The following is a 56,828-nucleotide window of genomic DNA, read 5'->3' as shown; positions in this document are numbered from 1 at the left end:
TGGTATGGCGCCGGATGGCTTTTTATTCGCAGTCCGGCGACGTCAGATATTTAAGGTTTGCAAGGTCGCCTTTCAACTCGTAGGCGCCGAAATCCAGCAGCATCTGATCCGACACGCCGTTTTCGTAAAGCCGGTAGCGGGCGCGGAACACGGGTTGGCCGTCCTCGTCGGAATCGCTGTTGAAGTAGGATTCGTCGATCATCCAGGATTTGAGCCCGGCCAGCTCCTCAGCCGTGCGGCCGCCCTCCGCCGGTGGCGTGCCGTCATTGACCGGCAGGATGACGGATGTGGTCGTCAGCAGCTTTTCGGCCTCCGGGTCGCCATCGAACAGGCGCGCCTCGAAGAAGCGGGTTCCCTTACGGCCCTGGGTGATGAGTTCTTCCGTATGGCTCAGCGGGAAGCGCGACAGCGGAAGCTTGAAATCGCGGATGACCGGCTCTTTCAGCGTCACATCGGTGCCGTCCGGCACATTGACCGCCGCGCCCTTTACCGCCCCCTGGTCGAGCCCGTCGACGAAGGTCGTCGTCTCGAACGAGAATTCCTTTCCATGGGCGCGTTCGGTGGACCGGGTCCGCTGGTCCGTCAGGGTCATCTCCCCATCCTTATGGAACCGCGCCGCAAACCGATAATCGAGGTCATAGTCGCCGCAGGCCTTGGCGTTGAGCGTAAAGGCGATGCGCCCCTCGACGGCAAGGATATCTTCCGTCTGCCCGGCAAGCGACAGGTCGTAGACCGCCTGATGCGGCCGCAGCGGCGCGGCGGCAGCCGGAAGGCTGGCCGCAAGCAGGCCAAGGGCCACGATGGCGAAGCGGGTTCCGTTGTGGATGCTCGGCAAAACCTTCGATCCCCTTGCCTTATTGGACGCGCCGTTGGACATTCGCCCCGCAACATGCAGTCGGAGTATCCATGACAGATTCCCTTGAAAGCCGTCTTGCCGCTAAGGGCCTCAAGCTTCCCGCCGCAGCGGCGCCGGCGGCCAATTATGTCGCTTATGTCACCTATGGCAACATCCTCCAGACATCCGGACAGCTACCGATGGCCGATGGTGGCCTTGCGGTCACGGGTACGCTGGGCGAAAACGTGAGCCTGGAACAGGGGCAGGAAGCCGCCCGCCATTGTGCGTTGAACATCCTGGCCCAGGCCAAGGCCGCCCTCGACGGAGACCTCACGCGGATTCGCCGCCTGCTGAAGCTCACCGTCTTCGTGGCCAGCGCGCCCTCCTTTACCGATCAGCACAAGGTTGCCAACGGCGCATCCGACCTGCTGGTCGAGCTTCTGGGCGATATCGGCAAGCATTCGCGCTCCGCGGTCGGCGTTCCGGCGCTTCCGATGGGAGCCGCGGTCGAGATCGAGGCTGTGTTCGAGATTGCCTGACAGCCCCCTATCCGCGTTCGACTGGCTGACGCGGCGTCCCATCGCCCATCGCGGCCTGCACGACGGCAACAAGACAATCGCTGAAAACTCCATGGCGGCGTTCCGCGCCGCCATGGAGGCGGGCTTTGCCATCGAATGCGACATCCACATCGCGGCCGACGGCGTTCCGGTGGTGTTTCACGATGGCGATCTCGCCCGCATGGCCGGCATGGAGACGGCGGTATCGAGCCTCGGTTCGGCCGAGCTGGGGGCGATAGAGCTGGCCGGTACTCAGGATGGCATACCGACGCTCGCCGCCCTGCTGGAGCTGGTTGCGGGACGCGTTCCACTCGTCGTCGAGATGAAGGGCACAAGTGCGGCGGCGGACACCGGTTTCGTGCAGGCTTTGACGCCGACGATCGAAGCTTATGATGGGCCGCTCGCGCTCATGTCCTTCGACGACTGGCTGCTTGCAGATGCCCTGCCGCTGCGTCGCAAGGTGCCGCTGGGTCTGACCGCCGAGGGCACGCGCGACGAAAAGCTGGCCGCGCACCGCGCGATCGTGGAGCGGGGCTGCGACTTCGTTTCCTACAATGTGCATCACCTGCCCAATCCCTTCGTTGAATGGGTGCGGCAGGAACTCCATCTACCCGTCATAAGCTGGACTGTGCGCACACCGGACGATGTGGAGCGCAGCCACGCCTATGTCGATCAGATGACGTTCGAGGGCTTCCTCCCACGATAGGTTTTGGCCTGTCGTTTCCGGCGGCCCACGACAGGTCGGGAGATTCCATGCCCGTCAACCGAGATGAGAACCGTTCCGGCGGCGCGTCGAGCGGCCTTACCCTTCGCGTGGCCGACCGTATCATGGCACTGGATGCGGGCCGCTGGAACGCGCTTGCCGCCCCGGACGGGCGCGGCAACCCGTTTCTGCGCCACGCTTTCCTGGATGCGCTGGAGCAATCGGGAAGCGTCGGCGAAGAGACAGGGTGGCTTCCCCAGCATCTGCTGCTGGAACGCGATGGCGTTGTGATCGGCGCGGTCCCCGCCTATCTGAAGCTGCACAGCCAGGGCGAATATGTCTTCGACCACGGCTGGGCCGACGCCTTCGAGCGCGCCGGCGGGCAGTATTATCCAAAGCTTCAGGTCGCCGTTCCGTTCACTCCCGTCACCGGCCCGCGCCTTCTGGCCGGCAAGGCGGACGACGCCGCGCGCGAACTCCTGGCGCGCTCCATCATCGCCTATGTCGGCCAGACCGGTTTATCCTCAGCTCACGCGACATTCGTCTTGGAGGAAGACGCCGCGGCCTTTGCCGAGGCCGGGCTGCTGGAGCGCCTCGACATCCAGTATCACTTCTTCAATCGCGGTTACGCAACGTATGAGGATTTTCTTGCAAATCTTTCCTCTCGCAAGAGAAAATCTCTTAAACGAGAGCGGCGGGACGCGTTGACCGAGGGCATCGAGGTCGAATGGCTCAGCGGCTCTACGCTGACGGAAGAAGCGCTGGACGCCATGTTCGCCTTCTACATGGACACCGGCAGCCGCAAATGGGGACGCCCCTATCTGAACAGGCGGTTTTTCCGCATCATTGCCGAAACGATGCCCGACGAAATTCTGCTCATCATGGCGCGCCGCGATGGGCGATATATCGCCGGCGCCATGAACGTCATCGGCCCAAATCGCCTTTACGGTCGCTACTGGGGCTGTATCGAAGACCATCCCTTCCTGCATTTCGAGCTTTGCTATAACCAGGCGATCGACTACGCGCTGGCGCATGGGCTGGAGGTCGTCGAAGCCGGCGCGCAGGGCGATCACAAGATCGCCAGGGGCTACGAGCCGGTCCTGACGCGATCCTACCACTATTTGGCACATCAGGGGCTGCGGCGGGCCGTGGATGAGCATCTTGTGCGCGAGCGGCGCGCCATGATCGCCGAGCAGGCCTCCCTTGCGGCGGAAACACCGTTCCGCAAAGGTGAATGACAGTGACTGGCGAATATCAGGGACAGGGTTTGAGCATGACGACAGCGTATCAGGACGACAATATCTTCGCCCGCATCCTCAAGGGTGAGATCCCCTCCATCAAGCTGTTCGATCTGCCCGAGGCCATCGGGATCATGGACGTGATGCCGCAATCGCCCGGTCATTGCCTCGTGCTGCCCAAGGCGCCGTCGCGCAACCTGCTCGATGCAGAAGAGCAGACCCTGGCGCAGCTTCTGCCCATCGTTGCGCGGTTGGCCCGCGCGGTGAAGGAAGGCATGGGCGCCGACGGAATCGTGGTGTCCCAGTTCAACGAGGCGGCCGGCGGGCAGACGGTATTCCACCTCCATATCCATGTGGTCCCCCGCTACGAGGGCGTGGAATTGAAATCACACGCGTCCGGAATGGCCGATAGCGCCCTTCTCGAGGAGCAGGCGCGCAGGATCCGCGCGGCGTTCAGATAAGCCCGGCCTGCCAGGCGCCCGTCAGCAAAACGACCTGCGAGGCCAGGATGCCTGCAACGATGCTGCGCCGGCCGGCCATGTAGACCGCAAAGCCGATGCAGACAGCGCCGACGCGCCACGCCATCGCGATTTCCTCCAGCGTGCCGCCGGGATGAAGGACCAGCCGCGCGATGACGGCCGCCACCAGCGCGGTGGCCACGGCGCGCACCAGCGCGATGCCGGGCGAGCGTTCCGACATGCGGCCGGCCGACAGCACGCCGAGAAAGCGCCAGATATCGGTTGGCAGCCATCCTGCAAGAAGGATGAAGAGATAGGGCCACCACGGCTGCTGCAGGCCGAAAAACGTCAGCTCACCCATTCCTTGCCTCCATCCGGCCGATGGCGAAGGCGATGAGCCCGCCGACGATGCCGGCGATCAGGATGTCGAAGCCGGGGGCAAGCCAGTGCGCGACAGGCAGGAGCGCCATGCCGACGAAGAGGCCGTAGCGGCCGGAGGCTTCCCGCGCCGATCCGAAGAGCGACAACAGGAAGTAGACCGGCGTCAGAAACGCCAGGGCTCCGGCCACCAGCGGTGGAAAATGGCCCATCAGGTTGAACGCGATGGCAACCACTATCGTGTTGATCAGCGTCAGCGTTACGGCGAACCCGGCAAAGAATATCGGCCGCCTGTCGCGTGGCACGGCGTGCAGATGCTCCATAGCAAAGACCCAACAGGTGATCGCCACGAAATGCGACAGGAAGAGCATGCTCCAGCGGCTGCTGCGCGGTGCGCGCAATTCGGGCATCAGCGCCACGACCATCGGCATCAGGCGAACGGAAGACAAAGCCACGGCAAGCGCGGCAGCCGGCAGGGAAAGTCCTGCCGTGATGGCGCCGACCACGATGATCTTGGCCGGCAGCGCCCAGATGGTGAACGTCATGAAAGCTGCGTGGAGCCAGTCTATGCCCGCCTCGCGGGCAAGCCCTGCAAAGCCGACCATCGACACGGTCAGGATCAGCGCCGGCACCGACAGAATGCCCCGCATTCCCCGCAGGAACCAGGCGGCCCCCGACGCATCTCCCCCCGGCACAGTCCCCATCGCCACGGCCCCTCCAAGACCGTCATCACCTACACTTGGTAAGGGTGACTTGCTACCCGAAATAGCACCGCAAACGAAGAAGGGGCCGCAAGGCCCCTTCCCCATCCACGTCACAATGCGTGGTTATTGCTTGTTGCGCGGGACCTTCGGCACCGTGCCGCCGCGCCGTGCCTCGGACTGCTTCGCGTCGGGCCGCGACGCGGCTTTCGGCGGGGATGCGACGGCGACATCGCCGCCATCGTAATCATCCTGCTCTTCCTCGACACGGGCCTGGCGGCGGTTCCGGCTCTCGGCAGACTTGCGGCGCGCCGGCGCCTCGTCGGCAATCGCCTCAAGCTTCAGTTCCTGCCCGTCGGCGCCATCCACAACCGACACCTTGACGGTGCCGCCCCGCTTCAGCTTTCCGAACAGGACCTCGTCCGCCAGCGGCGTCTTGATGTATTTCTGGATCACCCGCCCCAGAGGCCGGGCACCCATATTCTCATCATAGCCCTTTTCGGCCAGCCACTTGATGGCTTCCGGCTCAAGCTCGAAGGTCACGCCACGATCCGAAAGCTGCGCCTCGAGCTGCATGACGAACTTCTGGACCACTTCATGGATGACCGGCGTCGGCAAGGGTGCGAACGGAATGATCGCATCCAGACGGTTGCGGAACTCCGGCGTGAACAGCCGGTTGATCGCTTCCATATCGTCCCCCCTCCGCTTGGCGGAGGTAAAGCCGATGGACGCCTTCTGCATATCAGCCGCGCCGGCATTGGTTGTCATGATCAGGATGACGTTGCGGAAATCGATACGCTTGCCGTTGTGATCCGTCAGCTTGCCATGGTCCATAACCTGCAGAAGGATGTTGAACAGGTCTGGATGCGCCTTCTCGATCTCGTCCAGCAGCAGCACGCAGTGCGGATGCTGGTCGACGCCATCGGTCAGAAGCCCGCCCTGGTCGAAGCCGACATATCCGGGAGGTGCCCCGATGAGCCGCGAAACCGTGTGCCGCTCCATGTATTCCGACATGTCGAAGCGTAGAAGCTCGATGCCTAGCGAAGCCGCAAGCTGCTTGGCCACTTCCGTCTTGCCGACACCCGTGGGGCCCGAAAACAGATAGCTGCCGATCGGCTTCTCGGGCTCGCGCAGGCCGGCCCGCGACAGCTTGATCGCGGCCGTCAGCATGTCGATGGCCGTATCCTGCCCATACACGACCCGCTTGAGCTGCGCGTCGAGATTGGCCAGCACCGCCTCGTCGTCTTTGGAAACCGATTTCGGCGGTATCCGCGCCATGGTGGCAACGGTGGCCTCGATCTCCTTGACACCGATCTGCTTCTTGCGCCGGGACTCCGGCAGCAGCATCTGGGACGCACCCGTTTCGTCGATGACGTCGATCGCCTTGTCGGGCAACTTGCGGTCATTGATGTAGCGGGCCGACAGCTCCACGGCAGAACGGATCGCCTCGTTGGTGAACCGAACGTGGTGGAACTCCTCGAAATAGGGCTTCAATCCCTTCAGGATCGACACCGCATCGTCGATGCTGGGCTCCTTGACGTCGATCTTCTGGAAGCGGCGCACCAGGGCCCGGTCCTTCTCGAAGAACTGGCGATACTCCTTGTAAGTGGTTGATCCGATGCAGCGGATCGCCCCCGAGGACAAGGCCGGCTTCAACAGGTTGGACGCGTCCATCGCGCCGCCCGAGGTGGCGCCCGCACCGATGACGGTGTGGATCTCGTCGATGAAGAGGACGGCGCCGGGATAATCCTCGAGCTCCTTCACGACCTGCTTCAGCCGCTCCTCGAAATCGCCGCGATAGCGCGTGCCGGCCAGCAACGTACCCATATCCAGAGAGAAGATGGTGGCATCGGCCAGCACCTCGGGCACGTCGCCTTCCACGATGCGCTTGGCCAGGCCCTCGGCGATCGCCGTCTTGCCGACGCCCGGATCGCCCACATAGAGCGGGTTGTTCTTGGAGCGGCGGCACAGCACCTGGATGGTGCGGTTGATCTCGTCGGCGCGGCCGATCAGCGGGTCTATCCGCCCGGTGCGCGCCTTCTCGTTCAGGTTGACGCAGTAGGCGCTGAGCGCATCCTGCTTCTCCTTGCGGCGTCCTTCTTCCTCGTGCGATTGCCCCATGGTCGATTGCTCGTCCTCAGCTCCGCGAACGGATCGGCTTTCGGCGCCACCGGGTCGCTTGGAAATTCCGTGGGAAATGAAATTAACGGCATCGTATCGGGTCATCTCCTGCTCTTGCAGGAAGAAGGCGGCATGGCTTTCGCGTTCGGCGAAGATGGCGACAAGCACGTTGGCGCCCGTCACCTCTTCGCGGCCGGAAGACTGGACATGGATGACGGCCCGCTGGATGACCCGGTGGAAACCGGCCGTCGGTTTGGAATCCTCGTCGCTGCCGGTGACGAGGTTCGCAAGTTCGGTATCGATATAGTCGACAAGGGCTCCGCGCAGCGTGTCGATATCGACACTGCATCCACGCAGCACGGCCGCCGCGTCGGCATCTTCCAGCAGCGCCAGAAGAAGATGTTCCAGGGTGGCGAACTCTTGGTGACGCTCATTGGCGAATGTCAACGCCTGATGGAGCGACCGTTCGAGACTGGGAGAAAATGTAGGCAAGCTTCACCTCAATTCTTTTCCATCACGCATTGCAGCGGATGTTGGTGCTGACGGGCGAAATCCATGACCTGCGTGACCTTCGTCTCCGCGACCTCGTATGTGTAAACTCCGCACTCACCGACACCATGCTTGTGCACGTGCAACATGATACGGGTGGCTGCTTCCCTGTCCTTCTGGAAGAAGCGTTCGAGAACATGAACGACGAACTCCATCGGGGTATAATCGTCGTTGAGCAGAAGGACCCTGTAAAGACTCGGCCTTTTGGTTTTCGTCTTTGTGCGCGTGATGACGGACGTACCGCGATCCGTGTCGCCGTCGCCCGCCTGCCCGGCTTGCATGATGATTACCGATTGCGCCTCGACCAAGTCCGTGTCTCTCAATGCCACCATCGTCATGGATCGATATGTAAGCATTAGCGACGCCATTTTAAGGCATTCGCCGATGCGATATGTCGACGCCATGGTCCCAACCACGAAATGGATGGTCGCCCCGTTTGACGGTGGGCGCAAGGGCACGACCGAAAACTTGCACCGAAGCCATATCGGCACTGTCGAAAAGACGCCGAAACGCATACTGCCGAGCCGCTTCCGGCCCGGCAGTCAATGATCGCGAGGGGTCGATACGATAAAGGCCTAGACCGGGAATGGCGATTGATCGGGATACGCCGAGTTGGCGACCCCGATCTTCATGCTGCCGTAAAAGTGGATCTGGCCATCCAGCGCCAAGTCATTTCCGGCGAGGTCACGAATGCTGGCACCATTCAACGATAGCGTCTCCTCACCAAGCGTAATGCCGTCCATATCAACATCACCGTCGGCAACCTGATAGGTGAATTCCAGCAGTGAGCTGGTCACAGATGCCATCGCCAGATGACGCACGGTAGATCCGATAACGATGTTCAGCGTCGGGGTTCCGGCCGTTGTATCGACGGTGACTGGCTCGGTCATCGACACCAAGAATTTCAGCTCGTTCCCGACCTGTGCTGACAAGCTCGAGGCCCCATTCACACGCGCCATTACGTTGCTGATGTGGGGATCGATCGAATCCACCATCGCAATCACCGTATTGGCACTGATCGCGCTACCGGCAGTAAAGTAATGCGGACCGTTTTCCAACGGGCCAGTCGGCTTCCAAATCCATGTCTCACCGGTCACATCGACCTCACCGACCATTTGCCCGTCCTCGAACATCGGCACGCGAAGACTTACCCCGTCGGGAATGGGCGCCTTCACGCTTCCATGAAGCTCCAATCCGTCAGCGGAGACCTGAAGTGACGTGGACTGATGTCCATTGGAAAAGAGACTGTCGATACTGGGAGAAAAGGCATGCAGTTTCTGCTCGTTGCTCATTACAGTCAGTTGAGCAACGGTCAGCGCCTTAAGCTGCTCGACCGTCAGCCCATCAAAGGATCCGGCGTTGACATTGCTTAAATAATCTGCCGGCAACTGTCCGATCTCGCTCGTATACAGCATGGCGACGCTGCGGATGTCGATGTTCAGCGGCTCGCCTGGTTGCAGGGACGACATCTCCGGCGTACTCACAGCAACACTGAGGGAATTTGAAGTTGTGTAGAGGTCCAGGGATGGATTGAATGTCCATCTCAGACGATCCTCCGACAATGTCGCAAACCCGATCTGTTCGTCATCAACCATGATCGTCAAGGATGCGCCCTGTGGTAGTGGCGCACTCAATGTGCCGAACAATTCGGGACGCCTGTTGAGCGTGAAATCAAAGCCCGTACCGAAATCCTGGGTCTGGACGTGCAGCCCATAAAGGGCTTGCATCTGCTCGCTCGACAGAAACGTCAACTGAGCTGCTGCCAATCGAGACGCGTCGATATGCGCCAGGGCTTCGGCTGGAATGTACTCCATATCTTCCGCCGACAGATGGCTCAGCGTATCAGCAGACATCTTCGCCGCATCGTCGGGGCCGATGTTAGACAGAACGTAGATTCTTATATCGCGCTGTATCGCATCCATTGCCGCCAGGCGAACCTCGTTCGCCTGCGCGAAAATCGGCGAGCCACTGGCGATGGAATCGACGAGATGCACATCTGGATTTGCCTTGTCGACCGCGTGCGCGCCAAAGGAAAGCACGTAAGCCGGGGTGTTCAGGTCGTTCTTGTCCAAGGCCAGCAGCATATACTCGAATGATTGCTCATAACCGAAATTCGCCGATAGCCCGGACATCGACGCCAGAAGCTTGCCGACATAATTGGAGCCGGTGCTGACCTGCCCTGACCTGTCGATGACGGCTGCTGCCGGCTGATGAATTTCACCTTGAATACCGAGAGCGGCAGCAACGTAATCATTTGCCGCTTTGGCCGCGCTTTCCGCGACAACCCCTTGGCCCGCGGTCTTCTCTGCGTAACGGACCGCCAGTTCCGAAAGAGGCGACACCGTAACCGCGGTGGACCCCGCGCCATTCACAAAGAGATAGAGACGAAGCTCTCCCGGAAGGTCGACTGGCTTCCCCGTCGCTTCATCAAGGTAGTCTGGGCCATCGGATTTGTCTGAAACACGAGCCAGCAGAACGCCGCGGTACCCCTTAGGCAAGTCCGTCTCGAATGTCCCGTCACTGGCGATGGCGATCGGGCCGAGAATGAGGTGGCCGTCCAGATCGTAAAAGCTGACTTCCAGACCGTGACCATCGATAACCGGGCCCGCGATCACGTTCCCGTATACGTGCATGCTTTTGGCCTCTGAGACCAGGGGCGGCGTCGTGACAGTCGTAACAACGTACCCGGCGTCAGACCCGCCGCCGGAGCCACCGCCCAGCGTTGCGCCGGCAACGCCAAGCCCGCCCAGCCCACCGAGAACCGGAAGGTACATCGGCCGCTGCAGCGACACATTGGCAACCAGATCGCCGACCTCTTTTGTGATGCCGTATTGCGTGGAAAACGCATTGATCATCGACATCGGTTCGTTCGACGCCGAAAACGAATAGATGTACTGCGTACCATCCTTGGCGATCATCGGGGTGTCGGTGCCACCATCGATCATCTTGAGGTGGTTTTCCACGCTTGGCAGTTCGATGGCACAGGCCGCATCGTCGCAAGCCAGGAAGAAGTCCTCAAGGACGATCTTCGTGTGGTCCTGCAAAAGCACGACGAGATTGTCGTCATTGTCCCTGAGAGCGAAAACGTCTCCCTTGAATAGCTTGCCGTTCGGATCCATGCTGTTCTGCAAACGATAACGAATGCCGCGTTTGGCCTGGATCGACACAGTCGACCCCGCCACAACCCTGACGGCGCCGGATCCATCCCACAGAAAGACATCTGAACTCGGCGCCGTTGCCGGCCCGACAAGCTTCTTAATGGCCATAACGCTTTAACCACCATCATTCATAACGATATCTTATGCGCTCTAACGTTCGAATGTTTACCAGTAAAGCAAAAAAACCGCGCCCGTTGCCGGACGCGGTTTGCAGGATGTGTCTGGCGGTGCGCGTAGTGCGCACCCTGCCGGATGGTCAGGCCTTGAAAGCCTGCGGCTTGGGGAAGCTATTCAGGACGCCTTCGAAGGGCTTGTAGCTTTCGCGCGCCATGTCCGAGCAGATTTCGCTCATCTTCGTCGCCTGCGAGACCCAGCCCTCGTAAGCCGCCTTGGCATAATCGGCCTGCAGCTCGAACACCTTGTCCAGGGTGCGGACCTGCGTCATCTTCTCCATCAGCTCGGTGGACTGCTCGTAGGAGCGCTTGGTGTAGTCACCCGTCTCCGAAGCCAGCATCTGAAATCCGCGCGTCATGGCAGAAACCAATTTCAACGCGCCGTCCATCGCCTCTTTGCCGATGCGGCTGGTGTCGTCGTATGCCGTCATGTCCTCACTCCCTTCGATTGAATGTGCTGCAATGCAACAATACCCCGCCAGTATATTGCATTGCACAATAAAACGCAACCGATTGTGCGTTGCGGCCAAAGGGGGAATCGCGGACGGTTAAGGTGCGCCGTAGGGCGGCCATGGGAATTCGGTGGAAGTTGCAAACGAACCTTCAACCATAAACGGATTGGTAAGGCTGCCTCTCTACGGTTGGACGGTGACAGTTGCAGAAATGCCCCGGCGACTCGCCGCCGTGGCGCCACCCGAAGCAAGAGAGCCTCGAACGTGCCAGTCTTCCGTACACGTCTGAAAGCCGCCCTGACCGGTCTGGTGCGCACCTGCGCGGTGGCCTTGGTGGGCACCGGCATCGCCCTGTCTGCAACCGCGGGCTCGGCATCGGCGAACGAGAAATATGCCGCTTTCGTCGTCGACGCGAATAACGGCAAGGTTCTCTTCAACCGCTTCGGCGACGATCTGCGCTACCCGGCGTCGCTGACCAAGATGATGACGCTGTACCTGATGTTCGAGGCGCTGGAGACCGGGCGCGCCAAGCTTTCGACGCCGATGAAGGTGTCGGCCTATGCCTCGTCCCGGCCGCCCACCAAGCTCGGCGTGCGCGCCGGTGGCACCCTGACGGTGGAAGAAGCCATCTACGGCCTCATCACCCGCTCGGCCAACGATGCCTCCATGGTAATCGCCGAGTATCTGGGCGGCACCGAAACGCGCTTTGCCGAAATGATGACGTCCAAGGCGCGTGGCCTTGGAATGTCGCGCACCACGTTCCGCAATCCGCACGGCCTGCCCAATGCCGGCCAGCAGACGACGGCGCGCGACATGGCGACGCTCGGCATCGCGCTTCGGGAGCATTTCCCGCAATATTACAAATACTTCTCGACCCGCTCCTTTAATTTCCGCGGGCAGACGATCAATGGCCACAACCGCCTGCTCGGCCGGATCGACGGCGTGGACGGCATCAAGACCGGCTATATCAACGCCTCGGGCTACAACCTCGTCAGCTCTGTCGCGACCGGCAACAAGAAGCTCGTCGCCGTGGTGATGGGCGGTCGCACAGGCGCCTCCCGCGATGCGCACATGGCCGAGCTCATCAAGACATATCTGCCGCAGGCCAGCGGGCGCTCCGGCGGGCCGCTGGTCGCATCCTGGTCGCCCACGGGCCGCAGCGCCGCTCCGGGCGCGGTGGCCTCTACATCCCGCGTCGCGGACCTGCCGAAGACGGGACCGCTGCCGACCCTGCGTTCCGAATCGATCGACAGCCGCGTGGCGACCGCCTACGGCACCAATGCCGCCGGCGCAGTGGCCGACGCCATCGCGACGCCATCAGGCCGCCCCTCGATGGGCCGGGATGCGCTTCGCGCCGCCATGAACGAGCGCAGCCAGGCCCAGCGCCTTTCGGTTCCGACGGCCAACGCCCTCGCAGCCGAGCCGAGCCGCCCCGCCCGCGCCACCCGCCCGCTGGAAGCGCCACAGATGGCGCCGGCACGCAGCGGCATGCCGGGCGCGCCGATCCCCCGGGCGCCGATTCCGTCCGCATCCATCGACCATTCGCCCACCGGCTCCATCGCCTCTCCCGTGGCGGAAGCGGTCAAGTCGCGCAGCTGGGTTGTGCAGATCGCGGCGACACCCGCCCGCGAAACGGCGGACGCCATGCTTGACGAGGCTCGACTGATTGCAGGCGCCGCCCTGGCAAACGCCCGCCCGGTCACCGAGATCGTCGCCAACGGCAACGACAAGCTTTACCGCGCACGCTTCGCAGGCTTCGAGTCCAAGGCGGAAGCCGACGCGGCCTGCAGCGCGCTGCAGACCCGATCCTACCCCTGCTACGCAGTCGCCAACTGACCACAGACCAGACGAGACGAAGGTGCACCATGCTGACGGCTGAACCCGAATCCAAGGCCACCGAAACGGTCGCGAATGCGCGCCCGGCAATGGGAGGCACATTCATCGGCGATGCCGCCGCCCATCTGTCGGAACTGCGCGATGGCCGCTCGCGGCTGCGCGCCAAAGACCTCGTCAGCCTGTTGCTGTGCCATGGCGCACGTGCCTGGCGGTCGTCGCAGCCGACCACGCGGGTTCGCATACGGGTCGGCTCGCCGCTCGGCGGACGGGCATTGTCGCTGCGCATGGGCAGCGCCAAGGGCTGAAACTACAAGAGGCCGAGTGCGGCAAGCTCCCGCCTGAGTTCGGGCGGCAGGGCCGCAATCGAGGCATCGTCCGCACCAAGGTCGGGCGGCGCATCCTCGCCTGTCAAATACCGCCAGCCCTGAAAGGCACGGCGCGGCTGCCACGCCGTACGCTGGAAGACAGGCTCCAGCACGATATGACAACGCTCTATGCCGTCGGCCTCGGTAACCGCGTCGAAACGGCGGATCGGCTGTCGAAGCTGGACATTGCCCTTGATGACCCAGTACAGCGAGCCGCCGTCGAGTATCTCGGCCGCGCGCTTGGGCGTCACGCGGGTTCGATGCGTCTGCTCGGCCGGCAATCCGGCCGCACGGGCGGCGGCCAGCCGCAAGGCGACGTGGCTTTCCAGATCTTCGACCGTGTCGACGCCGACGCACAGCTTTATCATGTTGAGCACCATGCCAGCGTCTTGCCGTCCGCAAGGATCGCGGTCAAGACAGGGTGCCGCGAAAGGGCCGGTCACGCAGAAGAAGGTATGCCCCGATGAGCTTCCTCGCGCCATTCGATACGCTCAACCAGATTGCCTTCCTGGTCTTCGTCGGGGGCTGGATCGTCTACAGCTACGTCGCCGACCGCAGCCCGATGAGCCGGCGCGGCCTGACGGCGCGCATGAACGAGCAACGATCGGTCTGGATGCAGACCCTGATGCGCCGCGACCTGCGGATGATCGATACGGCCATCATGGCCGGGTTGCAGCAGGGAACGGCGTTCTTCGCATCGAGCTGCATCTTTGCAATCGGCGGCTGCTTCGCCCTCATGGGGTCTGCGGAGCAGATCGCCGTCATCGCCCAGGACCTTCCCCTGTCCGGCCTGGCGGACCGCGCGCAGGTGGAGTTGAAGCTCTTGGGCGTCATGGCCATCTTCGCCCTTGCCTTCTTCCGGTTCGGCTGGGCCTACCGGCTGTTCAACTACTGCACCATACTCGTCGGTGCGATCCCCATGCGGATGGAAGCCGACGCCGACCCCGATGCGGCGGCAATGGCGCTGGAACGCGCCACGCGCATGAACGTCATTGCCGGCCGACACTTCAACACCGGGCTGCGTACCATTTTCTTCGGGGTCGCCTATCTCGGCTGGTTCCTGGGGCCCTATGTGCTGATCGCAACCACCATCGGCCTGACCATCATTCTGTTTCGCCGCCAGTACTTTTCCGATGCGCTCCGCGCCCTTGCACCTTCCGGACCCAACCATTGACCCAGCGCATCACCTCCCATTCCGATATCCGCGACACGATCCTGCGCATGCTGGACGAACGCGAGGCCCCCAAGACAGTCTGCCCGTCCGAAGTTGCCCGTGCGCTGGCGGGGTCGGATGAAAAGGTCTGGCGGCTGCTGATGCAGCCGGTGCGACGGGCGGTCGTGGAACTGGCCGGCGAAGGCCAGGTCGGCGTCTATCGCAAGGGACGTCCCGTCGATCCGCAGGACTTCAAGGGGATCTACCGTATCGGACGGCCGGACGGCGGGTCAGGCGCGCGGTAGCAGCGCGTCGGTGCGCCCGGACAGCCAGTAGGCCGCAAGCCCGATATATTCGCGAATGGCGAAATGCACCTTCTCGACGTTGCGGATGTTGGCAGCCGATGGCCGCCACACCGCCGCACCCGTGGGCGTGCGATAATCCACCGGCCAGGGGACCACGTCGAAGCCGGCCACCCGGAAGCAGCCGACGGCACGCGGCATGTGGAAGGCGGAGGTAACCAGAAGCCAGACCTCTCCGGGCTGCGGCTCGGCCATCTGCCGGGTCTGCACGGCATTCTCGTACGTATCGCGCGAGCGGTCCTCCAGCTCGATCCGGCCAGGCTCCAGCCCAAGGCTTTCCATCAGCCGGCCGGCAACACCCGCCTCGCTGATATCGTCGGCGAAGACGCTTGCATTGCCGCCAGAAAAGATCACCCGGGCCTGCGGAAAGCGCCGTGCCAGGGCAACGCCCTCGGTGACCCGGTCTGCCGCGTCGTTCAACTCGGGTTCACCGCGCGAGCCCGAGACGCGGGTGTCCAGTGCGCCGCCGAGAATGATGATCCCGTCCACCCGTTCGGGCAGCGGTGGCCGCGGGATACGGTCTTCCAGCCCGTTCATCATCAATAGCCCGAGCGGCGAGAGCCCGATCACCAGCAGCGATGCAAGACCGACGCCTGTCAGCCAGGCCGACAGCTTGCGCCAGCCGACGAGCCCCGCAACCAACCCGAAGGCGATCAGGATCATCACGAGCGACAGCGGCTGAACGACGAACCAGAAAATCTTGGACAGATAAAAGAACATGCTTCGCCAGAAACCACCGCTTGAGGAACGATGCCCCGTCTACCACGCAAGCCTGTCGCGAACGTGGTCGGCTACCCCGGACCGGGCTTGCGGAAAGGCCGGAAAGGTTACAAACAGCCTGTGGCAAAGCGAGGAATGGCGATGACGGCAACAGCGGGCAGGAAACGAGGCCGCATCGAGGTGCTGGACCTGTTGCGCGGCATCGCCCTGATCGCCATGGCGGTCTATCACTTCACCTGGGATCTCGAATTCTTCGGCTACATCGCACGCGGAACGGCGAACAGCGGTGGCTGGCGTCTGTTCGCCCGCGGGATCGCATCGAGTTTCCTGTTCCTCGTGGGTCTTTCGCTGGTGCTGGCGCATCTGCGCGGCATCCGGTGGCAGCCTTTCCTGACGCGGCTGGCGCAGATCGCTGCCGGTGCGACGGCGATCACGGTCGCGACGCTTCTGTTCACGCCCGGCAGCTTCGTGTTTTTCGGCATCCTGCACCAGATCGCCGTCGGCAGCCTGATCGGCCTTGCCTTCGTCCGCCGCTCGACATGGCTGGCGGTGGCCGCCGGCATTCTGGTGATCGCGTTGCCCAACCTCTACACGACCGCCGCGATGAACCCGCGATATCTGGCCTGGATCGGCTTTGCCGCACAGGAGCCGATGTCCAACGACATCGTGCCGATCTTTCCCTGGACGGGCATCATCCTTCTGGGCATCGGCTGCGGCCTCTGGCTGGCACGAAACGAAGGCTGGCTGAAGCTGAAGATGCTCAACCCGGCAATCCTGTCCACGCCGCTGACGGCCCCGCTCCGCTTCATCGGCAGTCATTCGCTGGCCTTCTACCTGATCCACCAGCCGGTCAACATTGCGGTGATCGCGGCGTGGTCCTACGTGATGCCGCCGGACCTGACAGGCGTCTTCCGGCAAGAATGCATCGCCGCCTGCACCGCGCAGCAGCCGGAGCAGATTTGCGAAAGCTATTGCGGCTGCGTCGAAACCGAACTCTCCGATGCCGGCCTTATGGAGCCCTATCTGGCAAACCGGTTGACGGAAGATCAGACCGGCGATTTCCAGGACAAGATCTCCATGTGCACGATGCGCACCCTGCCCTGATGCGTCATCAGCCGTTGGGGGCGATACCCAGCTCGGCCATCCGGGTCAGGCAGGCCTCTTCCGCCTGATCCAGCTCGGCCAGAAGCTCCTGGATATCGCGGCGCTTCTGCTCCAGCTCGGCGCGGCGCTCGTTGATGCGCCGCACGATGGCACGCAATTGCCCGGACTCCCCGGGCGGAGAGCGATACATTCCGATGATCTCGCGGATCTCAGCAATCGAAAAGCCCAGCCGCTTGCCGCGCAGAACGTTTTTCAGGAGCTGCCGGTCCGAATGGCGGAACAGGCGCGTCCGACCGCGCCGGATGGGCGACAGGAGCCCCTCATCCTCGTAGAAGCGGATCGTACGCGTGGAGATGTCGAACTCGCGCGTCAGCTCGGTGATGGTGTAGTAATCGCGCATCGAACTCTCCAGCGTAATCCTGGGTTCTTTCTTATCAGATTTACGTAAAAGTCAATTACCGCCACGCATCAGCGCGCCAGTCCGAACCACCACGAGGCCAGCCCCAGAAAGCCGAAGAAACCCACGACGTCGGTGACCGCCGTCACGAAGACGGCGGAGGCGATTGCGGGGTCTGCACCGGCGCGGTTCAGAAGCAGCGGGATCAAGATGCCGGCCAGCGCCGCGGCCAGCATGTTGATGATCATGGCGACCGCGATGACTATGCCGAGGCTCGTCTCTCCGAACCACAGCGTGACGACCAGCCCGATCAGGAAGGCGATCACCGTGCCGTTCAGAAGGCCAACAAGCACCTCGCGCCGCAGGATGCGCCCGGAATTATGAATGTTAATGTCGCGGGTGGCGATGGCGCGCACGGTCACCGTCATGGTCTGTGCCGCCGCGTTTCCGCCCATCGAGGCGACGATCGGCATCAGCGCGGCCAGCGCCACCATCTGCTGGATGGTCCCGTCGAAAAGCCCGATGACGGATGCCGCCAGAAAGGCCGTGAACAGGTTGACGAACAGCCAGGCGAAGCGCGAGCGCGCCGCCGTCAGGACGGTGTCGGATATCTCTTCGTCGCCGACGCCGCCGAGGCGACGGAAATCTTCTTCCGCTTCTTCCTGGATCACGTCGACGATATCGTCGATCGTCAGCACCCCGACAAGCGTTTCGTTTTCGTCCACCACGGCAGCCGACAGAAGATCGTACTGCTCGAAGATCTGCGCGGCCTCTTCCTGGTCCATTACGGCCGGGATGGCGTGGCGCGTCGGATGCATGATGGATTCGATCTTCTCGGGCCGCTTGGCCCGGAGGATCTCATGCAGCGCCACCGCCCCGCGCAGCTTGAACGAGGGGTCCACCACGAAGACCTCGGAAAAGGTCTCGGGCAGATCGTCGTCTTCGCGCACGTAGTCTATGGTCTGGCCGACGGTCCAGAAGGGCGGCACCGCGACGAACTCGGTCTGCATGCGGCGACCGGCGGATTCTTCCGGATACTCCAGCGCCCGGCGAAGGCGAAGCCTTTCGCGGAAGGGCAGCCGCCTGAGGATCTCGTCGCGGTCCTGCGCGTCCAGATCCTCCAGGATGTAGACGGCATCGTCCGATGCGAGCTCCGATACCGCGACGGCGACCTGCTCGGGCGGCATGGCGTGGATCATCTCGAGGCGGATGGCCTCGTCCACCTCGGTCAGCGCGGTATAGTCGAAATCCTCGCCCATCAGGCGAACCAGGGCCTGGCGCTGCTCCGTCGTCAGATAGCCGAGGACTTCGCCGAGTTCGGTCTCGTGCAGGCCGCCGATGGCTTCGCGCAGCTCGAACGCGTCGTCCCTGGCCAGCGCCTCGCGGACGCGGTCCATGAACGATTGGAGCATGTTGCCCTCGTCGTCGTAGATGCCGGATGCCGCCGGGGTTTCAACCTCGGGGATTTCGTTCATGTCGCCTTCGGCCAACGGCACCCCCTGTGAAACGAACCGGACAAGCACGCACCTACATTTCCGCACCGCATGTTGCACCCCTTAATCACGCGGTTTACCCCATGCGGAGACGAAGAATGCCCCGGCGACGCGGCACTGCAACACATGGCGGACCATGAGCGGTTTCATAGAGCGGCCCTACGACTATCTGCGCAATCCGGAGGCGATCTATGCCAGATCCTTCGAAACCATCCGGATGGAAGCGGACCTGTCGCGCTTCACCGCCGAAGAGGCCGATGTCGCCACCCGCATCATCCACGCCTGCGGCATGGTGGATATCGCTGCGGACGTAGGTTTCACCCCCGGCGCGGTCGCTGCCGGCATGCAGGCGATGCGGGCCGGACGAGCCATCCTGTGCGATGTCCAAATGGTGGCGCGTGGCATCATCCAGAGGCTGCTGCCGCCGGGCGTGGACATTGCCTGCACCCTCGACGATGCCGGGGTGGCCGACCACGCCCAGGCCCTGCAGACCACGCGCAGCGCCGCTGCGGTGGACCTGTGGGCCAACCGCATCGACGGCGCCATCCTGGTATTCGGCAATGCCCCCACGGCACTCTTCCGGCTGCTGGAATGCGTGTCGCAGGCAGGCGCGCAACCGGCGCTGGTGGTCGGCATGCCGGTCGGCTTCGTGGGCGCAGTGGAATCCAAGCAGGCCCTGGCCGAGCGCCATGAGCTGGCATCCATCATCGTTCACGGGCGACGGGGCGGCAGCGCCATGGCCGCCGCAACCGTCAACGCCATCGCCATCCTGTCACGCGCCGCCTCGTGACGCGGCATCCATGCCGATTTCGGCCAGTATCTCCTGCGTGTGCTGCCCCAGCCTCGGCGATGGCCGCGACAGGGCCAGCTCCGCGTCGGAAAAGCGGATCGGGGTCCTGACGCCGGGTACGGAGCCACCGAGCGCGGCATCCTCCGCCATGTCGATGCGCATGCCACGCGCCACAATCTGCGGATCTGCGAAGACATCGGATACGCTGTTGATCGGCCCGGCCGGAACCCCGGCGGCCTCCATCATGGCCAGGAAGTCGTCGCGCCCGTGGGCGGCGATCAAGGGCGCCAGAAGCGCGGTAAGCCGGTCCCGCTGTCCGACACGAGCGGCATTGGTGGCAAAGTCCGGCTGTGCGGCAAGGCCGGATTGCCCCAGCGCTTCACACAATCTTGCGAACTGACCGTCGTTGCCGACGGCAAGGATGATGTGGCCGTCGGCGACGGCGAAGACCTGATAGGGCGCTATGTTGGGATGGGCATTGCCCATGCGATGCGGGCTGGCCCCCGAGACCAGATAGTTGAGCGCCTGGTTGGCCAGAACGCCTGTCATGCAGTCCAGAAGGGCCATGTCGATATGCTGCCCCCTGCCCGTCCGCTCCCGCTGGGCAAGGGCTGCCTGGATGGCGATGACGCCGTAGAGCCCGGTAAAGATATCGGCGAAGGCGACGCCGACCTTCTGCGGCTCGCCCTGCGGATCGCCGGTCAGGTCCATGATGCCGCCAAGCCCCTGCACGATGTAATCGTAGCCGGCGCGGTGCGCATAAGGCCCATCCTGGCCGAAGCCGGTGATGGAGCAGTAGACGAGCCGGGGGTTCAGCGCCGAGAGGCTTTCATAGTCGAGGCCGTACTTCTTGAGGCCGCCCAGCTTGAAGTTTTCGATGACGACATCTGCGTCGGCCGCCAGGCGGCGGGCGGCATCGCGCCCATGCTCCGTCGAAAAGTCGAGTACGATCGACCGTTTTCCACGGTTGCAGGCATGAAAATATGCCGCGCTGAGGTGGTCGCCATCGATACCGGGCACGAATGGCGGGCCCCAGCTTCGCGTGTCGTCGCCGCCCGGCGCCTCGACCTTGACGACGTCCGCGCCTAGGTCGGCCAGCGTCTGGCCGATCCAGGGCCCAGCGAGAATCCTGGCAAATTCGACGACCCGAAGGCCGGCAACCGGTGCTTGCATCGCGTGCCCAATCCCAAAATCGTTTCGGCGGCCCCGGTGTGACACGGCGCCGAATATGGGACAAGCGCAACGAATCAATTGCAAGTTTTTGTTTACAGGATAACTGTTTTGTCCTTCGGAGGACCATGGTCGTCCGTCTGTCATACCAGCGCGCCAGGAAGGCATGCAGCCTGTCCCGGCGGCGGCAAGAAATCGATCATCCAGAGTCGTTCGACAGCAGGATCAAAAGAAGTGACTCAGTTGCAACTATTTGTGGTCCGAAGGGCATTGATGCACTTCCGCGTTACAACACAATAAGGGCGGTGTACTATCGTCCGGACAAGTCCCAGCACATCCTCCCATCGCACCAGGAGCCTCCCGATGACCTTCCAGTTCTTGAACCCTTCCCAGACCTCCCTGCTCTCCACGGCCGGCATCGGCCTGCAGGACCGCGACGCATGGACGCCGCTTTACTCCGATGTCGATCTTTCGCTCGACCGCGATGCCGGCATCTACTGGTGTCACCTGCAGCCGCAATCCCGGCCCAGCGTCACGCCGGAGCTGCTTCGGGACGTAACATCGATGCAGTCTTTCCTGCGCAACCGCATGGCGCAGACGCCCGAAAATGAGCTGCCATTCAAGTATTTCGTTGTCGCCTCGCGGTCCACGGGCATCTTCAACCTCGGCGGCGACCTGCGCCTCTTCGCCGATGCCGTCCGCAAGGGCCACAAGCTTCTACTCCAGAAGTATGCCCATTCCTGCGTCGACATTGTCTGGAACAACGTGGTCAGCTACGACCAGCCGGTCGTCACCATGGCGCTCGTGCAGGGTGATGCGCTGGGCGGCGGCTTCGAGACGGCCTTGTCATGCAACGTCATCGTGGCCGAGCGCAGCGCCCGTTTCGGCCTGCCGGAGGTGCTGTTCAACCTGTTCCCCGGCATGGGCGCCTATAGCCTGATCGCGCGCCGCATCTGTGCCGTCGAAGCCGAGCGCATGATCCTCAGCGGCCGTATCTACACCGCGGAAGAGCTGCACCGCATCGGGCTTGTCGACGTTCTGGCGGAAGACGGAGAAGGCGAAGCGGCGTTGCGCGCATGGTGCGCACGGCAGTCGCGCAGCCACAACGCCATGCAGGCGGTGTTCCGCACCCGCAACCGGGTTGCCGGCATCTCCCTGCAGGAGCTGCGCGATGTCGTCGACATCTGGGTCGATGCCGCGATGCGCCTTGCGCCGTCCGACCTGAAGAAGATGGAGCGCCTTGCAGCCGCCCAGGATCGTCGCTGCAACATAGGCCGCGAGCAGGACGCGCTGATCGCCGCTGAATGAGGCCGTCAGGCGCCCTGATCGCGGTCGGAGATCAGAAGCGGACGACGCGCATGCTGACGCAACAGGATCGAGCGGGCGGTTTCAAACTCCTGCTCGATCCTTTCCACGACGGCGGGCCCGGCCTTGACCAGTTCCTGCGACGATTGGGGACGCCAGCTCCGGCACGATTCCGCCACCCGGAGCACACCGATATTGCCCGCGCCGCTTTGAAGCGCGTGCGCCTTTTCCGCATAGCCGGCGACATCGCCCGCCGCGACAACCTCCCGAAGCTCCAGCAGCAGAGCGCTGCCGTCGGTCAGGAAGTCGGATATGACCGCCGCAACGAAGGCCGGGCCACCTAGGGTCTCCAGGTTCTTAAGCATTGCGGTGTCGACATGCTGGTCGCCTTCGCCGGCGCGTGCCGACGGCACCTCCGTCTCGCTTACCAGCTTCAGGTCCGCCACGGGCCGTCGATCCGCGTCCAAAGCGGCACCGTCGCCGTGCTCGGCAAACAGAAGATCGATCTTGTCGAGCAGGGTGGGCCCGTTGACGGGCTTTGTCAGACAGGCGTCCATGCCGGCTTCCACTGCCCGGTCGCTTGCCGCCTTCGTTGCGTCGGCCGTCAGGCCGACAATCGGCAGATGCGGCCGGCCAAGCGACATCATGCGAAACAGCTTGGTGGATTCCACGCCGTCCATGCCCGGCATGTTCAGGTCCATCAGCACAAAATCGATGCCGCCCGCCTCCATGGCGTCGAGGGCCGCTTCGCCATCGACGACCACCCTGACGTAGTGCCCGCCCGCCTCGAGAATCCGGCTGATGACCTTCTGGTTGACGCGGTTGTCGTCGGCCAGAAGTATGCGGAGGCCCTTCTCGCGGCGCACGATGGTGGAATGGCTGCCCGATGCGGCTTCCGTAGCGCGCCTGATCAGTCGCATTGCCTGCATGAGATCCTCCCTGAACCGCTCCTCGCCGACGATGCAGGGAACGACGCGTCTGATAGACGCCGCCGGAAGCCCGTTGGGCCGGCGCGTCAAGCCGAATATGCCTGTCGGAGCGGCTGTCCTCAGATGGGCCACGAACTGCGCCGGGTCGGCGTCCTCCGGCCAGCCGGTCTCCACCTCAACCAGCAGCACCACGCGATGCCGGATCTCATCCGGGGCCGGCAGCACGATCTGCGTCACCGCCTGCTCTACCGTCCCGGCAATTACGGCAATTCCGCTGTTGCGCTGTATCACGGGCGGTACGACGCCGCCATAGACATCCGACGGATCGAGAAGGATCACCTTCGTCTCGGCCAGAAGCGAACCTGTGGGCGCTTCCGCTTCGCTCGCCTTGCGCACGGGAATGCGCACCCGGAACAGGCTGCCCTTGCCCGGGGTGCTGCTAACCTCGATATCGCCGCGCTGCAGCTCCACCAGTTCCCGCACGATGGCAAGGCCCAGCCCGGTCCCTCCGAAGCGATTGAGAATGGTGGCGTTGGCCTGCGTGAACCGCTTGAAGATGACTTCCTGCTCGTCATCGGTCATGCCGATGCCGGTATCCTCCACCTCGAACACCAGCGACGGAGCGCCCTTGCCCTCGACATAGTCGACCGACAGGGTCACCGACCCGGTCTCGGTGAACTTGATGGCATTGCCGACGAGGTTGATGAGAACCTCGCGCATGCGCCGCTCGTCGGCGGTCAGCAGCGATGGCGTGCGTGCGGTCGCGAACAGATGAAACTCGATGTCTTTTGCCCGCGCCTGCACGGCGCCGACATCGCGCACCCCGGCCAGAAGGTCCAGCGGGTCGAAGGTGACGGGCGTCAGCTGTAGCCGGCCGGATTCGATGCTGGACAGATCGAGAAGATCGTTGATCTGCGACAGGAGCGCACTGGAGGCGACCCGGATCGTGTCCACCATGTCGCGTTGATCGCGCCGGAGCGTGGTATCCACCAGGAGGTCCGTCGACCCCATGATGGCGTTGAGCGGCGTGCGCAATTCGTGGCTGACGCTGGTCAGGAAGGCGGATTTTGCCCGGTTTGCCTGCTCGGCGGCTTCCTTGGCGCGTGACAGGCTGCGGATCAGCGTTGCGGCGTAGAGGGGCAGGATGACGATGCCGCCGAGAAGGCCACCCGACAGAAGCGGCTGGCTCTGCCAGTAAGGCGAGGTCAGGATGACCGTCAGAAAGCCGAGCGTACCGGCCACCGTTGCGGAATAGAGATAGCCCTCGCCATAACGGAAGCCGTTGCCGAGGATGATCCAGTAATAGAACGGGTAGAGAATGGCGACGGAGCCCTGCCCGATGGCGAGGCCGCAGGACAGGAGCACCAGGTCGACGGCCATCGCGACGATGCGCCGGACATTGGATACTTCCGGCCGCCATATCAGATGCGCCAGAAGGATCATGGCCGAGACAAGGTAAAGCACGGAGATCAGACGCGCGGCGAAGGCGGTTTCGCCGTGTGGCATGAAGAACAGCGTGAAGATCAGGATTGCCAGAGAGATGCCGGCACGATTGAGCGTGATCTCGTGCTCGCGATCTGGGCGCCTGCGAAACCAGGCCGCCCATTCTTTGATAATCACACTCAAAGCTCGTTCTGATCCGCCGTTAAGCCGTTCTACTTTGTTTTTTTATGCGGCGTTGCCGACTGCCTGCCTGTTGTCGAGCAGCGCCTTCAGGCAGGCGTCGGCTGCCACCGGACGCCCGAGATAGAAACCCTGCACCAGTTCGCATCCTTCATCCGCGAGGAAGGCGAGTTGCTCGGCGGTTTCGACACCTTCGGCAACCACCTGCAGCTTCAGGCCATGAGCCAGCCGGATGATCGCACGCACGATGGCGGCGTCCGCCTCGCTGCCCGGGATGGCCTCCAGAAACCCGCGATCGATCTTGATCGCGTCGATGGGCAGCATCTTGACCCGCAGCAGCGAGGAATACCCCGTTCCGAAATCGTCGAGGGTCAGCCGGATGCCCATGTTGTGCAGCACCGCCAAGCGCGGAGACGGGTTCTGGACCGGATCGAAGAAGGTGTTCTCCGTCAGTTCCAGTTCCAGATTGGCCGATGGCAGGCCGGTGTCGGCCAGCACGCGCGACACCATCTTCGGAATGTCGTCGTAATTGAACTGCACCGGCGCCAAATTGACGGCCATGGTGAGGCTTTCGAAGCCCATGGTGCGCCACTCCTGCGCCTGGCGGCACGCCTCGCGCAGGACCCAGTCGGAGATGGGCGCGATCAACCCCGTCTCTTCGGCGACGCTCAGGAATTCGGCCGGCGACAAAAGCCCGCGCTGCGGATGCTGCCAGCGGATTAGCGCCTCCACGCCGGCGATGCGGCGCGAGGCGATATCCACCTGCGGCTGGTAATGCAGCACGAACTCTCCACGCGCCAGCGCATCGCGCATGGCGGCCTCGAGCAGGGAGGATTCCTTGATGCGGGCCCGCAAATCGGCGGCGAAGACGCTGTATCGGTTACGGCCTTCGGATTTGGCCTGATACATGGCCAGATCGGCATTCTTGAGAATTTCGTTCACGTCCTGCCCATGCGGGCCGATGAGCGCAATGCCGAGGCTTGCCGTGGCGTTGACCCGGTGGCGGGCGACATCGATCGGATCGGACAGGGTGGAGACGATGCGGCGGGCCAGCGCTTCCGCCTCCGACACGTCGGTGATCCCCTCCTGCAGGAAGGCGAACTCGTCGCCGCCGAGGCGGGACAAGGTCGTGTTTTCGTCGATCAGCAGCTTCAGCCTCTGGGCGATAGACTGCAGGAGCTGGTCGCCGACATAATGGCCGAGCGTATCGTTGACGGTCTTGAAGCGGTCGATATCCAGAAGGTGCAGCGCATGCATGCGCCCCGGCCGCGCCGGCTCCAGCAGCAGCGACTGGACGCGGTTCGATAGATAGGTCCGGTTGGGCAGGCCGGTGAGCCCGTCATGAAGGGCCAGCTCCCGCAGCCGCTCATGCGCCATCTTCTGCTCGCTGACGTCCAGCGATGAGGTCAGGACGCCGACGACCTTGCTGTTGGCGTCCATCAGCGGCGACTTCGTCGTCAGGAAGTAGCGCTCGCTCCCTTCGGGAGATTGGATCGCTTCCTCGTAGGCAGGGTGCGGCAGGCCGCGCGTCAGCACGCTGCGCTCCACCTGCCGAAGCCGTGTCACGTCGGTGCCTGCCAGCAGCGTTTCGGCAGGAAGGCCGACGCAGGCGGCCGGATCGCGGCCGGAATAGACGGCAAACATCGCATTCACGAAGACGCATCGGCCATCGCGGTCGGTGGCGCTGATCAGCGCCGGCACCGTATCGATGACCTGCGCCAGTTGCTCGCGGCTGTCGCGCACGGCAATCTGGCGGAAATACTCGGAATCCAGCAGACGGCGCTCCAGCGCCTGCGCCTTCAGCTTGACGCTCTGCTGCTGGCGGCGGAACTTCAGGAAATTGCGTGCCCGGCTGACGAATTCTTCGTGGTTGACGGGCGTCTGCAGGAAGTCCGTCGCGCCGGCCTCGAGGGCCATGAGGCGGAAGCTGAGATCTTCGTAGGCCGTCAGCACGATGATGGGAACGTCGGCGGAATTGGGCATGTCGCGAAGGCGACGGGTTAGCTGCGCACCGTCCATGCCCGGCATCTTGTAGTCCGTGATGATGAGGTCCGGCTCGCCTTCTTCGAGCCAGTCGAGCATCCGGAACGGACTTGCAAAGGTTTTGACGTTGACGTCCTCGCCCGCGAGCTTCGACAGGCGAGAGTATATCCTTTGGTTGCTGCCTTGATCATCAACAACGACTATCAATGACATGAGTGCGAACGCCTTGTTTAACCGCTCCGACATCCGGAGTGCTGTTTCGGCACCGGTAAACGGGCCAAGTAAAAACTTACTTTACCGTTTCGGCCAAAGGAAGGAAAATGGAATTACAATCGGCACGGCACGCTGCCAAAAGGTCTTATACAGGGTCCGCAGCCCGCGTAAACTTGCCCTTGCCGCTTCTCTTGGCCGCATAGAGCGCGCTGTCGGCGGCCCGCAGCAGTGGCTTCAGCTCGACCCGCCCGGCTGCATCTGGCTCGGCGAACGCAATGCCGATGCTGACGCCGATGGAGTCGATGTCGATGCCCGCAATCTCGTAGGGGGCCTGCAGATCCTGCATCAGGCGCACGGCCACCCTTTCGGCCGATGCCGCGTCGTCGCACAGGCAGACGAAGACGAACTCGTCGCCCCCTATGCGCGCCGCTCCCGCTTCGGCGGAACAATGGTCCTGGAGCCGGTCCGCGGCAGCGCTCAAGACGGCGTCGCCGACATCGTGGCCGTAGCCGTCATTGACCGCCTTGAAGCCGTCGAGGTCCATGTACATGAAGGCGACCAGCCGTCCGGACGCCTGCGCCCGGGTGGCGATACGACGCAGTTCGGCAGCAAGCCCTACCCGGTTGAGAAGGCCCGTCAGCGCGTCGTGGCTGGATAGAAGCGCGTGCTGGCGCTCGGCCATCATGGTGGTGACGAGAGTGGATTTCAGCACATAGGCGGCGCGGCACATGCTGAAGATATAGAAGGGTATCTGCACCAGCCCGAGCAGCAGCAGCGGCTCTCCGGTAAAGGGCAGCGCAAAGCAGGCGGGGCCGAAGGCCAGCACCATCATGGCCGAGGCCAGGCGCGGCGTGCCGAAATTGCGGATGCAGATACCGCCGATCATGGCGGCCGACGACATCATCGCCATGGTGGAGGCGACCCAATCGCCGGACAGGAGGCATATGAAGCTGCCGTAGCCGACGCCGGCCGCCCAGGCGAGCGCCAGCATGATCATGCCGTCGGTATTGGTGTCGCGGCCAAGCTGCGCCATCCGCCTGGAGCGGACCAGCAGATAGACACGGGCCAGACAGATGACGATCTCGAGGCCGACCCAGACATAGAAGCGTGGCGCATCGATGCGGATTGCGATGAACGCGGCTACGAGAATGGTGTTGACCACACCGCCCAGGAAGATGGGGATGGTGCCGAAGAGGCCGCCCAGAAGCCGGCCTTTGACGTCCAGGGGTGCATCTTCCGAAATATGGCCAAGCCAGCGGCCCAACGCCGTCTTCGGAAGGGAGTAGCCCTTGAAGGCAGTCGAGGCCCGATGGTTCTTCAAGCGGCTCCCCAATCCAGCGTTAGCCACCTATTCATACTGCAATCGGAGCTTGTCTACCAACCGGTAACAAACGGATCGTCAGAAACCGATGGTTTCCTCGAACTTGTCCCACGAGCTGTACATCTCGTAGCGACCGATCCCCGGGATGGGGACATGCCCGTAAAAAGGCGAAAGCTGGAACTCGGAGAACAACTCGCTTCTGCCGGCGACGGCACCGACATAGACCGCCGAGGCCAGCCCGGTGCGGTTGGCACCATGCTCGCAGTGGATCAGCACCGGCTTTTCGGCATCCCGCATGATGGCAGCCAGTTGCTGCAACCTGTCGACGGGCACTTCCTGCGCCGAGCTCATCGGGAAATCGACCATCCGGACGCCGTTGCGCGCAGCCGCCGAACCGGCCTCCGCGTACCAGCTTCCATGCGCCTCGTCGCGCAGGTTGATGATGGTGCGCACGCCATGAACGCGCACCATCTCGTCTATGTCCTCCCCGTCCGGCTGGGCCGAACGGTAGAGTTGCCCCGGCAGCACCTCGTGGAAGTTGCCGGTCATCTGTCCGAGCGCCATGTGGATGCCCGTGACGGCAGGTATGGCCAGCACCGCAAGAGTTGCGATGGTTATCCGTCTACGCTTGGCCATGAAACATCCCTGATACTCGAACATGCAGTCGGCGCACCCTGCCGCCGCATTCCGGCGATTATCGGGCCGGCGATTATCGTGCCGGGCCGGCCTGATCCTGCGTCTTGCGCTCGGATGTCCGCTCGATCCAGGCGGAGAAACGGTCCACCCAGGCGGTCAGGAAATTGCGCGTCGAGGCGTCCACCACCGAGCCTTCGGCGTCGAACAGCTCCGGCTTGTAGGTGAAGTACACTTCCGGCTGCCCCATCAGGACCGTGTCCACGACCGTCAGAAGGCCCTTCAGCGAGTTCTGCGCAGCCGCCGTGCCGGTGGCTCCGGGCGTGGTGCCGATGACGGCCGAGGGCTTCGCGCTCCAAGAATTCTTGCCGTAGGGCCGCGATGCCCAGTCGATCACGTTCTTGATGGCGGGCGTGTAGGCACGGTTATACTCGGGCGTGACGAACAGCACGGCGTCGGCAGCCTCGATCTCGGCCTTCACGCGCGCAACCGAAGCGGGCACCCCATCGGCCATCAGGTCGTCATTGTAGAGGGGCAGGTCGCCGATCTCGACGAAGTGAAACTCGAGCTTGCCGGAGGCGAGCCGGGCGATGCTTTCCGCAAACTTGCGATTGATGGATTCCTTGCGCAGGGATCCGTTGAAAACTGCAACGCGCTTCATGTCCGCTCCTTGGGAAGAGTCATCTACCGGGGGTGTTGACGCCACAGGCGTGGTCCGTCAATCGATGCCTTGGCGACACTGCGTCTTTCCACAATGAACAGTCAGTATAAGCCGCGCACGATATGCAGCAGCGCAAGCTGCCCGGGATCGTCCAGCATGGCGCTCTTTTCAGCAAACATGCGCGCGCGCCCCAGCTTGCAAGGCCGCCCCTTGAACGCCTGCAGGGTGGCCTCCACCGCTTCCACCGCCTGGCGCCGCATGCCGCCACCGTCCATGCCTTTAAGTGCCGAGGCGATGGCATCCAGGCCATCGAGCACGGTCTTGTCGCCCAGTTGCCCCTTGCCGCGCGCCATCATCGCATCGCGCGCGGCGGCGACCAGTTCAGGCACCTCTTCGGCGGCGATATCGCTCCGCCCTTTCGTTGCCTTGGCCGCCGCCATGAAGCCGGTGGCGACCAAAGTGCCGTAGGACGAAGAGGAAACCCGCTGGAATGCCTTGGCGCATTCCAGGAAGGCCAGGCCGATATCGTCCGGCAGATCCGCCGCAGCCGCAGCCGCGAAGCCTTTCGAGACGGTGATGCCAAGGTCTCCGTCACCCAGCGCGCCGTCGGCCGCATTCAGCTCCGGCGCCGCGGCCTCGGCGGCGGCGGCAACCCGGACAAGCGCGCCGTGCAGCGCGGCGGTATCGATTCGATCGCTCATCGGTGCAACACCCATCAACCGACCCGCCAATAGGCACATTCGGCCGGCGCCTGCAGGAGGGTCTCCAGCTCGCCGTCGAGCGCCAGCGTGGTGATGGTGGCGCCGGTCATTTCCATCGACGTCGCGTAGCGGCCTACCAGGGGCATGACGATGTCGATCCCCTCGCCGTCGAGGCGCTGCTTCACGCGGCGATACATGATGTACAATTCTTCGAGCGGGGTCGCCCCGAGAGAGTTGACGAGAACCGAGACCCTGTCGCCGCGTCCGAGCGACTGGTCGGCCAGAAGCCGGTCCACCATCTCGTCCACGATGGCATCCGCCGGCTTCAGGGTGTCGCGCCAGATTCCGGGCTCGCCATGAATGCCCATGCCCATCTCCATCTCGTCGGGCCCCAGTTCGAAGGTCGGCTTGCCGGCCTGAGGCACGATGCACGGCGTCAGCGCCATGCCGATGGAGCGGCAGGCGTCCGCCGCCTTCTGGGCAACGCGCGTCACTTCGCCAAGATCGGCCATGGCTTCGGCCGCGGCACCCGCGATCTTGAACGCATAGACCATGCCGGCGACGCCCCGGCGCTTGTCTGCTTCTTCCTTCGGGGCGGACACGATGTCGTCGGCAAGCAGGACCGTGGTGGTGGCGATATCGTGCTCCATTTCCACCATCTCGCCGGCCATGTCGAAATTCATGACATCGCCGCCGTAATTTCCGTAAAGGCGCAGCACGCCCGCCCCGCCATCCGACAGGCGGATGGCGGTGGCCATCTGCTCGGCCGACGGGCTGGCGAAGACATCGCCGATCGCGCATGCCGTCAGGAAGCCGCGCCCGACATAGCCTGTGAAGACCGGCATATGGCCCGAGCCCCCGCCCGTGACGATGCCGACGCGCCCCTCCGAAGCGCCGTCGGCCCGTAGGATCACGCGGGGTTCGGGCCGGGCATAATACTGCGGATGCGCCGCGACGAAGCCATCCAGCATCTCGTCGACATAGGCTCCCGGTGCGTTCAGGATTTTCTTCAAGGATGGCCTCCCCTTTCTGTCAGCCGGCCCGCGCCAGCCTTTCATGATGCTTGCGATAGGTTTCGATCAGGATCGGCAGGCTCGTGCCGACGATGATCAGGATGCCGATGACGACCTTCTGCCAGTAGGACGGCACGCCGGCACTGAGCAGCGACGTATTGATCATGGTGATCACCAGCGCGCCGATCAGCGTGCCCACGACGGTGCCGTGGCCGCCCTGTATGCGCGCGCCGCCCAGCACCACGGCCGCGATCACGTCGAGCTCCGAGCCGACCAGGTCGAATGGATTGGCCATGCGCGACAGCGTCATGTGCGTCATACCGGCAAGGCCCGCGATGCCGCCGGCAATGACATAGATCAGCAGTTTGACGCGGGCGACGTCGATGCCGATACGCCGCGCACCCTCTTCCGAGCCACCGATCGCGTAGATCTTCCTGCCGAACAGGGTAACGTTCATCAGGACGGCGACGAACAGCGCGACGACGACGAGAACCACGAAGGAGAGCGGCAGCGAAACGAGTTGGCCCACGGCGTTTTCCAGCCGCAGGATCACCGTGCGCGCGAAACCGATCACCTCACGCGGGACGTTGGTGATGTAGGTCGTGCCGACGAAGGTCAGCAGCGCGCCCCGGATAAAGCTGAGCGTGCCCAGGGTCACGATCAGCGTCGGCAGGCCGAGGCCGCCGATGAGGATGCCGTTGACGAGGCCCAGCGCGGCGCCGATCAGGGCGCTGACGACGAAATAGCCGATGATGGGTATGTCGAGGTCGACGCCCATGATGAGCACGGTCGTCGTATACATCGCGAAGGCGCCGATGGCGGTGAAGGATACGTCGATGCCGCCGGATGCCAGGATCATCATGACGCCCAGCGCGAAGATCCCCGTGACGATCGAATTGCGCAGAAGATCGACGATGGTGGCCGCCGAGAGAAAGCCGGGATTGATCGTGCCGACGCCCAGCGCGAAGAGCAGCGCGAAAACCAGGACGATGCCCTGCGGCGAAGCGAGAAGCTGGACTGCACGCCGCATCAGCGCCCTCCTTCCTGTGTGACGGCCGCGTATATGGCCTCGTCATCGACGGTTTCGGGGTCGTAGGGGCCGGTCATCCGGCCCTTCACCATCACCATGATGCGGTCGGAAATCGCCGTGGCCTCGCCTATGTCGTCGGTCACCACCATCAGCGCCGTACCGTCGCGGCGAAGCGCAAGAAGCAGTTCGTGGATCTCGCGCTTGGAGCCGATGTCGACGCCGACCGTCGGCCCGTTGAGGATCATCAGCCGGGGCGCGCGCTCCATCCAGCGCGCCAGCACGACCCGCTGCTGGTTGCCGCCCGAAAGGGTCGCAACCGCCGGCTCTATCCCCGGCGTCTTGATGCGCAGCCGTGTGACCGCGCTGCGTGCGCGCGCCGCCAAAGACCGCCTGTCGAGAAGGCCGCCCGCAAGCGAGTTTTCAAGGCTGGAAACCAGGATGTTGTCGGCAATGGGCTGGTCGAGGAAGAGCCCTTCGGTCAGCCGGTCCTCCGGCACATAGGCGATACCGGCCTCCACTGCGGCAACAGGGCTCGAAAGATGCGCCGACCGGCCGTCGATCTCGATCGTTCCCGCGTCGGACTGCATCATGCCGAACAGCGTCAGGGCAAGTTCCGTCCGGCCCGAGCCGAGAAGTCCGACGATGGAGACGATCTCGCCTGGGAAGAGGTCGAGGTCGATGTCCTCGTATTCGCCACGGCGCGACAGGCCCCGCATTCTCAGGAATGGAGCGGCGGGCACCACGGGCGGGCGGTCCAGCCGCTGGCTGTCCACGCTGCGCCCGGTCATCTCGCGGCCCAGCCTTTCGGCGTCGAACTCGCCGGCGCGCCCTTCGGCGACGACGCGCCCGTCACGCAAGACGGTGACCGTATCGGAAAAGGCGAAGACTTCTTCCGTCTTGTGACTGACGAACAGAAACGAGACACCATCCGCCTTCAGCGTGGCGACGATCTCGGCCAGCCGCCGCACCTCGCTTCGGGTCAGCGCCGTGGTCGGCTCGTCCATGACGATGATGCGCGCGTCGTTGGCCAGGGCTCGGGCGATGGCCACGAGCTGCTTGGACGCGACGGGCAGAAGCTCCACCAGCATGGAAGGGTCCAGCGTCACGCCCATGCGCTCCAGCACACTCTCGGCCAGCCGCCTCTGCGCCCGGCCACGGTGCAGGCGCGTGCCGGATGAAACCGCCTGAAGCATCGCGATGTTTTCCGCGACGCCGAGATTGGGGAACAACGAGAAATCCTGGTAGATAACCGCCAGCCCGGCATCGATGGCAGCGCGCGCATCGCCGGCAACGGGGCGCCCGCCGATCTCCACCCGGCCCGCATCCGTGGCCACGACGCCGGACAATATCTTAATTAGCGTCGACTTGCCGGAGCCGTTCTCGCCGGCAAGGCAGCGCACTTCGCCCGGCTCCAGGGTCAGGCTGACATCTTCCAGCACCCGCACCGGCCCATAGGATTTTCGGATGCCGGACATGGACATCGTTTCGGCCAAGCGCGTACCTCCGTTCCGGTTGAGATGACGGGGCGGCCAGGCGGCCGCCCCTCGTTGCGGCGCGTATCAGAAGTCGTACTGGTCCATGTTCTCGGCGGTCACGTCCACCCAGGCCTGGCCATAGATGACCTTGCCGTCCAGCTTGACCTTGTCATAGCCCTCGACGCCGAGGTCGGAGCCGTCCTCGATGCTTTCCCCGTTCAGCGCCTTCGCCGCCACGACATTCATGGCGTAGCCTGCCTTGGCGGGGTCCCAGAAGGAGATCATGGCGATCTCGCCGGACTCCAGATAGGGGCCCGAGACGGACGGCAGGCTGGTGCCGACGATCTTGACCTTGCCGGACAGGCCGGCTTCTTCCACGGCGATGGCCGCCCCGACGACGTCTTCGCCGGCAGAGCCCTGGATGCCCTTCAGGTTCGGATGGGTGCGAAGCAGCTCGCGGGTTTTCTGGTAGGCCGTCTGCTGCTGCTCTTCGGATTCCAGCTTGTCCACGACAAGCGTCATGTTGGGGTACTTCTCTTTCTGGTAGGCGATGGCGGCATCCACCCACTGATTATGCGTATTGGAGGTCAGGTAGCCGACGAAGACGGCATATTCGCCCTCGCCGCCCATCTCCGTCGCCAGTCGCTCCATCAGATGCTCGCCATAGGCGGCGTTGTCGAAGGCCTCGATATCGTAGGTGATGTTCTGGAGGTCGGCGCCCTCGTGGCCGACGACCACGATATCGTTGTCCAGCGCCCGTTTCAGCACCGGCTCCAGCGCCTGCGGAGAATTGGGAACAACGGTGATCGCGTCCACGCCCCGCGCGATCAGGTCTTCGATAAGCTGGATCTGCAGCGCCGCATCGGCGGTCGCCGCGCCAACCTGCGTCGCATCGTTGCCGGTATCGGCGGCAAACTCCTTGACGCCCTCCTCCATGCGGTTGAACCAGGCGATGCCCGAAAGCTTCACCACCGTGACGATGGTATGCTTGGCGTCCTGCGCCCCGGCCACGCCGGCCGCACCCGCCAGAAGCGCCGTGCCCAGAAGCGCGCCGGCGACGATTGTCCTGAACCTGCCCTGCATATGCCTTCTCCCTCTGCTTCAGGCGCGCCTTGCGCCGGTTATGGTTTCGCCTGCCCGCATCAGCTCTTTGGTGCGGGCATAGAGTTGCCGATAGGTGCCGGACCCCGCATCGTAGAGCGACGAAAGGCCGGCATTCGGATGGATGTCGCGGGCCACCGGGTTCCACTCGTCGATGTCGCCGGCATCCGCATCGCCGACGCCCACCGCCGCCAGGAAGGCGTTGCCGTAGCTGGCTCCGAAAGAGTGGCGGCGCACCGACTGGCTGCGTGTGGTGATGTCGGACACCGCCTGCAGCCAGACCGGGTTGCGCGTTCCGCCGCCTACCGCCGTCAGGCTGTCGGGACGGGCCCCGGCATCATCGTAGGTGTCGAGGATATGCCGGACCCCATAGGCGATCCCCTCGATCAAGGCGCGATAGACGTCTCCGCGTCCATGCGTGAGGTCGAGCCCGAAGATCATGCCCTTGGCATGTGGGTCGTGCAGCGGGGTCCGCTCGCCCGAGAAATAGGGAAGCACGACCAGGCCCCGCGCACCGGGCGGCGAGGCGGCAGCCTCCTGCGCCAAAAGTCCCATGGCCTCCTGCGGGTCCAGCTCGCGGGCGAAATTCTGGATAAACCAGCGCGTCAGCGTGCCGCTCGTCGCCAGCCCCGACATGGAGGCATGCTGGCCGGCAAACAGCCACGGGGCGTACCAGAGGCGCGGGTCCTGCACCCGCTCGGCCGTCACCTCGATACCGAAGACGGTAGAGCCATACATCAGCATCATCTGCCCCGGACGCCGGACGCCAACGCTGACCGCCTCCGCCGCCGCGTCGATCGTCCCCGCGATGACGGGCGTTCCTGCCGCAAGGCCGGTGCGGCGGGCCGCCTCCGCTGTCACGCCGCCGACGATTTCGGTCGTCCAGGCCAGCCGTGCCAGCCTGTCACGCCCGCAAATGGATGCGGCGCAGCTATCGACCCAATCCATCCGGGCGACATCGTAGAGCGGGCTGAAGCCGGCGGCGGAATAGTGGTCGATCACCGTTTCGCCCGTCAGCCGCCGCACCAGGAAGGATGTGGAGTTGAGGAAATAGGCTGCCCGCTCGAAGACATCCGGCCGGTTGCGCTGCAGCCACAGGATTTTCGGGCCCACCGATTGCGAGGTCAGCGCGTTGCCGCCGGTGGCCAGCAGCTTGTCCGCCCCGATCTCTGCCGTCAGTTCCTCGATCTCGGCGGCGGCCCGCGTATCGACGCCATAAAGCACGGCGTTCATCAGCGGATTGCCCTCTGCATCCACCGGCAGCATGCAGGGGCCGATGCCGCTTGCACCGACGGCCCGCACGTCGCCGGGCGCAAGGCCGCCCGTCGCGATCATCTCGGCGCAGATATCGGCGAACTCGCCCCACCAGTCGCGCTCGGCGTCGTGCTCGGCATAACCCGGCTGCGGCACCTGCATGCGGTGGGTACGGCGCGCCTCGGCCAGCACGTCGCCCGTGGCCTTCACGATGACGCCCTTGGTCTCGTAGGTGCCGACATCTATCCCGAGATAACAGGCGCTCACGTGTAGAGATCCCGGTTCAGATCGAAGCCGCGCCCCATGCGCCGGATGCCGCCGCAGACAAGCCGCGTCAGCCCCTCCAGATCGCGCAGATCGCACAGTTCCAGCGCGGTGTGCGTGTAGCGGCTGGGGAAACACAGGTCGACGACGGCAACGCCCTCGCCCACCAGTTGGACATAGGAGGAGTCGGTCAGTGCGCCCACATGCGCGGTGCGCTGCAGGGGCAGTCCTTCCTCCGACGCCGTCGTCTCGAAAAGCCGGGTCAGGGCCGGGTGCGGAATGGTCCCGTTCAGCGTGCCGCGCCCATGGAACGAGTAGAGCGCCATCGCCGGCCCCGCTCCCATGGCGACCTCGCCGCGATGGGCCATGTCGGGCGTGTCGGATGTCAGCGCCAGATCGAGCTGCACGGCGATATCCGGCTGCAGGGATTGCGCCGCAACCATGGCGCCGCGCAGGTTGAACTCCTCCAGAACGGCGAAGACGTAATGCACGGTCGGCAGACCCGGCGCGCCTTGCAGCTCCAACGCCGCCTGTAGCACGACGGCGCAACCGGCCCTGTCGTCGACGGAGGTGCCGGCCACGCGATCCTCGTTCAGGTGCATGACCCTCGGCTGGTATACGACCGGCGTTCCGATCTCTATGCCCAGCGCGCGTGTCGCCTCGGCACTGTCCGTTCCCACATCGATGAACAGGTCCTGGTAGGGCGTCACCTTGTATTTCTCATCCGCCGGCGTGGCATGATGGCTTTTGTTGGCGATCACGCCGCCGACGTCGCGGCCCTCCCCGACACAGAAGAGCACGGCTTGCGCGGGCAGCGCCTTTTCGGGGACGCCGCCCAGCCGCTCCACGCGCACCAGCCCGTTCGGCTCGATCTTGCGGGTGATGAAGCCGAGCTGGTCGGTGTGGGCAAACAGCATCACGGAGGGCGCCTCCGGGTCTCCCTCCACCGTGGCGATCAGATTGCCGAGCCTGTCCGTGCGGCTGGCGATGCCGGCGGCATCCAGCCGCTTCTTGATGGCCCGCCGCACCCGGTCTTCGTGGCCGGACAGGCCCGGCAGCATCATCAGGTCGCTCAGGCTTTGGCGCAGCTTGTCTTTCATGGTCTTGGTTTCCCGAAGCGCGGACGCGGCAACAATCCGCGCTCCAGCAGCGCCCTTGCCGACATGACGACGACGAGCAGTCCGCCGAAGAAGAGGTCGCGTGCGAAGGCCGTGAAGGCGAGGAAGTTGAGGCCGCTGGAGATGAGTTGGAGCGTGATGACGGCCAGCACCACGCCGAGCGTGGAGCCGAAGCCGCCGAACGGGCTGACGCCGGCGAGGATGTTGATGAGAATGACCAGCAGCAGATAGGAGCCGCCATAATCGGCATTGGCCGAGTTGGTACGCGCCAGGATCACCAGCCCGGCCAGTGCCGCCACCAAACCGGCGATGGCATAGATGCGGATGATCAGGCGCGGCTCGCGCATGCCGGCAAAGCGCGCTGCCAGCGGGTTGGCGCCGTACAGCCGAAGGCGCACCCCCGTCGCGGTGAACCGCATGAGAGCGCCGAGCGCCATCGCAACCAGCGCAAACACGATCAGGGGAACCGGCACCAGCCCCCCCAGCGATGCGTTGAAGGTTTCGCCGTACCAGCCCGGCAGGCCGGTGATGGCCGGCCCGCGCGTGATGACGATGCCGAGACCGCCGTAAAGCTGCAGCGTGCCGAGCGTCGCCAGGATGGGCGGCAACCGCAGATAGGCGATCAGCACGCCGTTGAAGGCGCCGCACAAAAGCCCTGTCAGCAGCGCCGCCGGAATGGCCAGCACTGCCAGTTCGGGGCTGGCGCGCATCATGACCGCGGCAACGATGGAGGCCAGGTTTGCCGTCGCAACCACCGAAAGGTCGATGCCGCCGGATACCATCGTCGGCAGCACGGCAAGCGCCAGGAGCCCGAATTCGGGAAACTGCGACCCCATGGACACGAGGTTGGCGCGGCTTAGAAAATGCGGCGAGGCAAGCGCCAGCGCCGCGAAGATGGCCACCGCCAGAACGGCGAGGCTGGCGACGTAAGGCCTTGTCGTATCCTGCCGTCTCGCCGATCCCGCCATGCCGGCGCCCTCCCTTTTCGATTATTCCCCGCGCGCCGCTTTCGCCAGCCGCATGAACTCGGCGGCGCGCGCGGCGTCGACGGGCTTCCACGTATCGCCATCCACCTTGAGCGAGGAGCCGACCACGCATCCATCGGCGACGCTGAGGACATCGGCCACCGTGTTGTGCCGTACGCCCGTATTGGCCAGCACCGGCGTATTGGGCAACGCGGCCTTCACGGACTGGAGATCGCCCATCTCTGCCGCTTCGCCCGTGATGGCGCCGGACACAAGGATCGCGTCCGGGATCGACGAGAAGACGGCAGAGCGCGCGCGGTCGGCCAGCTCCCGGCGGTCGAGCGACCAGGCAAATTCGGCAGAGACATTGGCAAGCATCGCCACATCGGGCCGCCTCAGCCGGTGCAGATAACGCATCGCCTCTCCGGCATTGGGCGTCCACGGGCCCATGTCGGACGCATAGGTTCCCGTCAGGATTTCCCGCAGGAAAGAGGCGCCCGTGGCTGCCGCCAGCGCCACGGTGGATTTCGGGTCCCAGAGGACGTTGACGCCGAAAGGCTTGGCGATGTCGCCGCGCAGTTGACCGATGACATAGGCCATGGTTGCCGTAGAGGCGGTGTCGACGCTCAGCTCGTAGGGACGGTCGTTTTCGTTGCCGAACATCACCGCATCGACATCCGCATCCTGCAAGGCCTTAAGGTCCTTGCGCGCGGCGTCGACGATGGCGTCGACGCCGCCCTCAGCATCGTAGAGTGGCGTGCCAGGCAGCGGCAACAGATGCACCATGGCGATCACCGGTTTCTTGTCGCCGAATACGGACCGGAAATTCTTCATGTCAGCACGCGTCTTTCTTTGATAAGCCGATGACAAATCAGCAAATTTCTATATCTGTGATACTGTTTCGGTAGGGCGCGACCGCCCTTGCGGCACCCGTGTCGGTGATCAACCGGGATATGCTGTCCAGCGGACACACCGGCACCAGCGCCCGGCGGCCAAGCTTGGTATGGTCGGCAAGAAGGATGGTCTGCCCGGCCCGCGATATGGCCGCCAGCTTCACATCCGCCTCGTCGCGCGTGGAGTTGGAGATGCCGTCGCTGTCGATCGCATCGGCGGCCATGAAGAAAAGGTCGAATGTGAAGCCCGAGATGGCCTCGATGGCCGGCGTGCCGACGATGGAAAAATAGCCGTTGCGCACCTGGCCGGCCGGCATGTGCACCTGGGTGGCGCCCACGGCCGCCGCTTCGGCGACCTTGAGGTCGAGCGCGACGATGCTGATGGCCCGCCCGGCCAGTTCCTGTGCCAGGGCCAGCATGGTCGTGCCGGAATCCAGCAATATGCTTCTGTTCTTGCCCACATGCGCGGCGGCGGCCCTGCCGATCCGCTTCTTGGCGCCCTGCTGGACGCGCAGCTTTTCCAGAAACAGCGGCTCGATGGCTTCGCCCTTACGCGGCGCCACCACGCCGCCATGCGTGCGTGCGGCAAGTCCGGCTTGTTCCAGCAGTGCGAGGTCGCGGCGGATCGTCGGTTCCGAAGCATCGAAGTGACGCGCGAGTTGCGCAACCGTAAGGCTGCCTCGCTCGGCAATCAGTCCGGCCATGCGCCGCTGGCGCTGCTGCGGGAAACGCTGCTGCATGCCCCTCCTCCGACTAGGAGGATGATGATTAGTGATCGTTTTGATGGAGTCAATCGCAGATTGATAATACAGCGAAGACAGCCGCTATCGCCGCGCGAAGCAGGTCGAAAGGCATGATCTTGCGACGATAGGCAAAGCTTACCATTTAGCTTGCATCTGGCCGCGGGGCGCAATAGGGCGTTTGCATTATCCCCCCGCCGAGGGTTTGGCGATGCTCAAGAAAGTTTCGGATACGGACGCGCTCCCCCGCGATGCGGATGCGATGGCTCAAAAGCCTGAGCGCTCGCGCAGGAAGCTCGTCTTTCCCCTGCTCGCGCTGCTGTTCGTTGCGGCAGGCGCTGCATTCGGTATCTACTGGTGGACGGAGGGCCGTTTCCTGATCGAGACGGACGACGCCTACATCGCCGCCGACATGGCGGTGCTGACCGCCCGCGTGAACGGCTATGTCACGTCGTTGCCCGTTTCGGAGAACCAGGCCGTCAAGGCGGGACAGCCTGTCGTCGAGATCGACCCGGGCGACCTGCAACTCGATCTGGATGCGGCCGAGGCGCGGATCGCGACTCAGGAGGCCGCCATCGATCGCATCGACGCGCAGCGCCGGGCCGGCGGCGCCGCTGTCGTCCAGGCAGAGGCGCAGCTCGAAGCGCTGCAGGCGGCCGAAACCGAGGCCCAGCGCACCTTCGACCGTGCGGCCGATCTTGCCCGCACCGGGGCCGGCGCGCAGGCGGCGTTGGATACGGCCCGCAACAATCTTGCGGAGGCCTCCGCATCCGTGCGCGGCGGCAACGCCGCCATCGACACCGCCAAGGCCAATGTGTCCGTGCTGGATGCCCAGATCGCCGAGGCTCGGCGCAGCCTGGCAGAGCTGCGTGTCGCAAGGGACACCGCCGCCCGCAACCTGACCTTCGCCACCGTGCGCGCACCCTATGACGGCGTCATCGGCAATCTTTCGGTGCAGCCGGGAGACCTCGTGTCGCCCAGCCGCCGGCTGGCGACGATCGTCCCGCTCGACAAGGTCTATATCGACGCCAACTTCAAGGAGACCCAGATCGGCGGGATAGCACCCGGGGCAACCGCCAGCATCGAGGTGGATGCCCTGCCCGGCGTGGAACTGAAAGGCACGGTCGAGTCCTTCGCGCCGGCTTCCGGGTCCGTCTTCTCGCTCCTGCCGGCGGACAACGCCACCGGCAACTTCACCAAGATCGTCCAGCGCGTCCCCGTTCGCATCCGGATCGACGACCCTCAGGCAGCCGACGGCAAACTGCGGCCCGGACTGTCTGCCGTGGTCACCGTCGACAGGCGGACGGCCACGACCGGCGACGTCGAGTAGCACCGCGCCATGTCCGCCGTCGCCGTCGGTGCGGAAGAGGCGGTCCCCGCCCGCCGGATTGCCGCCTTCATGGTCATGGTACTCGGCATGTTCATGGCGATCCTGGACATCCAGATCGTCTCTGCATCGCTTGCCGAGATCCAGGCCGGGCTGTCCGCCTCGGCCGACGAGATACCCTGGGTGCAGACGGCCTACCTGATCGCCGAAGTGATCATGATTCCGCTGTCCGGCATGCTCGGGCGCATCCTGTCGACCCGGGTCCTCTTCACCCTGGCTGCCGGCGGCTTCACCCTATCCTCGGTGATGTGCGCCACGGCCACCTCCATCGACCAGATGATCGTCTATCGCGCGATCCAGGGCTTCCTGGGCGGGGGCATGATCCCCAGTGTCTTCGCGGCGGCCTTCACGTTGTTTCCGCCATCCAAACGCGCGGTCGTATCCCCCATGATCGGCCTGGTGGCGACATTGGCGCCCACGATCGGCCCCACCATCGGCGGTTATCTCAGCCATGCCATGTCCTGGCACTGGCTTTTCCTCATCAACCTGCCGGTGGGCCTGGTCGTCACCGTTGCCGCGTGGAACCTGATCGACTTCGACAAGCCGGACTGGTCGCTGCTGCCGCATTTCGACTGGTATGGGTTGGCGGCCATGGCGGCGTTCCTCGGCGCCCTCGAATACGTGCTGGAAGAAGGCCCGCAAAACGACTGGCTGGACGACAGGGCCGTCGCGGCGATGGTGTGCGTCACCTGTGTGGGGGCGGTGGTTTTCTTCTACCGATGTTTTACCGCGCGAGAACCGATCGTAGACCTGTCGGCCTTCACCAACCGCAACTTCGCGCTGGGCAGCCTGTTCTCGTTCGTCATGGGCGTCGGCCTCTATGGCCTCACCTATCTCTACCCGGTCTACCTGTCGGCCATTCGCGGATACGACTCGCTGATGATCGGCGAGACCATGTTCGTGTCCGGCCTCGCCATGTTCTTCACCGCGCCGCTGGCGGGCATCCTTTCGGCCCGCATGGACCTGCGGGTGATGATGGTCATCGGCTTCGTCAGTTTCGGCATCGGCACATGGATGATGAGCGGCATCACCCATGACTGGGACTTCCACGAGCTGTTCATCCCGCAGGTTTTGCGCGGTTTCGGTCTGATGCTGTCCATGGTGCCGATCAACAATATCGCGCTCGGCACATTGCCACCCCAGAAGATGAAAGGCGCTTCGGGCCTCTACAATCTGACGCGCAACCTCGGCGGTGCGGTCGGGCTGGCCATCATCAACACCATGCTGACCGACCGCACGACCCTGCATTACCAGCGCCTTGCCGAGCACGTGTCCTGGGGCAACCCGATGGCCGAGGAACGGATGAGCTCCATGGCGCAGAGCCTCGACGCGGCCGGCCTCGATGGACAGGCAGGCGCCGTCGCCAACATGGTGCGCATCGTCATGCGGGAGGCGCATGTGATGGCTTTTGCCGATGTCTTCCTTGTGCTCACCGTGCTGTTCGGCGCGCTGGCGGCGCTGGCAATCTTCATCGACAAGCCGCAGGCCCGCCCCGCTGGTGGAGGCGGCGGGCACTAGGCCAGCATCCCCGGCATCGAAAGGGCCTTGCGGCGGTGTGTACTCAGAGGCGGTACATCTCGGCCCGCCCGGTGATCGTGTGCCAGCAGCGGCTCCACTGCGTGACTCCCATGCGATAGCCGATGACGCGCACCGCATTGCCCCCGCGCCGCTGCGTCTCCGCCTTCATGCCGTTCAATATGGTCACCTCCGGCGTCGGATACTCCGACAGGTCGTTGCGGCACCGCGTTACCCGGACGGTGCCGAGCGACTGCGCACCGGCCGGCGGGTCGACGACCACCTGTACATCCATCAGCGTCTGCTGCGGGACCGCCGGAAGGTTCGAGACAGTCGTCGGCGAGCAGGCGGACAGAACCGCCAGGACCGGCGCGAGAACGGTCAGTTTGCGAAGTGTCATGGAACCCCCTGCTGCGACACACCGACAACTACCTAGGGTAGATTTCGCGGTCGGGAAAGCATCGGTTGCCTCAGGCAAGGCGACTGCTCTTCAAATCGCCGGTGCGCTCCAGCAGCGGATAGACGGTCGCGGCGATATGCGCCTCGATCCGCTTGAGGTCACGGACGACATCCAGATAGCGGTTTGCCGACTGCCCCTTCGGGAGCTGGCCCGACAGGATCTGCCGGAACTGCTCTTCGGTGGCGGCGCGCTCATAGTCGCGGAAGCGTTCCTTTTCGGCCACGAGCTGCCGGGCGGATGTCGCGTCTCCGTCGATGAGTACACTGACGGCCAACCGCAGATGAGCGATCAGCCTTTCGTGCATTTCGCCGATGCGGACCATTTCCTCTTCATTCAGGATCTGCCGGTCGTCTATGCGCTGCGCTGCGATCGCCATCAGGTTGGCGTCCACGATATCGCCGACATGCTCGATATTGACGGCGAAATCCAAAATCTCGAACAGGCGGCGCTTGTCCGATTCCGTCAGGTCGTTCTGCGAAATCTTGGACAGATAGCGCCGCACGGCGCCGTAGAGGCGGTCGATCTCGTCATCCGTGCGCCTTATACGCGACAGGGCTATCGGGTCGGCGTCGCGAAACACCTTGCGCGATCCGGCAAGCATGGCCTCGGCAATGTCGGCCATCCGCAAAACCTCGCGGGCCGCGTTGGCCAGCGCCACCTTCGGCCTGTTCAGGCTTGCCGCATCGAGATACAGCGGCCTGCCCGCATCTTCGGGCCTGGCGTCTTCCGGAAACAGACGGGTAAGCAGCCGGGCGGCGGCGGGCAGCAAAGGCACCGATACCAGCGCCATCACCACGTTGAAGGCCAGGTGGAAATCCGGCGCTAGGCGTTGCAACGGCAAGCCGAACCGGTCTGCGAAGGCGGAGATCGGCGCCAGCAGAAGCATGGTCACGACCCCGCCGGCAAGGCGGTTGGCAAGGTTGCCGACCGGCAGGCGCAAATGGCTGCGATCCCCTCCCGAGGCGGCGAGCAGCGGATTGATGGCGCTGCCGATATTGGCGCCGACCACCATGGCGATCGTGGATGGAGCCGACAGGATACCGATCTCGGCCAGCGACATGATGAACAGGATCGCCCCGACACTGGAATGCGCCAGAACGGTGAACAGGATGGCCAGCAGCATGGCAAGGACCGGGTCCCGCACGATCAGCGTCATGACCTGTCGGACATCCGGCGCGTGCTCCAGCGGCACCACGAGCGCCGACAGGAGTTCGAGCGACAGGAGGATAACTCCGAGACCCAGAAGGATGCGGCCGACTTCGGACAGGCGCGGATTGGCGCGCCGCCTCTGCAGCACGTAGCCGGTGAAGATCAGCAGCGGATAGATGAGCCCGAGGTTGAACGACAGCACCTGCACGATCAGCGCCGTGCCGAGATTGGCGCCCAGCATGACCGACAGGGCCGGCACCAGGGCGACCAGGCCGCCCGCCGTGAAGGATGTAACCATCATGGCGGTCGCCGTACTGCTTTGCAGCGCCATGGTGACCAGCGTACCGCCCACGATGGCGGCCAGCCGGTTGTCGAGGCGGGTCGCCAGTATCTGCCTCAAGGATGGGCCAAAGCCGGCCATCACGCCGGCGCTCACAAGGCCGACGCCCCAGAGCAGCAACGCGACAATGCCCAGAAGGCTGACGATAACCTGCGTTGCCGTCATGACGGAACCCCGGCCACGCCCTTTATCCGATCGTCGAAACCCATGTTACCCCCACCCGGCAAATGATGGGACCGGGCAGCGCCAAGGCAAGTGGCCATGCGGGATGGAAATCCCCGACAGGGCCGGTTATATCGGACTCCTGTCCTTACCCACCCGTTCGAAAGCAGCGCTTCCTTCCGATGTTGACGATGAAAGGCAAATACGGTCTCAAGGCGATGCTGCATCTTGCAGGTCAGCCTGCGGAACGGCTGACCCAATCCGAAGAGATCGCAACGGCGCACGGCATTTCGAAGAAGTTCCTCGACGCCATCCTGGGCGACCTTCGGGGCGCCGGCTTCGTGGATGCGCGCAAGGGGCGTGGGGGCGGCTACCGCCTGTCCCGCCCCGCCGGAGAGATTCGCGTCGGGCATGTGCTGCGCGTGCTGGATGGGCCGCTCGCCCCGCTGCCATGCGCCAGCCGCACCGCCTATCGCCGATGCGACGACTGCACCAGTGAAGAGACATGCCGCGTGCGGGCGCTGATGCTGGAGGTGCGTAACGCCATTTCCGCAGTGCTGGACAATCGCAGCCTGGCGGAAATGCAGCAGGTTTCGCCGGCGGACGACATCGAAGAGGCGGTTGCCGCGCTCGGTTAGCTGCGGCTGCCGCGCATGGCGCGCCGCGCATCGTCGGCATACTGGCGCGCCGTCAACCGGAAGATGACGGGGCCGCGCACCAGATAACGCCGCCACATGCGGCCGGGGTCGGATGCCAGGCGATGCAGCCACTCGAGGCCCGCCCTCTGCATGGCGCGCGGTGCGCGCTTCTGCTTACCCGTCAGAAAATCGATACTGGCCCCCACGCACAGGGCGAAGCCGCCCTGGCGCCCGGTGAGCGCCAGATCATGGGCAAACACTTCCTGCTTGGGGAACGACAGGCAGATAAACAGGATGTCCCATTCCGCTTCCGCCGCCTCCTGCACCGCGGACCGCCATGCCGGCGTGTCGCGTACAAGCAGGTCGGCGCATGGAAGGTGCACGAGCTGCCGGTCGGGAAAGCGCGTCTGCAGGCGCCGGAATGCCACCTCGGACGGGCCGATGACGGCCATGCGAATGTCGGGGCTGATCGCGCGTTGCAAAAGATCGAATGTCAGGTCCGAACCCGGGGTCGGTATCAGGCGGCGTCCGCTGGGGCGCGCCAGCACCGACAGAATGCGGCTGTCGCATATCTGCAGGCGTGCGCCGTCATAGGCTTCGCGCAGGCCGCGATCTCCACCATCGTGGTAGCTGACCACATGATCGACATTGGGGGTGACCGCATAGGCGAAATCGCCGGTCGAGAGGCTGCGCCCGATCGCGGCGCGTATGCCCTCGATGTCGCCGTCCACGAAACGCATGCCGAGGAAGGGCACCACGGAAGCCATCGACAAGATCAAGCACGCATCCAGCAACAGATAGTTCACGCTCGCATATCCCTAAAAGCCGGCACGATCTTCGGCGATTGCAATGCAGCGCAAAACGCTTCGCAAGCAAACTCACATTTGAGTTTGGGACGATCCCCCATTCGGATGATGCTTCATCCTCTCGTGTCCTGCCCTAGTTCGAGTCCGGAACAGAAAGTCGATTTTGGAGGCGAAATGACTAAAAAATGGCCGGAAATACCGTTTGGGCCGTGGCAGGATAGCTGCCGTCACCTTCAGCTTATCAGCCAGATCGTCGGCAAGTATCGTCTGTCGCATACGCCATGGTTGAACCACTCCTGGCACGCGACGCTGTATGTGACGGCGCGCGGGTTGACCACTTCGATCGTGCCCGATGGTCCTGGCGGAATCGAGGTGGAGATCGACCTGATCGAGCACCGTGTCATCGCGCGCTCAACGGCCGGCAGCATCGCGGCAACGCCCCTCAAGCCCGGTTCGATCGCGGACTTCAGAACTCGGTTCACCGACATCATCGAGCAGGTCGGCGGTACGCCGAAATTCAGCGATACGCCGAACGAAATCCCGGATGCCGTTCGGTTCTCGGTCGACACGGCAGAGCGCCCCTACGACGCGGAGGCGGTCAACGCCTTCTTCCGGGCCTGTGTGCAGATCGACCGCGTGTTCAAGCAGTTCCGGACGGGCTTCATCGGAAAGGTCAGCCCCGTGCACCTTTTCTGGGGCAGTTTCGATATTGCCGTCACCCGGTTCTCGGGCAACAGGGCCCCACGGCACCCCGGCGGAGTCCCGGCCCTGCCCGATGACGTGACGGCAGAGGCCTACAGCCATCAGGTGTCGTCGGCCGGCTTCTGGCCGGGCGGCGGCGGTATCGACTATCCCGCCTTCTATTCCTACGCCTACCCCGGCCCCGATGGCTTTGCAGAAGCCATTGTCGAGCCTGCGGAAGCGCGCTTCGACCAGACCCTCGGCGAGTTCATCCTTCCCTACGATGCCGTGCGCACCGCCCCCGATCCGGACAAGGCGCTGCTGGCATTCCTGCAGACAAGCTACGATGCCGCCGCTATCCTCGGACAATGGGACAGGGCAAATCTGGAATGCGCACCCGGCCGCCCGCTGGAAGCCCGCTCGGTGGAGACTTGAGACGACATGACCAGAATTCTCGCCATATCCGGCAGCCTGCGGAAGGGCTCCTTCAACACGGCGCTCATGCATGCGGCCGCCGAACATGCGCCACAGGGCGTCAGCGTGGAAGCGGCAACACTGCACGGCATCCCGCTCTACGATGGCGATCTGGAATCGGCTGACGGCATTCCGCAGGCGGTTGCCGCCCTGAAGGACAGGATCCGGCATGCAGACGGGGTTCTACTGGTCACGCCCGAATACAACAATTCGCTTCCCGGCGTGTTCAAGAATGCGATCGACTGGACGACGCGCCCCTCGTCCGACATCCCGCTTCTGTATCGCGGCCGGCCGATGGCCGTCATCGGAGCCTCGATGGGCGGGTTCGGCACCATCCTCAGCCAGAACGCCTGGTTGCCTGTACTGCGCACCCTGGGTGCCAGGCCATTTTTCGAGGGGCGTCTGCTGGTATCGCGCGCGCAAGGCGTCTTCGACGCCGATGGCAAGCTGGTGGACGACAAGGTGCGGGGGCAACTGACCGATTTTATCGGCGCCTTTGCAGAGTTTGCCCGCACCTCCGCCAAAAAGGACGTTCTTGTCGCCTGATGGATGGCGGCATGGCGGCGGGACGATACCGCCGCCATGCAAACTCAGATGCGGATAACCGAAAGGCCGCTCGTGCGGCGGTTTTCCAGATCTTCATGGGCGCGCGCCGCCTCGGCGATCGGATACACCTGGTTGATCGTTATCTTGACCGCGCCGGACCCGATGACCTTGAACAGCGCCCGGGCGCTCGCTTCCAGCTCCTCGCGGGTGGCCGTATAGCCGAACAGGCTGGGGCGGGTGGCAAACAGCGACCCTTTCTGGTTCAGGAGCGCCAGATCGAAATTCTCGATCACGCCCGAGGACTGGCCGAACGATACGAAAAGGCCCTGCCTTTTCAGGCAATCCAGGCTGGCGGGAAACGTGTCCCTGCCGACGGAATCATACACGACATCGCATTTGCGACCGCGCGTGATGTCCTTGACGGCCTCGACGAAATTCTCTTCGCGGTAGTTGATGACGTAATCGCAGCCATTCTCGCGGGCTATATCGCACTTCTCCTGCGAGCCCGCCGTGCCGATGACGGTGGCGCCGAGATGCTTGGCCCACTGCGTGGCGATGACGCCGACACCGCCGGCCGCGGCGTGGAACAGCAGCACCGTATCGGGCCCCACCTTGAACGTGCGACGCAGCAGATACTCCGAGGTCATGCCCTTCAGCATCACCGCCGCCGCGGTTTCCTCGTCTATGCCGTCCGGCAGGTGCACGGCCTGTGCGGCCGGCACCAGCGCCTCTTCAGCATAGGTGCCCTCGCCGCCCGCATAGGCGACGCGATCGCCTTCCTTGAAGGAGGTGACGCCCTCTCCCACGGCAACCACCGTGCCCGCCCCTTCCTTGCCGGGAACGAACGGAAAGCGCGGCGCCTTGTAGGTGCCGTTACGGAAGTAGACATCGATGAAGTTCAGGCCCGCCGCCTTCTGGCGGATGCGCAATTGTCCGGGGCCGGGGGCAGCTACGGAATGCTCTTTCCAGACGAGCTTTTCCGGGCCCCCGATTTCGTCAACGACAATGGCTTTCGTCAAACCAACTGTTCCTTCTGGTCTGGGTCTGCGCCGCTCCCGTCCATGAACTGGACGATCGCGCCGATGGAAACAAGGTATAGGCTGGTCAGAACGATCCCGCCCTTCACGAAAGCGGGCGCGTCGAAATTGGTGAACAGCGCCCACAGGCCCAGCACCGACCAGACGGCGAAGATGCCGAGATTGACGATGCGGTATCGCTTCACCCGAACGGGATGCAGGAACTTGACCGGCGCAAAGGTCGTGACGGCGCAGAACAGCACGACGATGAACGCGACGATGGCCGGCGGCTGCACCGCGAACAGGGTGAAGACCACCATGTTCCAGGTGACGGGGAAGCCGCGGAAGAAGTTGTCCTTCGTCTTCATGCGCGTATCGGCATAATAGATGGCGCTGGTGATGACGATCAGCGCGGCTGCGACGAACGACCAGGCATGCCCGATCAGGCCCGACTGATACAGGGCGAAGGCCGGAATCAGCACGTAGGTGGCGTAGTCGATGATCGAGTCCAGCATGTCGCCCGACCAGTCGGGCAGCACGCGCTTGATATCGATGCTGCGCGCCAGCGGACCGTCGATCCCGTCGACCAGCAGGGCAAGCCCAAGCCAGGCGAACATTGCAACCCAACGCTCCTCGGCCGCGGCGATGATGGACAGGAAGGCCCAGAAGGCTCCGCTGGCTGTCAAAAGGTGCACGGAGAATGCGCGCCATTTTTCGTATGTCGTCACCACGGTGCCGGACCAAGCCTCGCTGTTGTCTGTGCCGCCACCCGGGCAGCCTATGGCGTGAACGTTCACGGGTCGCACCTTGTAGTGCAAGGCGCAAGCGTTTGAAAACGCCTGCGCGCATATTTCCCGTGGCGCTTTGGCTCTATCGCAACAGCGGTGTGTATGCGCTACATCGCCTTGCATGGAACGAGCGATCGGAGTCGGCATGAGACGAGACGTCGCAGTGATCGGTGGTGGCCTTGCCGGCCTGTCGGTTGCGCTGGCCTTTGCGGACGAAGGATTCGACGTCGCACTGGCGGCCCCGTCGCCGCCATCCGACGGGCGCAGTACCGCCCTTTTCGGCCGGTCGGTCGCCTTTCTGCAGCGCCACAGACTGGAGAAGCCCGTCCGCGAACGCGGCGCGCCTTTGGCCGTGCTTCGAATCATCGACGACACGGGCCGTCTGCTGCGGGCGCCGCCGGTGGAGTTTCGCGCCGCCGAAATCGGCCTCGACGCTTTCGGCATCAATGTGCTGAACGCCGACCTGACGGCGCTTCTGGCCGAGCGCCTGCGTGTGCACCCGCGCGTCACATGGCAGGAGAGCCTGCTCCAGTCGATGGAAAGCGGTGCGGATACCGTCAGCCTCACGCTCGAAAACGGGGTGCGGATCCGGGCCGGGCTTGTCGTCGGGGCCGATGGCCGCAACTCGCCCGTGCGCACCTACGCCGGCATCGGCATACGGCGCTGGTCCTATCCGCAGACGGCGATCGTGCTCAATTTCGGCCATGCGCGTCCGCACGGCAACGTCTCGACCGAGTTTCACAGACGGTCGGGACCGTTCACCCAGGTTCCCCTGCCCGGCCAGCGGTCTTCCCTCGTGTGGGTGGAGCGGCCGGATGAGGCGCAGACGCTGCGCGCGCTATCCAGCGAAGCGCTCTCGGCCCTGGTGGAAGAGCGTCTGCATTCCACGCTCGGCGCCGTATGGGTGGAAAGCGGCATGCAGGCATTTCCGCTTTCGGGTGCGCAGGCCTTGCGTTTCACCGCGCCGCGCATCGCCCTTGTCGGCGAGGCTGCGCATGTCTTTCCGCCCATCGGAGCCCAGGGGCTCAACCTCGGCATGCGCGATGCGGAAGATATCGTGAAGGCCGCAATGCAGCATCGCGACGATGTCGGCGGCGCCGCGATGCTTTCCAACTACGAGGCAAGCCGCAAGACCGATGTGACGCTGCGCACGGTGGGCGTGGACCTGCTCAATCGCTCTTTGCTGGCCGACATGCTGCCTGCGCAGGTGGCACGCTCGGCCGGGCTCGGCATGCTTTCGGCACTAAGCCCGCTGCGCCGTTTCGCCATGCGGGAGGGCGTCGTTCCCGGTGCCGGCGTGTCGGGGCTGCCACGTTCGTTGCGTGGCGGGCGCGAGTAGCTTGAACAGGCTGCCGGGCCGCGCTATCGGTCGCACATGGCACCAGAACAGCCGATACAGAAAGCGCGATTCCATCTCGGACAGGTCGTCCGCCACCGGATGTTTCCGTTTCGCGGCGTCATCTTCGACGTGGACCCCGTCTTCGACAATACCGAGGAATGGTATCTGTCCATCCCCGAAGAGGCGCGCCCCCGCAAGGACCAGCCCTTCTACCACCTCTTCGCCGAGAACTCCGAAAACGACTACATCGCCTATGTCTCGGAGCAGAATCTGGAGCTGGACGAAAGCGGGACGCCCGTCAACCATCCGCAACTGGCGGAGATGTTCGACGGCCCTATCGATGGCGAGTATCGATTGAAATCCGCCCATCGCAATTGAGGTTCATGCAGGCAGCAAAAAGGGCGCTTCGCGTCGCCGCGAAGCGCCCTGATGCGTTCAGGCGTTGGCGCGTTACTGCGCGTTGCCGCCTTCGATCGCCTGGTTCTGTGCGTCCTCGAACCGCTTGCGGCGGGCTTCCGCCTGGTTCTGGAGAGCTTCGTTCAACTGCTGCTGGCGCTGCTCCAGCTCGGGCTGCTCGCGTGCCGGGCCATCATAGGCCTGGGTGAAGCCCTGCAGCGTCACGTTGATCGGGTTGGGCTGGCGCTGGAAGTTGGTCGACGTGACCTTCAGCGTTCCGCCGCGCTTCATGGAGTTGACCATGGCGTCGGACAGCTCGACCTCGGCGATGCACCGGTCGGGGAAGCAGACGGAATAGTTCAGCGTCTGCGCCGCGTTGGTGTCGATCTGCAACTGTACGCCGGCAGGAATGACCCGGCCCGTGGGCACGACGGCCTGCAGCACCTTCTGGTTCACCTGCCCCGATACGTTGATCAGGTTGACGGCGGTGATGAGCTGGCGGGTATCCGCGATCATCGTGTACTGCGTGTTGCAGATCTGGTTTTCGCCCTGCGGCGTGCAGACCTTGAACCATTCGGCCGGAACGGACTGCGCCATAGCGTCGGTCGACGGCAGGACAGCCGTGCCCAGCACAGCGAAGCCGGTGGCAAGGGCAAGGCGGTGAAAGTTCATGAAGCGGGTTTTCAAAGCCAGTCTTCCTCTCGGCAATTCTGTCGTCCCGGCACCTGGACGTTCCCTTAACGGGTAAGCCCGTGTTTCGCAAATGAGGCCGTTTAAAGACCCATGATGCCTTGGAACGCTGCGATAGCTCCAACCGTCGCGGTAGGCAAGCGGCTGATATTCCGATAATTTCGCGAGCATCGATTTCCAGGGGACCGTTGATATGCCATTGGCCTCGAAAGCCTTGCACGCCGCTGCCCTGGCGGCCTGCCTTCTTCTTTCGCTCGTCGGCACCGCCACCGCCGGGACGGCCTCGTCGCATGCCATTGCAATGCATGGCGAACCTGCCCTTGCCGGCGGCTTTTCCGCCTTTCCCTTCGTGCGGCAGGATGCGCCCAAGGGTGGCCGCATGGTGTATGGCGTCGTCGGCGACTTCGACAATCTGAACCCCGTCACGGTCCGCGGTGCGCTGACAACGGCGCGCGGCATTTTCGCCGATACCGAGTTCGGCAACCTGGTGATAGAGCCGCTGATGCTGCGTTCGCCGGACGAGCCCTTCACGCTCTACGGCCTGATCGCCGAATCGGTCGAGACGGATGCCGAGCGCAGCTTCGTCGAGTTTACCCTCAACCCGAAGGCGACGTTCAGCGATGGCCGGCCGGTGCGCGTTGCGGATGTGCTCTTCACTGTCGACATGCTCAAGCAGCAGGGCGTCGTGCGCCCGCAATACACCAACTGGCTGTCGCGCGTTTCGCGCATCGACACGGTGGGCGAGCGGGGCATCCGTTTCACCTTCAACGAAAAGGCCGACCGCGAGCTTCCATTGCTTCTGGCGGGTTTGCCCGTTCTGCCCGAACACGGCTTCACGCGCGACGGCTTCGGCAGCACGACCCTGAAGCCGATTGTCGGCTCCGGCCCCTATATGATCGCGTCGGTGCAGCCGGGCCAGCGCATCGTTTACCGGCGCAACCCCGATTACTGGGCGGCGGACCTGCCCGCCAAGCGTGGGATGGACAATTACGACGAGATCGTCGTCGAATATTTCCGCGATTCAAACTCGCAGTTCGAGGCTTTCAAGAAGGGCCTTTTCTACCTTTATCCCGACGCGAACCCGCGCCACTGGCGCACCGCCTACAATTTCCCGGCGGTGCATGACGGATCGGTGGTCCGCGAAGTCTTCGAAACGGGCCGCCCGGCCGTGCTGAACGCCATGTTCTTCAATACAAGGCGGCAGACCTTCGAAAATCCGCGCGTTCGGCAGGCCCTGTCCATGCTGTTCGACTTCGAATGGGCGAACGCCAACCTTTATTACGGGGCGTATGAGCGGACATCCGGCTTCTTCGACAACACGGCCCTTTCAAGCCTGGGGCGTCCCGCCAGCGACGGCGAGCGCGCCTTTCTGGCGCAATACCCCGGCCGTGTCGACGACAGCATCCTTGCCGGAGAGTGGCGGCAGCCCGTTACCGACGGCTCCGGCAGCGACCGGCGCATTCTGCGCGAGGCGCTGAGCCTTCTGGAAGCGGAAGGCTACCGCTTCGACGGAAGCCGTCTCGTGGATTCCACCGGCCGCCCCCTCGCCTTCGAGATCCTCGTGCAGACGCTCGAGCAGCAGCGCGCGGCACTCGGCTACCAGCGCACGCTGGCGCGCATCGGGGTCGATATCGGCGTCCGGCAGGCCGACGACGCGCAATACCAGCTACGCAAGCAGAGCTTCGACTACGATGTCCTGTTTTCTGCCTTCAACGGAACACTGTCGCCCGGCGCCGAGCAGGTTGGCCGGTGGGGCAGCGCCGCGCGCGATGCGCAGGGCTCATTCAACTATTCGGGCGTTGCCGACCCGGCGGTCGATGCAGCCATAGACGCCATCGTCCAGGCCCGGACCCGCGAGGACTACACCGACGCCGTCCGCGCCTACGACCGCATCCTCATTTCGGGGTTCTACGTCGTGCCGCTGTATTATCTGACCGATCAGTGGCTTGCCCGCTGGAGCTTTATCCACCACCCGGACAGGACACCGCTTACCGGTTACTACCTGCCGTCCTTCTGGCGCGAGAGCGACGGGAGCTGACCGTGCGGTGCGCCGCCGCGCGGGCGGTGGCAACCCACTCGGCGGCAATCTCCGGATCGTCGAACGCCTCGGGCGGGCAGGAATAATAGGGCATCCGCACCGGCTTGCGCCCGGCGGCCTCGTAGACGAAGGGCGTCGACCCGGCCGCGACATAGTCCGCCTCGGCCGCCGTGTCGGATTTCAAAAACAATGTGTCGAAGGCGACGAGGGCGATGATGACCTCCCCGTCATAGATGCCCTTGCCACCGAACAGCGGGCGGATGCGAAGGTCGGCGATGGAGCGGAACAGCTCCTCGATATCGCCGCGCTCCATGCCGGATCAGGCTCCGGCCTGCTCCAGCAGGGAGCGATCCGCCGGCCGCAGTTCGACGGACTCGCCGCAGCCGCAAGCCGATGTCTGGTTGGGATTGTTGAAGACGAAGCCGGTCCGCAGCACCGACACCTCGAAGTCCATCACCGTGCCCAGCAGAAACAGCACGGCCTCGGGCGACACGAAGACGCGCGCGCCGTCCTTCTCGACCACATCTTCGCCGGCAGACGGACCATCGGCAAACTCGATCGTATATTCCATGCCCGCGCAGCCGCCGCGCTTGACGCCGATCCGCAGCCCGGCGCCATCCGCACCGCCGCGCGTCTCGACGATTTCGCGGACGCGGCCGGCGGCCGCCTCCGTCAGGTTCATGATGGCAAAGCGGCTCATGACCGAACCCTCTTTCCTGTACATCTGCGCCCAAGATGGCGATGGCGGAGCCTTGAGGCAAGCATCTTGCGTCAAAACCAGCCGACGGCGACCTGCGCTTCCTCGCTCATCCGCTCGGGAGTCCACGGGGGGTCGAAGACGATTTCGACACGCACCAGTTGGATGCCCTCGACGGAGCTTACCGCATTCTCGACCCAGACGGGCATTTCGCCGGCAACCGGGCACCCCGGCGCGGTCAGCGTCATCTGGATATCGACGGTACGGTCGTCCTCGATATCGATCTTGTAGATAAGCCCGAGCTCGTAGATGTCGGCCGGAATTTCCGGGTCGTACACCGTCTTCAGGGCCGCCACGATATCTTCCGACAGCCGGGCGAGTTCTTCCGGCGGTATGGCGGAAGCCGGGGGCACGTCGGTTACGTCCGCCGTCGCCGTATCGGCCTTCTGTTCCATCGCGTCCGTCATTGGATCGTCCTTCAAGCGAAGAAGCGTCTGGCTTTTTCCAGCGCCTCGGCGAGTGCGTCGACTTCGCCCATGGTGTTGTACATAGCAAAGGAGGCCCGGCATGTGGAGGTTACGCCGAAGCGCCGCAAGAGCGGCTGCGCGCAATGCGTGCCGGCGCGCACCGCAACGCCCTCCCGGTCGATCACCATCGACACGTCGTGCGCGTGGATGCCCTCCAGGTCGAAGGACACGATGGCGCCCTTCCCCGGAGCCGTGCCGTAGATGCGCAGGCTGTTGACCGCGGACAGGCGCTGATGGGCATAGGCGCCCAGTTCCGCCTCGTGGGCGGCGATCCGCTCGCGGCCCACCGCCTCGACATAATCCAGCGCCGCGCCAAGGCCGATGGCCTGCACGATCGGCGGCGTACCGGCTTCGAAGCGGTGCGGCGGCGCATTATAGGTGACGGAATCCTCGGTCACCTCGGAGATCATCTCGCCGCCGCCATTGAAGGGGCGCAGCCTTTCCAGCGCCTCGGCCCGGCCATACAGGATGCCGATGCCCGTCGGCCCGTACAATTTGTGCCCCGTGAACACGTAATAGTCGCAACCGAGCGCCTGCACGTCGACGGGCATGTGCACGGCAGCCTGGCTGCCGTCCACCAGCACCGGTACGCCCTGCGCATGGGCCAGCTCCACCACCGCGCGCACCGGCGTCACCGTGCCCAGCACGTTGGACATGTGCGTCATCGCCACAAGGCGCGTGCGCGGGCCGATGGCCTTTGCGAAATCCTCTATCGCGATGGAGCCATCTTCGGCGACGGGCACGAAGACGAGCTTCGCCCCCTTGCGCTCGCGCAGAAAATGCCACGGCACGATGTTGGAGTGATGCTCCATCACCGTCAGCACGATTTCGTCGCCCTCGCCGATGTCGTCGGCAAGACCATAGGACACGAGGTTGATCGATTCCGTCGCCGAGCGGGTGAAGACGATCTCGTCCGCGTGCCCGGCGTTCAGGAAGCGGCGAACCTTTTCGCGGGACAGCTCGAAAGCGTCCGTCGCCTTGTTCGACAGAAAGTGCAGGCCGCGATGAACATTCGCGTAGGAATGGGCATAGGTGTCCTGGATCACATCCAGCACCTGCTGCGGCTTCTGCGCCGATGCGCCATTGTCGAGATAGACGAGCGGCTTGCCGTGCACCACCGTTTCGAGGATCGGGAAATCCCGGCGTATCACCTCGACGTCGTACCGGGCGCGTTTATCCAGTTCGATTGTCATCGGCGGTCGAGTCCTTCGGTTTCAAGGCATGGATGGCGCGGCGGCCAGGCC

56 protein-coding genes are annotated in these 56,828 nt (G+C 64.1%); 19 read left to right on the top strand and 37 right to left on the bottom strand.

Features of this window, described 5'->3' with window-relative positions:
- Nucleotides 1-22 precede the first annotated feature (22 nt).
- On the bottom strand, nt 23-835 hold the full coding sequence (locus AUL31_RS04580) for an EipB family protein (protein WP_159439788.1): 813 nt from the start codon (nt 833-835) through the stop codon (nt 23-25).
- Nucleotides 836-906: 71 nt separating this feature from the next.
- Here AUL31_RS04580 and AUL31_RS04575 point away from each other — a divergent pair, with 71 nt between their 5' ends.
- Genes AUL31_RS04575 through AUL31_RS04560 form a run of 4 tightly spaced genes read left to right on the top strand, consistent with a single transcriptional unit; the run spans nt 907 to nt 3,794 of the window.
- Nucleotides 907-1,374: a RidA family protein gene (locus AUL31_RS04575; protein ID WP_060602005.1), complete on the top strand. Its 468-nt coding sequence runs from the start codon at nt 907-909 to the stop codon at nt 1,372-1,374.
- Nucleotides 1,367-2,098: a glycerophosphodiester phosphodiesterase family protein gene (locus AUL31_RS04570; protein WP_060602002.1), complete on the top strand. Its 732-nt coding sequence runs from the start codon at nt 1,367-1,369 to the stop codon at nt 2,096-2,098. Before AUL31_RS04575 ends, AUL31_RS04570 begins: the two co-directional genes overlap by 8 nt.
- A gap of 47 nt (nt 2,099-2,145) precedes the next feature.
- A complete protein-coding gene (locus AUL31_RS04565) occupies nt 2,146-3,333 on the top strand; it encodes a GNAT family N-acetyltransferase (protein ID WP_060601998.1) in 1,188 nt (395 codons plus the stop codon).
- A 35-nt stretch (nt 3,334-3,368) separates the two neighbouring features.
- A complete protein-coding gene (locus AUL31_RS04560; protein WP_060601994.1) occupies nt 3,369-3,794 on the top strand; it encodes an HIT family protein in 426 nt (141 codons plus the stop codon).
- Here AUL31_RS04560 and AUL31_RS04555 read toward each other — a convergent pair.
- The 6 genes from AUL31_RS04555 to AUL31_RS04530 form a co-directional block, all read right to left on the bottom strand.
- Entirely contained in the window at nt 3,787-4,152 is a 366-nt protein-coding gene (locus AUL31_RS04555) for an AzlD domain-containing protein (RefSeq protein ID WP_060601990.1), read from the bottom strand. The genes AUL31_RS04560 and AUL31_RS04555 overlap by 8 nt on opposite strands.
- The gene (locus tag AUL31_RS04550) at nt 4,145-4,873 is read right to left on the bottom strand and encodes an AzlC family ABC transporter permease (RefSeq protein ID WP_060601986.1); all 729 of its coding nucleotides are present in this window, start codon (nt 4,871-4,873) and stop codon (nt 4,145-4,147) included. Before AUL31_RS04550 ends, AUL31_RS04555 begins: the two co-directional genes overlap by 8 nt.
- 123 nt (nt 4,874-4,996) lie before the next feature.
- Nucleotides 4,997-7,483, bottom strand: coding sequence for an ATP-dependent Clp protease ATP-binding subunit ClpA (gene clpA, locus AUL31_RS04545; protein WP_060601983.1), 2,487 nt, complete (start codon nt 7,481-7,483; stop codon nt 4,997-4,999).
- Nucleotides 7,484-7,491: 8 nt separating this feature from the next.
- Complete coding sequence (clpS, locus tag AUL31_RS04540) at nt 7,492-7,821, bottom strand: ATP-dependent Clp protease adapter ClpS (RefSeq protein ID WP_060602095.1); 330 nt, start codon at nt 7,819-7,821, stop codon at nt 7,492-7,494.
- Between the two features lie 294 nt (nt 7,822-8,115).
- Nucleotides 8,116-10,806: a hypothetical protein gene (locus AUL31_RS04535; protein WP_060601979.1), complete on the bottom strand. Its 2,691-nt coding sequence runs from the start codon at nt 10,804-10,806 to the stop codon at nt 8,116-8,118.
- A 148-nt stretch (nt 10,807-10,954) separates the two neighbouring features.
- A complete protein-coding gene (locus AUL31_RS04530) occupies nt 10,955-11,302 on the bottom strand; it encodes a phasin family protein (protein WP_060601975.1) in 348 nt (115 codons plus the stop codon).
- A gap of 345 nt (nt 11,303-11,647) precedes the next feature.
- On the opposite strand from AUL31_RS04530, the gene AUL31_RS04525 reads away from it, so the two are divergent.
- Both AUL31_RS04525 and AUL31_RS04520 read left to right on the top strand, forming a co-directional pair.
- Nucleotides 11,648-13,159, top strand: a complete 1,512-nt coding sequence (locus AUL31_RS04525; protein WP_457912010.1) for a serine hydrolase — start codon at nt 11,648-11,650, stop codon at nt 13,157-13,159.
- Between the two features lie 29 nt (nt 13,160-13,188).
- Nucleotides 13,189-13,464 (top strand): hypothetical protein, encoded by a 276-nt coding sequence (locus AUL31_RS04520; protein WP_060601972.1) that lies wholly within the window; start codon nt 13,189-13,191, stop codon nt 13,462-13,464.
- Nucleotides 13,465-13,466: 2 nt separating this feature from the next.
- Here the strand turns inward: AUL31_RS04520 and AUL31_RS04515 are convergent, their stop codons facing one another.
- Nucleotides 13,467-13,904 (bottom strand): DUF1489 family protein, encoded by a 438-nt coding sequence (locus AUL31_RS04515; protein WP_060601969.1) that lies wholly within the window; start codon nt 13,902-13,904, stop codon nt 13,467-13,469.
- 83 nt (nt 13,905-13,987) lie between these two features.
- Here AUL31_RS04515 and AUL31_RS04510 point away from each other — a divergent pair, with 83 nt between their 5' ends.
- The gene (locus AUL31_RS04510) at nt 13,988-14,698 is read left to right on the top strand and encodes a DUF599 domain-containing protein (protein WP_060601965.1); all 711 of its coding nucleotides are present in this window, start codon (nt 13,988-13,990) and stop codon (nt 14,696-14,698) included.
- Nucleotides 14,695-14,982: a DUF3253 domain-containing protein gene (locus tag AUL31_RS04505; protein ID WP_073469016.1), complete on the top strand. Its 288-nt coding sequence runs from the start codon at nt 14,695-14,697 to the stop codon at nt 14,980-14,982. The genes AUL31_RS04510 and AUL31_RS04505 overlap by 4 nt, the downstream gene beginning before the upstream one ends.
- Here the strand turns inward: AUL31_RS04505 and AUL31_RS04500 are convergent.
- Nucleotides 14,968-15,759 carry a YdcF family protein gene (locus tag AUL31_RS04500; RefSeq protein ID WP_060601961.1) on the bottom strand — a complete coding sequence of 264 codons (792 nt, stop codon included), beginning with the start codon at nt 15,757-15,759 and terminating at the stop codon, nt 14,968-14,970. The two genes, AUL31_RS04505 and AUL31_RS04500, sit on opposite strands and share 15 nt — an antisense overlap.
- A 141-nt stretch (nt 15,760-15,900) precedes the next feature.
- Between AUL31_RS04500 and AUL31_RS04495 the strand changes: the two genes are divergently transcribed.
- Nucleotides 15,901-16,863 carry a heparan-alpha-glucosaminide N-acetyltransferase gene (locus tag AUL31_RS04495; RefSeq protein WP_060602084.1) on the top strand — a complete coding sequence of 321 codons (963 nt, stop codon included), beginning with the start codon at nt 15,901-15,903 and terminating at the stop codon, nt 16,861-16,863.
- Between the two features lie 7 nt (nt 16,864-16,870).
- On the opposite strand, the gene AUL31_RS04490 is transcribed toward AUL31_RS04495, so the two are convergent.
- Nucleotides 16,871-17,263, bottom strand: a complete 393-nt coding sequence (locus AUL31_RS04490) for a MerR family transcriptional regulator (protein WP_039193646.1) — start codon at nt 17,261-17,263, stop codon at nt 16,871-16,873.
- 68 nt (nt 17,264-17,331) lie between these two features.
- A complete protein-coding gene (gene mgtE / locus AUL31_RS04485; protein WP_060602079.1) occupies nt 17,332-18,735 on the bottom strand; it encodes a magnesium transporter in 1,404 nt (467 codons plus the stop codon).
- Nucleotides 18,736-18,889: 154 nt separating this feature from the next.
- Here mgtE and AUL31_RS04480 point away from each other — a divergent pair, with 154 nt between their 5' ends.
- Nucleotides 18,890-19,543, top strand: coding sequence for a precorrin-8X methylmutase (locus AUL31_RS04480; protein WP_060601958.1), 654 nt, complete (start codon nt 18,890-18,892; stop codon nt 19,541-19,543).
- Here AUL31_RS04480 and AUL31_RS04475 read toward each other — a convergent pair.
- On the bottom strand, nt 19,526-20,716 hold the full coding sequence (locus tag AUL31_RS04475) for a CaiB/BaiF CoA transferase family protein (protein ID WP_060601955.1): 1,191 nt from the start codon (nt 20,714-20,716) through the stop codon (nt 19,526-19,528). The two genes, AUL31_RS04480 and AUL31_RS04475, sit on opposite strands and share 18 nt — an antisense overlap.
- A gap of 360 nt (nt 20,717-21,076) precedes the next feature.
- On the opposite strand from AUL31_RS04475, the gene AUL31_RS04470 reads away from it, so the two are divergent.
- The gene (locus AUL31_RS04470; RefSeq protein WP_060601952.1) at nt 21,077-22,021 is read left to right on the top strand and encodes a crotonase/enoyl-CoA hydratase family protein; all 945 of its coding nucleotides are present in this window, start codon (nt 21,077-21,079) and stop codon (nt 22,019-22,021) included.
- Nucleotides 22,022-22,026: 5 nt separating this feature from the next.
- Here AUL31_RS04470 and AUL31_RS04465 read toward each other — a convergent pair whose 3' ends face one another.
- The 15 genes from AUL31_RS04465 to AUL31_RS04395 form a co-directional block, all read right to left on the bottom strand.
- Nucleotides 22,027-24,567 (bottom strand): sensor histidine kinase, encoded by a 2,541-nt coding sequence (locus AUL31_RS04465; protein ID WP_060601949.1) that lies wholly within the window; start codon nt 24,565-24,567, stop codon nt 22,027-22,029.
- A 48-nt stretch (nt 24,568-24,615) separates the two neighbouring features.
- Nucleotides 24,616-26,766, bottom strand: a complete 2,151-nt coding sequence (locus tag AUL31_RS04460) for a two-component system response regulator (protein WP_060602076.1) — start codon at nt 26,764-26,766, stop codon at nt 24,616-24,618.
- Nucleotides 26,767-26,911: 145 nt separating this feature from the next.
- Nucleotides 26,912-28,087 (bottom strand): GGDEF domain-containing protein, encoded by a 1,176-nt coding sequence (locus AUL31_RS04455; protein WP_060601946.1) that lies wholly within the window; start codon nt 28,085-28,087, stop codon nt 26,912-26,914.
- A 78-nt stretch (nt 28,088-28,165) separates the two neighbouring features.
- Nucleotides 28,166-28,723, bottom strand: coding sequence for a dual specificity protein phosphatase family protein (locus AUL31_RS04450; protein ID WP_060602073.1), 558 nt, complete (start codon nt 28,721-28,723; stop codon nt 28,166-28,168).
- Between the two features lie 73 nt (nt 28,724-28,796).
- Nucleotides 28,797-29,381, bottom strand: coding sequence for an NADPH-dependent FMN reductase (locus tag AUL31_RS04445; RefSeq protein WP_060601943.1), 585 nt, complete (start codon nt 29,379-29,381; stop codon nt 28,797-28,799).
- Nucleotides 29,382-29,482: 101 nt separating this feature from the next.
- Entirely contained in the window at nt 29,483-30,082 is a 600-nt protein-coding gene (locus AUL31_RS04440; RefSeq protein ID WP_060601940.1) for a DAK2 domain-containing protein, read from the bottom strand.
- A gap of 14 nt (nt 30,083-30,096) precedes the next feature.
- Nucleotides 30,097-31,095 (bottom strand): dihydroxyacetone kinase subunit DhaK, encoded by a 999-nt coding sequence (locus tag AUL31_RS04435; protein WP_060602070.1) that lies wholly within the window; start codon nt 31,093-31,095, stop codon nt 30,097-30,099.
- Nucleotides 31,096-31,114: 19 nt separating this feature from the next.
- Nucleotides 31,115-32,125, bottom strand: coding sequence for an ABC transporter permease (locus tag AUL31_RS04430; protein ID WP_060601939.1), 1,011 nt, complete (start codon nt 32,123-32,125; stop codon nt 31,115-31,117).
- Entirely contained in the window at nt 32,125-33,618 is a 1,494-nt protein-coding gene (locus AUL31_RS04425) for a sugar ABC transporter ATP-binding protein (protein ID WP_082646784.1), read from the bottom strand. Before AUL31_RS04425 ends, AUL31_RS04430 begins: the two co-directional genes overlap by 1 nt.
- 66 nt (nt 33,619-33,684) lie before the next feature.
- On the bottom strand, nt 33,685-34,683 hold the full coding sequence (locus tag AUL31_RS04420; protein WP_060601936.1) for an autoinducer 2 ABC transporter substrate-binding protein: 999 nt from the start codon (nt 34,681-34,683) through the stop codon (nt 33,685-33,687).
- An 18-nt stretch (nt 34,684-34,701) separates the two neighbouring features.
- A complete protein-coding gene (locus AUL31_RS04415; RefSeq protein ID WP_060601933.1) occupies nt 34,702-36,222 on the bottom strand; it encodes an FGGY-family carbohydrate kinase in 1,521 nt (506 codons plus the stop codon).
- Nucleotides 36,219-37,319 (bottom strand): M42 family metallopeptidase, encoded by a 1,101-nt coding sequence (locus AUL31_RS04410; RefSeq protein ID WP_060601930.1) that lies wholly within the window; start codon nt 37,317-37,319, stop codon nt 36,219-36,221. Before AUL31_RS04410 ends, AUL31_RS04415 begins: the two co-directional genes overlap by 4 nt.
- On the bottom strand, nt 37,316-38,305 hold the full coding sequence (locus AUL31_RS04405; protein WP_060601928.1) for an ABC transporter permease: 990 nt from the start codon (nt 38,303-38,305) through the stop codon (nt 37,316-37,318). The genes AUL31_RS04410 and AUL31_RS04405 overlap by 4 nt, the downstream gene beginning before the upstream one ends.
- 21 nt (nt 38,306-38,326) lie before the next feature.
- Nucleotides 38,327-39,136 carry a BtpA/SgcQ family protein gene (locus AUL31_RS04400; RefSeq protein WP_060601925.1) on the bottom strand — a complete coding sequence of 270 codons (810 nt, stop codon included), beginning with the start codon at nt 39,134-39,136 and terminating at the stop codon, nt 38,327-38,329.
- Between the two features lie 37 nt (nt 39,137-39,173).
- Nucleotides 39,174-39,935: a DeoR/GlpR family DNA-binding transcription regulator gene (locus AUL31_RS04395; protein WP_060601922.1), complete on the bottom strand. Its 762-nt coding sequence runs from the start codon at nt 39,933-39,935 to the stop codon at nt 39,174-39,176.
- 262 nt (nt 39,936-40,197) lie between these two features.
- On the opposite strand from AUL31_RS04395, the gene AUL31_RS04390 reads away from it, so the two are divergent.
- Together AUL31_RS04390 and AUL31_RS04385 are read left to right on the top strand one after the other, a co-directional pair.
- The gene (locus AUL31_RS04390; protein WP_244489314.1) at nt 40,198-41,265 is read left to right on the top strand and encodes an HlyD family secretion protein; all 1,068 of its coding nucleotides are present in this window, start codon (nt 40,198-40,200) and stop codon (nt 41,263-41,265) included.
- Nucleotides 41,266-41,274: 9 nt separating this feature from the next.
- Nucleotides 41,275-42,840, top strand: a complete 1,566-nt coding sequence (locus AUL31_RS04385; protein ID WP_060601915.1) for a DHA2 family efflux MFS transporter permease subunit — start codon at nt 41,275-41,277, stop codon at nt 42,838-42,840.
- 43 nt (nt 42,841-42,883) lie between these two features.
- Here AUL31_RS04385 and AUL31_RS04380 read toward each other — a convergent pair whose 3' ends face one another.
- Both AUL31_RS04380 and AUL31_RS04375 read right to left on the bottom strand, forming a co-directional pair.
- A complete protein-coding gene (locus AUL31_RS04380) occupies nt 42,884-43,237 on the bottom strand; it encodes a hypothetical protein (RefSeq protein WP_060601913.1) in 354 nt (117 codons plus the stop codon).
- 70 nt (nt 43,238-43,307) lie between these two features.
- A complete protein-coding gene (locus AUL31_RS04375) occupies nt 43,308-44,951 on the bottom strand; it encodes a Na/Pi cotransporter family protein (RefSeq protein ID WP_060601910.1) in 1,644 nt (547 codons plus the stop codon).
- 179 nt (nt 44,952-45,130) lie between these two features.
- On the opposite strand from AUL31_RS04375, the gene AUL31_RS04370 reads away from it, so the two are divergent.
- Nucleotides 45,131-45,586 (top strand): RrF2 family transcriptional regulator, encoded by a 456-nt coding sequence (locus tag AUL31_RS04370; RefSeq protein ID WP_060601907.1) that lies wholly within the window; start codon nt 45,131-45,133, stop codon nt 45,584-45,586.
- Here AUL31_RS04370 and AUL31_RS04365 read toward each other — a convergent pair.
- Nucleotides 45,583-46,392 (bottom strand): WecB/TagA/CpsF family glycosyltransferase, encoded by an 810-nt coding sequence (locus tag AUL31_RS04365; RefSeq protein WP_060601903.1) that lies wholly within the window; start codon nt 46,390-46,392, stop codon nt 45,583-45,585. The genes AUL31_RS04370 and AUL31_RS04365 overlap by 4 nt on opposite strands.
- Nucleotides 46,393-46,566: 174 nt before the next feature.
- Here AUL31_RS04365 and AUL31_RS04360 point away from each other — a divergent pair, with 174 nt between their 5' ends.
- Together AUL31_RS04360 and AUL31_RS04355 are read left to right on the top strand one after the other, a co-directional pair.
- Nucleotides 46,567-47,508: a DUF5996 family protein gene (locus AUL31_RS04360; protein WP_060601900.1), complete on the top strand. Its 942-nt coding sequence runs from the start codon at nt 46,567-46,569 to the stop codon at nt 47,506-47,508.
- 6 nt (nt 47,509-47,514) lie between these two features.
- Entirely contained in the window at nt 47,515-48,093 is a 579-nt protein-coding gene (locus AUL31_RS04355; protein ID WP_060601896.1) for an NADPH-dependent FMN reductase, read from the top strand.
- Nucleotides 48,094-48,137: 44 nt separating this feature from the next.
- Here AUL31_RS04355 and AUL31_RS04350 read toward each other — a convergent pair whose 3' ends face one another.
- On the bottom strand, nt 48,138-49,112 hold the full coding sequence (locus AUL31_RS04350) for a quinone oxidoreductase family protein (protein ID WP_060601894.1): 975 nt from the start codon (nt 49,110-49,112) through the stop codon (nt 48,138-48,140).
- Entirely contained in the window at nt 49,109-49,840 is a 732-nt protein-coding gene (pcsA, locus tag AUL31_RS04345; protein ID WP_060602061.1) for a phosphatidylcholine synthase, read from the bottom strand. Before pcsA ends, AUL31_RS04350 begins: the two co-directional genes overlap by 4 nt.
- A gap of 202 nt (nt 49,841-50,042) precedes the next feature.
- Between pcsA and AUL31_RS04340 the strand changes: the two genes are divergently transcribed.
- Together AUL31_RS04340 and hspQ are read left to right on the top strand one after the other, a co-directional pair.
- Nucleotides 50,043-51,236, top strand: a complete 1,194-nt coding sequence (locus AUL31_RS04340) for a UbiH/UbiF family hydroxylase (RefSeq protein WP_060601891.1) — start codon at nt 50,043-50,045, stop codon at nt 51,234-51,236.
- A gap of 36 nt (nt 51,237-51,272) precedes the next feature.
- On the top strand, nt 51,273-51,614 hold the full coding sequence (gene hspQ, locus AUL31_RS04335) for a heat shock protein HspQ (protein WP_060601888.1): 342 nt from the start codon (nt 51,273-51,275) through the stop codon (nt 51,612-51,614).
- Between the two features lie 72 nt (nt 51,615-51,686).
- Here the strand turns inward: hspQ and AUL31_RS04330 are convergent, their stop codons facing one another.
- The gene (locus tag AUL31_RS04330) at nt 51,687-52,304 is read right to left on the bottom strand and encodes an invasion associated locus B family protein (protein WP_060601884.1); all 618 of its coding nucleotides are present in this window, start codon (nt 52,302-52,304) and stop codon (nt 51,687-51,689) included.
- A gap of 211 nt (nt 52,305-52,515) precedes the next feature.
- Between AUL31_RS04330 and AUL31_RS04325 the strand changes: the two genes are divergently transcribed.
- Nucleotides 52,516-54,360: an extracellular solute-binding protein gene (locus AUL31_RS04325; RefSeq protein ID WP_244489313.1), complete on the top strand. Its 1,845-nt coding sequence runs from the start codon at nt 52,516-52,518 to the stop codon at nt 54,358-54,360.
- Here AUL31_RS04325 and AUL31_RS04320 read toward each other — a convergent pair.
- From AUL31_RS04320 to AUL31_RS04305, 4 genes are all read right to left on the bottom strand, one after another.
- Nucleotides 54,311-54,673, bottom strand: coding sequence for a TfoX/Sxy family protein (locus AUL31_RS04320; RefSeq protein WP_060601882.1), 363 nt, complete (start codon nt 54,671-54,673; stop codon nt 54,311-54,313). The two genes, AUL31_RS04325 and AUL31_RS04320, sit on opposite strands and share 50 nt — an antisense overlap.
- A 6-nt stretch (nt 54,674-54,679) precedes the next feature.
- Entirely contained in the window at nt 54,680-55,060 is a 381-nt protein-coding gene (gene sufA / locus AUL31_RS04315; protein WP_060601878.1) for a Fe-S cluster assembly scaffold SufA, read from the bottom strand.
- A 71-nt stretch (nt 55,061-55,131) separates the two neighbouring features.
- Nucleotides 55,132-55,524 (bottom strand): SUF system Fe-S cluster assembly protein, encoded by a 393-nt coding sequence (locus AUL31_RS04310; RefSeq protein WP_060601875.1) that lies wholly within the window; start codon nt 55,522-55,524, stop codon nt 55,132-55,134.
- Between the two features lie 11 nt (nt 55,525-55,535).
- Nucleotides 55,536-56,777, bottom strand: coding sequence for a cysteine desulfurase (locus AUL31_RS04305; protein WP_409359936.1), 1,242 nt, complete (start codon nt 56,775-56,777; stop codon nt 55,536-55,538).
- Between the last annotated feature and the right edge of the window lie 51 nt (nt 56,778-56,828).

The sequence above is a fragment of the Aureimonas altamirensis genome (assembly GCF_001463885.1).
Lineage (GTDB): Bacteria > Pseudomonadota > Alphaproteobacteria > Rhizobiales > Rhizobiaceae > Aureimonas > Aureimonas altamirensis.
This window is presented reverse-complemented; position numbering and strand designations above follow the sequence as displayed.

Coding starts and splice junctions, on each gene's coding strand:
- AUL31_RS04355 (WP_060601896.1), top strand. CDS start 47,515: ATGACCAGAATTCTCGCCATATCCGGCAGCCTGCGGAAGGGCTCCTTC.
- AUL31_RS04370 (WP_060601907.1), top strand. CDS start 45,131: ATGTTGACGATGAAAGGCAAATACGGTCTCAAGGCGATGCTGCATCTT.
- AUL31_RS04410 (WP_060601930.1), bottom strand. CDS start 37,319: ATGAAAGACAAGCTGCGCCAAAGCCTGAGCGACCTGATGATGCTGCCG.
- AUL31_RS04510 (WP_060601965.1), top strand. CDS start 13,988: ATGAGCTTCCTCGCGCCATTCGATACGCTCAACCAGATTGCCTTCCTG.
- AUL31_RS04480 (WP_060601958.1), top strand. CDS start 18,890: ATGAGCGGTTTCATAGAGCGGCCCTACGACTATCTGCGCAATCCGGAG.
- AUL31_RS04450 (WP_060602073.1), bottom strand. CDS start 28,723: ATGGCCAAGCGTAGACGGATAACCATCGCAACTCTTGCGGTGCTGGCC.
- AUL31_RS04470 (WP_060601952.1), top strand. CDS start 21,077: ATGACCTTCCAGTTCTTGAACCCTTCCCAGACCTCCCTGCTCTCCACG.
- AUL31_RS04495 (WP_060602084.1), top strand. CDS start 15,901: ATGACGGCAACAGCGGGCAGGAAACGAGGCCGCATCGAGGTGCTGGAC.
- AUL31_RS04330 (WP_060601884.1), bottom strand. CDS start 52,304: ATGAACTTTCACCGCCTTGCCCTTGCCACCGGCTTCGCTGTGCTGGGC.
- mgtE (WP_060602079.1), bottom strand. CDS start 18,735: ATGAACGAAATCCCCGAGGTTGAAACCCCGGCGGCATCCGGCATCTAC.
- AUL31_RS04380 (WP_060601913.1), bottom strand. CDS start 43,237: ATGACACTTCGCAAACTGACCGTTCTCGCGCCGGTCCTGGCGGTTCTG.
- AUL31_RS04445 (WP_060601943.1), bottom strand. CDS start 29,381: ATGAAGCGCGTTGCAGTTTTCAACGGATCCCTGCGCAAGGAATCCATC.
- AUL31_RS04535 (WP_060601979.1), bottom strand. CDS start 10,806: ATGGCCATTAAGAAGCTTGTCGGGCCGGCAACGGCGCCGAGTTCAGAT.
- AUL31_RS04460 (WP_060602076.1), bottom strand. CDS start 26,766: ATGTCATTGATAGTCGTTGTTGATGATCAAGGCAGCAACCAAAGGATA.
- AUL31_RS04340 (WP_060601891.1), top strand. CDS start 50,043: ATGAGACGAGACGTCGCAGTGATCGGTGGTGGCCTTGCCGGCCTGTCG.
- AUL31_RS04500 (WP_060601961.1), bottom strand. CDS start 15,759: ATGTTCTTTTATCTGTCCAAGATTTTCTGGTTCGTCGTTCAGCCGCTG.
- AUL31_RS04305 (WP_409359936.1), bottom strand. CDS start 56,777: ATGACAATCGAACTGGATAAACGCGCCCGGTACGACGTCGAGGTGATA.
- AUL31_RS04560 (WP_060601994.1), top strand. CDS start 3,369: ATGACGACAGCGTATCAGGACGACAATATCTTCGCCCGCATCCTCAAG.
- AUL31_RS04575 (WP_060602005.1), top strand. CDS start 907: ATGACAGATTCCCTTGAAAGCCGTCTTGCCGCTAAGGGCCTCAAGCTT.
- AUL31_RS04440 (WP_060601940.1), bottom strand. CDS start 30,082: ATGAGCGATCGAATCGATACCGCCGCGCTGCACGGCGCGCTTGTCCGG.
- AUL31_RS04405 (WP_060601928.1), bottom strand. CDS start 38,305: ATGGCGGGATCGGCGAGACGGCAGGATACGACAAGGCCTTACGTCGCC.
- AUL31_RS04515 (WP_060601969.1), bottom strand. CDS start 13,904: ATGGTGCTCAACATGATAAAGCTGTGCGTCGGCGTCGACACGGTCGAA.
- AUL31_RS04310 (WP_060601875.1), bottom strand. CDS start 55,524: ATGACGGACGCGATGGAACAGAAGGCCGATACGGCGACGGCGGACGTA.
- AUL31_RS04375 (WP_060601910.1), bottom strand. CDS start 44,951: ATGACGGCAACGCAGGTTATCGTCAGCCTTCTGGGCATTGTCGCGTTG.
- AUL31_RS04565 (WP_060601998.1), top strand. CDS start 2,146: ATGCCCGTCAACCGAGATGAGAACCGTTCCGGCGGCGCGTCGAGCGGC.
- AUL31_RS04520 (WP_060601972.1), top strand. CDS start 13,189: ATGCTGACGGCTGAACCCGAATCCAAGGCCACCGAAACGGTCGCGAAT.
- AUL31_RS04400 (WP_060601925.1), bottom strand. CDS start 39,136: ATGAAGAATTTCCGGTCCGTATTCGGCGACAAGAAACCGGTGATCGCC.
- AUL31_RS04420 (WP_060601936.1), bottom strand. CDS start 34,683: ATGCAGGGCAGGTTCAGGACAATCGTCGCCGGCGCGCTTCTGGGCACG.
- AUL31_RS04395 (WP_060601922.1), bottom strand. CDS start 39,935: ATGCAGCAGCGTTTCCCGCAGCAGCGCCAGCGGCGCATGGCCGGACTG.
- AUL31_RS04360 (WP_060601900.1), top strand. CDS start 46,567: ATGACTAAAAAATGGCCGGAAATACCGTTTGGGCCGTGGCAGGATAGC.
- AUL31_RS04385 (WP_060601915.1), top strand. CDS start 41,275: ATGTCCGCCGTCGCCGTCGGTGCGGAAGAGGCGGTCCCCGCCCGCCGG.
- AUL31_RS04475 (WP_060601955.1), bottom strand. CDS start 20,716: ATGCAAGCACCGGTTGCCGGCCTTCGGGTCGTCGAATTTGCCAGGATT.
- AUL31_RS04430 (WP_060601939.1), bottom strand. CDS start 32,125: ATGCGGCGTGCAGTCCAGCTTCTCGCTTCGCCGCAGGGCATCGTCCTG.
- AUL31_RS04320 (WP_060601882.1), bottom strand. CDS start 54,673: ATGGAGCGCGGCGATATCGAGGAGCTGTTCCGCTCCATCGCCGACCTT.
- AUL31_RS04490 (WP_039193646.1), bottom strand. CDS start 17,263: ATGCGCGATTACTACACCATCACCGAGCTGACGCGCGAGTTCGACATC.
- AUL31_RS04555 (WP_060601990.1), bottom strand. CDS start 4,152: ATGGGTGAGCTGACGTTTTTCGGCCTGCAGCAGCCGTGGTGGCCCTAT.
- AUL31_RS04325 (WP_244489313.1), top strand. CDS start 52,516: ATGCCATTGGCCTCGAAAGCCTTGCACGCCGCTGCCCTGGCGGCCTGC.
- sufA (WP_060601878.1), bottom strand. CDS start 55,060: ATGAGCCGCTTTGCCATCATGAACCTGACGGAGGCGGCCGCCGGCCGC.
- clpS (WP_060602095.1), bottom strand. CDS start 7,821: ATGCAAGCCGGGCAGGCGGGCGACGGCGACACGGATCGCGGTACGTCC.
- hspQ (WP_060601888.1), top strand. CDS start 51,273: ATGGCACCAGAACAGCCGATACAGAAAGCGCGATTCCATCTCGGACAG.
- AUL31_RS04550 (WP_060601986.1), bottom strand. CDS start 4,873: ATGGGGACTGTGCCGGGGGGAGATGCGTCGGGGGCCGCCTGGTTCCTG.
- AUL31_RS04390 (WP_244489314.1), top strand. CDS start 40,198: ATGGCTCAAAAGCCTGAGCGCTCGCGCAGGAAGCTCGTCTTTCCCCTG.
- AUL31_RS04530 (WP_060601975.1), bottom strand. CDS start 11,302: ATGACGGCATACGACGACACCAGCCGCATCGGCAAAGAGGCGATGGAC.